The sequence below is a fragment of the Janthinobacterium psychrotolerans genome (genome assembly GCF_001677885.1).
Classification (GTDB): Bacteria; Pseudomonadota; Gammaproteobacteria; order Burkholderiales; family Burkholderiaceae_D; genus Janthinobacterium; species Janthinobacterium psychrotolerans.
This window is the reverse complement of sequence record NZ_LOCQ01000059.1, coordinates 229,127-286,408: the sequence shown is the minus strand read 5'-3', so window position 1 is coordinate 286,408 and position 57,282 is coordinate 229,127. Positions and strand designations below refer to the sequence as shown.

Here is a 57,282-nt window from a genome sequence, read left to right as displayed (position 1 = left end):
CGGCGATGCAGCCGGGCGGTACGTCGTAGGCGACCAGGCGCAGGCCATCGACGCGGCGTGTGACGCCATCGGGCGCCACGCCCAGCACGTCGACCAGCACGCCTTCCGCAAAACCGAGGCGGCGGATGTCGCCGGCGTTCACCAGCAGCACGCGGCGTCCGCCATAAATGCCGCGGAAACGGTCGTCCTCATTGTAGATGGTGGTATTGAACTGGCTGTCGCTGCGGATGGTAAACAGGCGCAGCACGTCGCCGCCGGGCTGGGCCTGGTCCGGGTCTTCCAGCAGGGTTTCGGGCGTGATGAAGTTGGCCAGGCCGTTCGGCGTCTTCCATACGCGCTGCGAGGCCGGCACCGGGCGGCGAAAACCGCCGGGCTGCCACATGCGGGCGTTGAAATCATGGAAGATGTCGGGGTAGGTGGTGGCGATCGCCTCGCGCACGGTGGCGTAGTCGGCCACCCAGGCGTCCCATGGCGCCAGTGCAAAGCGATCCGGCGGCAGCATGGCGCGCGCCAGGGCGGCGACAATCGCCGGCTCCGAGCGCAAGGTGGCGGCGGCCGGTTCGGCCTTGCCGCGCGAGCCGTGCATGCAGCCGGTGCTGTCTTCGACCGACACCGCCTGCTCGCCGCTGGCCTGGCGGTCGATCTCGATGCGGCCCAGGCAGGGCAGCAGATACGACGCCGCCCCCGGCACCAGGTGGCTGCGATTGAGCTTGGTGGCGATCTGCACCGACAAGCGCAGCTTGTTCCAGGCCGGTTCGAGCACGTCGGTGTCGGGCGCGGCGCGCAGGAAATTGCCGCCCAGGCTGATGAAAGCCTGCACCGAGCCATCGAGCATGCCCTCGCAGGCGGTGACGGTATTGCGTCCTTTATCGCGCGGCGGCTCGAAGCCATATTGTTTTTTCAGCTGGTCGAGCGGCGCCAGTTCCGGCTTTTCCGTGATGCCCACCGTGCGCTGGCCCTGCACGTTCGAGTGACCGCGCACCGGGCAGATGCCGGCGCCCGGCTTGCCGATATTGCCGCGCAATAGCAGCAAATTGGACAGCATCTGCACGTTGCGCACGCCGTGGCGGTGCTGCGTCAGGCCCATGCCGAAAATGCCGATCACGCGCTGCGCGCCGGCATAGGTGGCGGCGGCGGTCTCCAGGTCGGCGCGGGCCAGGCCCGATTCGCTTTCGATGGCTGTCCACGCGGCGGCGCGCGCCGCATGGGCGAATTCCACCAGGCCCGAGGTATGCTCGTCGAGGAAAGCCACGTCGAGCACGCGCACGCTGCCGGTGGTCTGCGCCAGATCGTCAGCCTCGATCAGCGCCTTGCACAGTCCCATCAGCGCCGCGCTGTCGCCGCCCGCTTTCACTTGCAGGTACTGGGTGGTGATCTGCGTTTCGGCAGGGCTCAGCATTTCGGCCGGCGACTGCGGGTTGGCAAAATGCAGCAAGCCCGTTTCGCGCAGGGGATTGAAGGTAATCACCGGGATGCCGCGCTTGCGCGCCTGTTGCAGCTGGTGCAGCATGCGCGGGCTGTTGGTGCCGACGTTCTGGCCGAAGAACAAGATGCAGTCGGTCTGCTCGAAGTCGTCCAGCACCACGGTGCCGATCGGCACGCCGATGGTCCTGGGCAGCGCCACCGAGGTGCTTTCGTGGCACATGTTCGAGCTGTCGGGCAGGTTGTTGTTGCCATACATGCGCACGGCCAGCTGGTACATATACGACGTTTCCAGCGAGGCGCGACCGGAACTGTAGAACACCACGCTTTTCGGGTCCATGGCGCGCAGTTCCGCGCCGATGGCCTCGAACGCCGCCTCCCAGCTGGTTTCCTGGTAGCGGTCGGTAGCCGCATCCCAGCGCATGGGCACCGTCAGCCGGCCCACGCTTTCGAGTTCATGGTCGCTCCAGGTGCGCAGCTCGGCCAGCGCATGCTGGCTGAAAAAGTCGGCGCCGATCTTTTTGCTGGTGATTTCCCAGGCTGTCGCCTTGGCGCCGCTTTCGCAAAATTCGAACGGGTGCGGATTGGCCGGCTTGGCCCAGGCGCAGCCGACGCAGGCATAGCCGTCGGTCTTGTTCTGGTGCAGCATCAGGCTGCCGCCCTTGAACAGCACGCCTTCGGTCAGCAGCGCGGCGCCCACCTCCTTGACGGAACCCCAGCCGCCGGCGGGATGAGGGTAGGGATCGGGTTGGCTGGTATTGCTCATGGCGGGCTCCGCGGTAATGGTTATCCTGCACGGTACGGGCGATTGCTCCCGGGCTCTGTGCTGCGCTTCACCTTCGGAGTAAGATGGCGCATAGTCAAAAAGGGGTATCAGGTGCGATTGCTGCTGGTGGAAGACGATCCGATGATAGGCGAGAGCCTGGTCGATGGCCTGCGTGGCGAAAGCTATGCGGTGGACTGGGTGCGCGACGGCCGCGAAGCCGGGCTGGCGCTGGACGGTTTTGACTACGACCTGATGCTGCTCGACCTGGGTTTGCCCGGCCTGCAGGGCATGGACGTGCTGCGCGCGGCGCGCCAGCGTGGCGCCGATCTGCCGGTGCTGATCATCACCGCGCGCGACGGCACGCCGGCCCGCGTGGCCGGCCTCGATGCGGGCGCCGACGACTACCTGGTCAAGCCCTTCGATCTGGACGAACTGCTGGCCCGCCTGCGCGCCTTGCTGCGCCGGCGCGGCGGGCGCACGCGCTCCGTGATCGAGCATGGCGGCCTGATACTGGACCTGGCCAGCCACGAGGCGACCTTTGACGGCGTGCCCGTGAAACTGGCGCGGCGCGAGTTTTCCGTGCTGCGCGCCTTGCTCGACCAGCCGGGCAAGGTGATCACCAAAAGCCAGTTCGAGGAAAAGCTGTACGGCTGGGACAGCGAGGTGGAAAGCAACACGGTCGACGTCTACATTTATCAACTGCGCAAAAAGTTTGGCGCCCAGTTCATCCAGACCGTGCGCGGCGTCGGCTACAAGATCCGTGTCGCGCCATGACCAGCATCCGCCACCGCCTGCTGCTGGGTCTGTTGGGCGCGACCCTGCTGTGCGTGCTGGGCGCCGGCACCGCGCTGTATTTTTCGCTGCTCGAAGAAACCAATGAGATCGGCGACCTGCAGCTGCGCCAGCTGGCCGTGGCGGTGCCCGGTGAATTTGCGCCCGACACGGGCCGCCCCTCGCCGCAGGACCCCGAGGAAGCGTTCGTGCTGCAGTCCTGGGGCGCCGATGGCGCGCCGCTGTACGCGGCCGCCGGCAAGCCGCGCCTGCCGCGCTATGCGCTCGACGGCTTTACCAAGGTGAAGGTCGACGGCTTGCGCTGGCGCCTGTATGGCGAAACGCGGCGCGGCCAGTACGTGCAGGTGGCGCAGACCATGCGCGTGCGGCGCCATCTTGCCGCCAGCATGGCCTGGCGCGCCGGCTCGCCCCTGCTGGTGTTTGCGCTGATGCTGGCGCTGATGATGGTGGTGGTGGTGCGCCGCGCGCTGCAGCCGCTCGACCGCCTGGCCGACAGTGTGGCCGGCCGCTCGCCCGATGCTTTGACGCCGTTGCCGGCCGGGCAGATGCCGCCCGAACTGCGGCCGGTGGTACTGGCCCTGAACGGCCTGATGCAAAAATTCGACGACGCCATCACCGCCCAGCGCACTTTTGTCGCCGACGCGGCGCACGAACTGCGCTCGCCATTGACGGCGCTGAAACTGCAGCTGCAGGTGGCCGAACGCGCCACCAGCGAGCCGGCGCGCGCGGTGGCATTGGCCAGGCTGCACGACAGGCTCGATCGCAGCACGCACCTGGTGCGCCAGTTATTGAGCCTGGCCCGCCACGAGGCGGCGCTGGCGCCCGGCCAGCTGCGCACGGTGGACCTGGGCCAGCTGCTGGCCGGCGCCGTGGCCGACCATGGCGCGCTGGCCGACAGCCGCGAAATCGATCTTGGCGTGGTGGCGCCGGCGCAGGTGCTGGTCGAGGGCGACCCCGACGGCTTGCAGGTGCTGTTGAATAACCTGGTCGACAATGCCCTGCGCTATACCCAGCCCGGCGGCACGGTGGACCTGCAGGCAGGCGTAGCGGGCGGACGCGCCATGCTGCGCGTGCGCGACAACGGCCCTGGCGTGCCGGAAGAACACCGCGTACGGCTGTTCGACCGCTTTTACCGGCCCGATGGCCACGACGCCTGGGGCTGCGGCCTGGGCCTGTCCATCGTGCGCAATATCGCCGACCACCACCACGCCGAGATCGACCTGGCAGAGAGCGGAGAAGGGCGGGGGCTGTGCGTAACGGTGTGGTTTGCTCTGGCGCAATCAGCTACCAGCGGCCGGACGCACTGAACGACAGCGCCAGCGCCTGCGCCTCCATCGGCCGCGCGATATGGTAGCCCTGCAGGTAGTGGCAACCCATCGCCTGCAGGATGGCCGCCTGCTGCGCCGTTTCCACGCCTTCGGCCACCACCTCCATGCCCAGGCTGCGACCCATGGAGACGATGGTGGCGGCCAGGTTGTGGCCGCGTTCGCCATGTTCGATCTGCATCACGAAGGAACGGTCGATCTTCAGCGTGTCGAGGCGAAAGCGGGCCAGGTAGGCCAGCGACGAGTAGCCGGTGCCGAAGTCGTCCAGCGACAGGCTGACACCGAGCGCTGACAGGCGCGACAGCGCCACCTGCACCTTGTCGGTGTCGTCCAGCAGCACGCGCTCGGTCAGCTCCAGTTCCAGTCGACGCGCCGGCAGTTGGTGTTCATCGAGGGCGCTGCGCACCTGGTCGATAAAAGCGCTGTCGAGCAGCTGGCGCGCCGAGACATTGATGCTGATCACCAGTTCTCCCATGGCGCCATCCCACTGCGCCAGCTGGCGGCAGGCTTGCCGCAACACCCAGTGGCCGAGGTCCACGATCAGCTCGCTGTCTTCCGCCACGGCGATAAAACGGTCGGGCGGCACCGTGCCCAGTTGCGCGCTGTGCCAGCGCAGCAGCGCTTCGACCTTGCGCAGCCGCCCGCCGTCGGCGGTGACGATGGGCTGGTAGAGCAGGCGCAATTCATCACGAGCGATCGCCTCGCGCAGCGCACCGTCGATGATCAGGGCTTCCCTGGCATGCGCCGTCATGTCGTCGTCAAAGAAGCGCAGCTGGCTGCGGCCGGTCTTCTTGGCCTCGTACATGGCAATGTCGGCATTGCGTATCAGCACGTCGGCGCTGGCGCCATGCTGCGGGTGGCAGGCCACGCCGATACTGGCCGAGACCGACAGCGCTTGCTGCGGCAAGGAAAATGGCGTCGCCACGGCGTCGAGGATGCGCTGGCCGACCATGCGCGCCATGGCCTCGCCGGCACAAGGCAGCACGATAATGAACTCATCGCCGCCAAAGCGCGCCACCAGGGCGTTGGCCGGCAGCGGGCCCTGCAGGCGCTGCGCGAACTGGCACAGCAGATGGTCGCCGGTTTCATGGCCGAAGGTGTCGTTGATGCGCTTGAAGCGGTCGAGGTCGATGAAGAACAGTGCGCAGTCACCCGGCCGCGCCTGTTGCAGGAGAAGCTCCAGCGCCTGGATCAGTCCATGGCGGTTGAGCAAGCCTGTTACCGGATCATGGTGGGCCGCGCGGTGCAGCAGCGCGTCTTTCTTTTGCCGCTCGCTGATATCGAACAGCTGCACCATGCAATACAGCTGGCCGCTTTCGATATAGGGCGAGGCGATCAGTTCCAGCGGCACCCGCTGGCTGTTCTCCAGCGCGATGGTGGCTGTTTCGATAAACGGATAGGCGCCGTGGGCCGCTTCGAAGCGGCGGAAATAGGCGGCCGCGGCATCGCGCGACTCGAACAGCCTTTGCTCGACCACATGCGTGCCGATCAGGGCGGCGGCGTTCGCACGGCCCAGCAGCGTGGCGCAGCGCTCATTGGCGACCTGGATAAGGCCGCTGCCATCGTGGATCAGGAAGCCACTGCTGAGGCTGTCGATGGTGTGCACATAGCGGTGACGGATCTTTTCCTGCACCGCATGGATCAGGCACAACACGCAGGTGGTCTTGATGGCGATCGAATACACAAACCAGGATTCGTAGTCGGGCGGTATCCAGCCCAGCGAATTGGCCAGGTTGTACAAGCCGCGCACGACCAGGGCCATGCCAAGGAAACGGTAGCGGTTGCGATGCATGGCCAGCCGCAGGCCCGACCATACCATCGCCACACCGAGCATGGTGGCCGTCAGCCATTCCGCGCGCAAAGGCTGGCCTTCCCAAAGCCCGTACAGGCCGATCACGCCCAGGCCGCATGCCAGCATGAGCGGACGCAGATGGCGCCGCTGCAGCTTGCCCAGAAAATACTCGGTGCCGCCGACGAAGCCGGCCACGGCGCCGCACAAGCTCGTTGCCGCGATCAGATAGTGCATCGATGCGTGCTCGCCGAGCACCCAGCTGGCCGAACCGAGGCTGAGCGCCAGCTGGCCGCCGGCCCACAGCAGCGCATGCCATTCGCTGCGCTGCCTGGCCCACAGGAACAGCAGGATGGCGATCAGGATGGCGTCTGCCGCCAGCGAAAACAGGATATAGGTCTGTGGTGCCATGGATGATGGGATGAGCGCCAGGACCGCAGGGATTTGTCCATGGCAAGCTCATCTTAACCCAGGTGCCGGGCTGGCGATAGAGTGGCCCACTGCGTCGACTTTGGCGATCACCACACGGCAGCTGGCAAGGCCGTCAAGATCAGCGGCATCGTGCCCGACGGCGTGTACGCAAACAACCGGCTTCAGGCTGGCGATACGGCGCGATCGCAAGGCAATATGGCGCAGGCACAAAAAAAGCGGAGACTACCTTCAGGCAGCCTCCGCTTTTTCATGACCATCGAGAATCAAGCCAGTTCGGTCACGAACTCTTCTTGCGGACGACGCACTTTTTCCAGGTTCTGCAGCCAGTCGCCTTCGCCGGCGCGGTAGCCCAGCGGCAGGATCACCACCGAGCGCAGTCCGCGTGCGCTCAAGCCCAGGATCTCGTCAACCTTGGCCGGATCAAAGCCTTCCATCGGTACCGAGTCGACTTTCTCCTGCGCTGCGGCGATCAGGGCCGTGCCGACGCCGATATAGGCCTGGCGCGCCGCGTGCTGATAGTTGGTTTCGGCGTCGCGCTGCGGATAGCTGCCCAGGATCTGCTGGCGGTAGGCTTCCCAGCCTTCGTTCTTGAAGCCGCGCACGGTATTGACCAGGTCAAACATATGGTTGATACGTTCCACCGTGTAATTGTCCCACGCGGCAAACACCAGCAGGTGCGAGCAGTCGGTCACTTGGGCCTGGTTCCAGGCGTGCGGCTTGATCTGCGCGCGCAGGTCCGGGTTGGTCACGACGAACACTTCATACGGCTGCAGGCCGCTGGAACTGGCCGTCAGGCGCACCGCTTCCACGATGCGGTCGACTTTTTCTTGCGGTACCGTTTTCGACGGATCCATTTTTTTGGTGGCATAACGCCATTGCAAGTCTTGCAGCAAATCGGACATGGAATTCTTTCTTTTGTGAATGGTTAAGAATAGAAATGATAGCGGATTCGGCGATTTCAAGTGCGGCGCGTGCCGAAATCGCCTGTGCCGCTGTGGTGACTGCTGGTTACAGGCCCACCATGTCCAGCTCCTGCTGCGGATGGCGGCGCGCCATGCTCGACCGGCCATTTGACGGTCAGTACGGCGCCACCGGCCGCGCCGCGTGCGCAACTGGCGCTGCCGCCATGGGCGCGCGCGATGGCCTCGACCACCGCCAGGCCAAGGCCGGTGCCGGCGTGCAGCTCGGACCTGGCGGCGTCGCCGCGGCGGAAGGCTTCGAATACGTGCGGCGCCAGCTCGTCGGGGATGCCAGGTCCTGCGTCTTCGAGCTGCAGAAGGTACAGACCGTCTTCCACGCGCGTGCCGAGTAGCAATTGGCCCGCATGCGCGTAGCGGCGCGCGTTGTCGAGCAGGGCCAGCACGACTTGCCGCATGCGCGCCGCATCGCAGCGCACCGGGTGGCCGGACAAGTCCAGGCGCAAGGCAAAGCCGGCCGCCGCCAGCTCCGGCTCCAGCAGCCGGGCCACTTCCTCGATTTCCAGCACCAGGTCGGTCCAGGTCAGGCGCAGCTGCATGTGGCCGCTGTCGGCCAGGCTCAGGGTGCGCAAGTCTTCGATCAGCCGGCCCAGGCCTTCGACTTGCGACAGCAGGGCTGGAAACTCCACCTCTTCGGGCTTGAAGACGCCGTCGACCACGCCCTGCAGGGTGCCGCGCAGGATGGTGACGGGGGTGCGCAATTCATGCGCGATGGCCGCGTTCCAGGTCTGGCTTTCGCGCTCGCCCCGTTCGAGCCGTTCGGCCATGCTGTTGAAGTCGTCTACCAGGATGGCGGTTTCGCCCAGGCTGCGGTCGCCGGCCACGGCGCGCGCGGCCAGGTCGCCATGGGCCACGCGGCGCACGCTGTCCATCACGGAATTGATCGGCGTGAGAATGCGGGAAGCGAGCTTGACGGCGAAAAAGGCCGCCAGCAGCAGGCCGAAGATGGTGATGGACAGTATCCACAGCCATTCCACCGTGGTCGGAGAAAAATCGTCGGGCTCGGACAGCATGGCCGGATCGATCTTGAAGGCGATGGCGAAAAAGATCCACGAGCCTATCCAGATCAGCAGGATGCTGCATACCATCAGTACCGACATCGACAGCACGATCTGCCGGTTCAGGCCTGTCAGCCGCATCACGCTTCGCCTATCACGCTTCGCCCTCCAGGCGGTAACCCACGCCGCGCAGGCTGACCGGCATGTTGGCCACGCCCGCTTCCTCGAGCTTCTTGCGCAGCTTGCTGACATGGCTGTCCACCGTGCGCTCCAGCGTATTGCCTTCGGGCAGGCATGCTTCCAGCAGTTCGAGCCGGCTGCACACGCGCCGCGGCGTGCGCGCCAGGTGGGCCAGCAGGCGAAATTCGGTCAGGGTCAAATTCAAGGGCGTCGCCGCGCCGCCTTGCACCACGCTGGCGGCATAGCTTTCGTGGTCGATCTCGATCGGGCCGCAGCGCAGCCGCGCCGGCGCCGCTTCGGCCGGGCGGGCGCGCGAACGGCGCAGCACGGCCGCGACCCTTGCCACCACCTCGGCCGGATTGAACGGCTTGACGATATAGTCGTCGGCGCCGACGCGCAGCGCCGCCAGCTTGTCGGCGTCCTGGTCGCGCGCCGTCAACATGATGACGGGCGTGTCGCCGCGCCGGCGCACTTGCATGAGCACCTCCCAGCCGTCGGCAAGCGGCATCTGCACGTCGAGCAGCAGCAGGTCGGGCGCCAGCGCCAGGTGCTGCGCCAGCGCCTGGCGGCCATCAAGCGCGAAGGCCGTGCGGTAGCCATCGCGCTCGAGGTAGCCGGCCAGGATGCGGGCGATCTGCGGCTCGTCTTCGGCGATCAGGACCAGCGGGGAGGAGGTGTCGGGCAAGCGGTTCATGCGCGCAGTCTAGCACCGTTCATGCTCTCCATCGTATCTCCACATTTCCTCGACGATGGTTCCACACAGGGTCTTTATGCTGATGAGATCAGTCGACCGGACCGCCGGTCGGGATACGCCACAGAGAAAGACCATGCACCCGAACCGCCTCCTGAAAACCCCTCTCGTCACCATGGCCGCCTTGCTCGGCCTTGCCGCCTGTTCCCGACCGCAGGAAGCGCCGCCGGCCGCGCCGCCACCGTCGGTCACGGTGCTCAAGCTGCAAGCCGCGCCGGTGGTGCTGAGCGACGAACTGCCCGGTCGCGTGGCCGCCTTTCGCACGGCCGATATCCGCCCACAGGTGGGCGGCATCGTGCTGCGCCGCCTGTTCGAACAGGGTGCGGACGTGAAAGCGGGGCAAAAGCTGTTCCAGCTGAACGCGGCGCCGTTCCAGGCCGAGACCGATGCGGCCGCCGCCGCGCTGCAAAGCGCGCAGGCCACCGCCAACCGCGCCGGCGTGCAGGCCGAGCGCCTGAAACCGTTGATGGAGGCCGACGCCATCAGCCGGCAAGCCTATGACGATGCGGTGGCCCAGCGCGAGCAGGCCGTGGCCAGCGTGGCGCAGGCGCGCGCTGCGCTGGCGCGGCGCCGGCTGGACCTGGCGTTCGCCAGCATCGACGCGCCGATCGCCGGGCGCATCGGCGCCGAACTGGTGACCGAAGGCGCGCTGGTCGGCGCCACCGACACCGCGCCGATGGCGCGCGTCGAACAGATCGACAAGGTCTACGTGGACGTGCGCCAGCCTGCGGCCAGGCTGGCGGCCCTGCACGCCGCCGGCGCCAGTGGCGTTGACAAGCTGCCCGTCACCATTCTCGGCGCCGACGGCAAGGCTTATGCGCAGGCGGGCCGCATTGTGTTTTCCGGCACCAGCATCGACGCCGGCACCGGTGACGCCATCATTCGCGTGCTGGTCGACAATCCGCAGCGCGCGCTGTTGCCCGGCATGTTCGTGCGCGCCCGCATCGCGCGCGCCCAGCAGGCCCACGGCCTGCTGGTGCCGCAGCAGGCCGTGCTGCGCGCCGGCGACGGACAGGCGCAGGCCTGGGTGCTGGACCAGGCCAACAAGGCCAGCCTGCGTCCGGTCACGGTCGGCGACGTCATCGATCACCAGTATGTGGTGAGCGGTGGCCTGAAAGCGGGCGAAACGGTGGTGGTCGAAGGCCAGGAACGGCTGCAGGCAGGCAGTGTGGCCGCGCCGAAGACCTGGCGGCCAGCTGCTGTGCAAGCGAGCGCCGCTGCCGCGCCCACTCATTGAACCGCACTACCTGAAAGTGTAAAACATGCCTCAATTTTTTATCGACCGCCCGGTGTTTGCCTGGGTGGTGGCGATCTTTATCGTCCTGTTCGGACTGATCGCCATCCCGCAATTGCCGATTGCGCGCTTTCCCTCGGTGGCGCCACCGAGCGTCAGCATTACCGCCAGCTACCCCGGCGCCACGCCGCAGACCATGAACGATTCGGTGATCAGCCTGATCGAGCGCGAGCTGTCGGGCGTGAAAAACCTGCTGTATTTCGAGTCGTCGTCCGACACCTCGGGTTCGGCCTCGATCAGCGTCACCTTCAAGCCGGGCACCAATCCCGAACTGGCGCAGGTCGACGTGCAGAACCGGTTAAAGGCGATCGAGCCGCGCCTGCCACAGGCGGTGCGCCAGAATGGCCTGGGCGTGGAGTCGGCCTCGTCGAGCTTCCTGATGATCGTCAGCCTCAATGCGCCCAAGGGTGGCTACGACGAAGTGGCGCTGGGCGACTACCTGGCGCGCAATGTGACGGAAGAGCTGCGCCGCATCCCCGGCGTGGGCAAGGTGCAGCTGTTCGGCACCGAGCGCGCCATGCGCATCTGGGTCGATCCGGCCAAGCTGGTTTCCTACAACCTGGCCATGGGCGACATCACGGCGGCCATCACGCAGCAGAACGCGCAGATCGCGCCGGGCCGCCTTGGCGACGCGCCGGCCGTCAAGGGCCAGCGCGTGACGATTCCACTGACCGTCCAGGGCCAGCTGCAAACGCCGCAGCAGTTCGCCGCCATCGTGCTGCGCGCCAATCGCGACGGCTCGACCGTGACCATCGGCGACGTGGCGCGGGTGGAACTGGGCGCGCAAAGCAGCAATTTCAGCATCCGCGAAAACGGCCATGGCGCCTCGGGCGCCGCCGTCAGCCTGTCGCCGGGCGCCAATGCGGTGCAGACGGCCAGCGCCATTCGCGCGCGCATGGCCGAACTGGCGCCGGCCATGCCGGCCGGGATGCAGTATTCGGTGCCGTTCGACACCGCGCCGTTCGTCAAGATCTCGATCGAAAAAGTCGTCATGACCCTGGCCGAGGCGATGGTGCTGGTGTTCCTGGTGATGTATCTGTTCCTGCAAAAGATACGCTATACCCTGATTCCGGCCATCGTCGCGCCGATTGCCTTGCTCGGTACCTTCACCGTGATGCTGCTGGCCGGTTACTCCGTCAATGTACTGACCATGTTTGGCATGGTGCTGGCGATCGGCATTATCGTCGATGACGCCATCGTGGTGGTCGAGGCGGTCGAGCGCCTGATGGCCACCGAAGGGCTGTCGCCGAAGGAAGCGACGTCGAAAGCCATGCGCGAAATCACCGGCGCGGTGGTCGGCATCACGCTGGTGCTGACCGCCGTGTTCATTCCGATGGCGATGGCCAGCGGCTCGGTGGGCGCCATCTACCGCCAGTTCACCCTGGCGATGGCGGTCTCCATCCTGTTCTCGGCATTTTTGGCGCTGAGCCTGACACCGGCCCTGTGCGCCACCATGTTGAAACCCATAGCCCCGCACGACCATGAAAAGAAGGGCTTTTTCCGCTGGTTCGACCGCCAGTTCGACCGCATGACGGCGCGCTATGAACAGGGCGTGGTGGTGATGGTCAAGCGGGCCGGAAGATCGATGCTGGTCTACGGCGGCATTGTCGCAGTTCTGGCGTTGGCCTTCCTGCGCCTGCCGTCGGCGTTTTTGCCGGAGGAAGACCAGGGCTACTTCATCACCTCGATGCAGCTGCCCTCGGACGCCACCATGGAGCGCACGCTCGACGTGGTGAAACAGTTCGAGCAGCATGTGGCCGGCCGTCCCGGCATTGAAAACAACCAGTCGGTGCTGGGCTTCAGCTTTTCCGGCGCCGGACCGAATGCGGCGCTGGCGTTTACCATGCTCAAGGACTGGAAGGAGCGCGACGGCGCCACGGCGCAGGAAGAAGTGCTGCAGGCGCAAATGGCGATGGCCAGCGCGAAGGAAGGCATGATCATGAGCCTGATGCCGCCCGCCATCGATGAACTGGGCAATTCCTCGGGCTTTTCCATGCGCCTGCAGGACCGCGCCAACCAGGGCGTCGCGGCCCTGCAGGCGGCGCAGAACCAGCTGCTGGGACTGGCCGCGCAAAGCGGCAAAGTGGCCGGCGTGTATCCGGACGGCCTGCCGGCCGGGGCCAGCGTGCGCCTGGAGATCGACCGCGCCAAGGCCGAAGCGCTGGGCGTGTCGTTTGGCGCCGTCAGCGACATGCTGACGGCGGCCATGGGCTCGATCTATGTCAACGATTTTCCGAACGCGGGCCGCATGCAGCAGGTGATCGTGCAGGCCGACGCGCCGGCGCGCATGCAGCTGAACGATGTGCTGGGCCTTCGCATCCGCAACAACGCCGGTGGCATGGTGGCGCTGGGCCAGCTGGTGCTGCCGGTGTGGAGCGAAACGCCGCTGCAGCTGGTGCGCTTCCAGGGCTATCCGGCGGCGCGCATTTCGGGCAGCGCAGCGCCAGGCGTGTCGAGCGGCGACGCCATGCTGGAAATGGAACGGCTGGTGAAACAGCTGCCGCCCGGCTTTGCGCTGGCCTGGACCGGCCAGTCGCTGCAGGAAAAAGAGTCGGCGTCGCAGGCGCCGATGCTGATGGCGCTGTCGATGCTGGTGGTGTTCCTGGTGCTGTCGGCCCTGTATGAAAGCTGGGCCATTCCGTTGTCGGTGATGCTGGTGGTGCCCTTGGGCCTGCTGGGCGCGGTACTGGCCGTGACCATGCGCGGCATGCCGAACGATGTGTTCTTCAAGGTCGGCATGATCACGATTATCGGCCTGTCGGCCAAGAACGCGATTTTGATCGTCGAATTTGCGCGCCAGCTGCAGGCGCAGGGCAAGGGCTTGGTCGAAGCGACCGTGGAAGCGGCGCGCCTGCGCCTGCGGCCGATTTTGATGACTTCGCTGGCGTTCGCGCTGGGCGTGGTGCCCCTGATGCTGGCCAGCGGCGCCAGCGCCGAGACCCAGCATGCGATCGGCACTGGCGTCTTTGGCGGCATGATCACCGCCACCGTGCTGGCCGTGTTCTTCGTGCCGGTATTTTTTGTCGTCGTGCTGAGCGCGGTGGCCAAGCTGGAACAGCGCTGGGGCAGCCCGGCAATGCGGGGAGAAGCATGATGCGGTACCACTGTATTTTACCGATGGCCGTGATGGCGGCCGCCTTGTCGGCCTGCAGCCTGACGCCATCCCTGGTCAAACCGGCGCTGCCGGTGCCCTCTGCGTATGACGCCGGCGCGACTGCCGGCCAGGGCAATGCGGCAGACCTGGGCTGGCGCCAGATGCTGCTGGACCCACGCTTGCAACGCCTGGTGGAAATCGCTTTGCTGAACAACCGCGATCTGCGGGTGGCGGCGCTCAATGTCGATGCCGTGCGGGCGCAGTACCAGATCCAGGACGGCGCACGCTATCCGGCCATCGGCGCGGTTGCCGGCGGCACGCGCCAGCGCACGCAAGGCGCAGCAGGCGGCGCGGCCGCCGTGCAAAACCAGTTCACGGCGGGCGTGGCCATGAGCGCCTTCGAGATCGACCTGTTCGGCCGGTTGCGCTCGCTGTCCGAGGCCGCTTTTGCGCGCTACCTGGCCACCGAGCAGGGACGGCGCGCGGCGCAGCTGGCGCTGACGGCGGCCGTGGCCGACGCCTGCCTGGAAGAGCGGCTGGCCATCGAACAGCTGCAGTTGACGCAAGCGACCCTGCAGGACTGGCGCCAGGCCCTGGCTTTGACGCAGCGCCTGCATGCGGCGCAGCAGAGGAGCAGCCTGGACCTGGCGCAAGCCGAAGGGCAGGCGGCGACGGCCGAAGCGGACCTGCAGGCGCGCGAGCGCGCCCGCCAGCTTGCGCGCAACAACCTGGAATTGCTGCTGGGCGGCCCTGTGCCGGGTGATTTGCCGGCCGGACGCGCGCTCGACGCCCAGCCGGTGCTGACGCAACTGCCGCCGGGGGTGCCGTCGGACCTGCTGGTGCGCCGGCCCGATATTTTGCAGGCGGAACACACGCTGGTGGCGGCCAACGCCGATATCGGCGCCGCGCGCGCCGCCTTTTTTCCGCGCCTGTCGCTGACGGCGCAGCTGGGCTTTGCCAGTCCGGCCATGGGTGAGCTGTTTCGCGGCAATGCGCGCAGCTGGTCGTTCGCGCCGCAGATCACCCAGCCGCTGTTCCAGGGCGGCCAGCTGCGCGCCGAGCTGCAGCTGTCGCGCATCCGCACCGAGGTCGCCGTGCTGCAGTACGAGCAGGCGATCCAGAGCGCGTTTCGCGAGGTGCGCGACGGCCTGGCCGGCAGCCAGACCTACGCGCTGCAGATCGCGGCCCAGCAGCGTGTGGCGGCCAGCGCGGAACAGCGGCGGCAACTATCGCAATTGCGCTACGCTGCGGGCCAGGACAGCCGGCTGGAATTGCTGGATGCGCAAAGGCAGTTGTATGCTGCGCAGCAAACTTTGCTAGACTTGCGGCGTGACCAGTTCAAATCCGCAGTCGCCCTGTACAAGGCGCTGGGGGGCGGACTGGAAGAATAATCGCTTGCCGCTGACCGGGGGTGCCCATGGCTGCCAGGTTGTTTGTGCGTGTGATCTTGTTGAGCCTGTGCCTGTGCTGGACACAGGCCCGGACCCAGCCGGTGGATACCGCGCCGCTGCGCGTGGTGGGTTTTCCGTATCCGCCCTTCATGGCACCCGACGAGCGCGGCAAGCCGGCCGGGCCGATGGTCGCGCTGGTGGCCGAAGCGTTCCGCCGCATGGGGCAGAGCGCCAGCATCGAACTGCTGCCGCTGCCGCGCGCGCTGCTGCAAGTGGAAACGGGCGAGGCGGTCGCCATGTTTACCGTCAAGAAGACGCCCGAGCGCGAAGCGAAATATCTGTTTTCCAGCGAACCGGTGCTGTTCCAGGAGTATGTGATTTTTGTCGCCAGCGACTCCACGCTGGCTTTTCGCGGTGACCTGAATGCCCTGGCCATGGCCTCGATCGGGGTGGTGGGCGGCACTTCCTACGGCGCCATCTTCGACGCCGCCGCGCGCCAGGGCACGTTCAAAAAACTGGAAATGAGTTCCAGCCACGAAGCCAATTTCAGGAAGCTGCTGGCGAACCGCATGGACGCGGTGGTGTGCAGCCGCGCCGTGGGCGTGGAAATCCTGCGGCAACTGCAGGCGACGCGGCGCGTGAAAATCAGCGGCCCGCCGATCGAGACCACGCAAAGCCATGTAATGTTCAACAAGGCCGCCGCCACGCCGCAGCTGGTGGCGCGCTTTGACATGGCGGTGCGCGCCATGCGGCGCGAAGGGCTGGTGGGCGGGCAGCGCGCGTTGCGCCGGCATGATTGAGCGGCTTGCGTAAATTTATTCAGGGCGCACTGCATCCAAAGCCGCATCCGGTGGGTAGTACCGGGGTGCGCTCCCTGTTTTCGCAGGCGGGCGGCACCTCTTACAACTATCTACAGGAGCCACGACCATGCCCCAACTGCCGTTTGCCAAGCTGCTGCTTGTTTCCGCCATTGCCCTTTCCCTCGCCGCTTGCGGCGGCGATAACGATGATGACGCTGTTGTCACGCCACCGGTGCTGACGGCGGGCGATGCGTTTGTGCTCACCGCCAGCAACAAGCTGATCTCGTTCGACCGTGCTTTGCCGGGGACGGTGCGCACCACGGCCGCCGTCACGGGCCTGCAGTCCGGCGAAAACCTGCTGGGCATCGACTTCCGTCCGGCCGACGGTCAGCTGTATGGCGTGAGCAGCGCCGGACGCATCTATGTACTCAATGGCGCGACCGGCGCGGCGAGCCTGAAGGCGACCCTGGCGGCCGATGCCGCCGACGCCACGGCGCCGTTCACGGCGCTGGCCGGCACCAGCTTCGGCGTGGACTTCAATCCGGTCGCCGACCGCCTGCGCATCGTCAGCAACACGGGGCAGAGCCTGCGCATCAATGTCGACACGGGCGCCACCACCACCGATGGCAATATCAATGGCGGCGCAGCCAATACCGCCATCACGGCCGCCGCCTACACCAACAGCTTTGCCGGTACGGCCAGCACCACGCTGTTCGTGATCGACGCCGCCAACAGCACCCTGTACATGCAAAATCCGCCGAATAACGGCACCCTGGCCAGCCCCGTGCCGCTGGGCGTGACCACCACCGCCGTCACCGGGTTCGATATCGATGCACGCACCAATACCGGCTACGCCATCATGACGGTGGGCGGCGTGCGTAACCTGTATACGCTCAATCTGTCGGCCAGCACGGCGCCGGCCACCCTGGTAGTGCCGGCGGCCGGTGGCGAAGAGCTGCGCGGCATTGCCCTCAAGACCCCTGCCGCGCCGCTCGCCTATGGCCTGACGGACGACAGCCGCATCGTTACCTTCAAGACCGCCACGCCCAATACGCTCGACGCCAGTGTGGCGGTGACCGGCCTGGCTGCCGGCGAACGCCTGCTGGGCTTTGACGTGCGGCCCAAGGATGGGCTGCTGTACGGTATCTCGTCGAACGCGCGCATCGTCACCATCGATCCGGCCACCGGCGTGGCGAGCGTGAAGGCGACCCTGTCGGCCGACGCGGCCGATACTTCCGCGCCCTACACGGCGATTGCCGGCACCGCGTTTGGCGTCGACTTCAACCCCGTCGCCGACCGCCTGCGCGTGATCGGCAACACCGGCCAGAGCCTGCGCATCAACGTCGATACGGGCGCCACCACCACCGATGGCGCCATCAACCGCGCCGGTGCGCTGCCGGTCATCACGGCCGCCGCCTATACCAACAGCATTGCCGGCACCACGAGCACCGCCTTGTACGATATCGATACGGCCAGCGCCAGCCTGGCGCTGCAAAATCCGCCGAACGACGGCACCCTGGTCAACGTGGGCTTGCTGGGCGTGCTGCCGGCCGGCGACGTCGGCTTCGATATCGCCGGCGGCGCCAATGGCCTGGCGCTGGCGGCGCTGCGCACCACACCGACCGGCCCGAGCTCGCTGTACCGCATCGACCTGGCGACGGGCGCGGCGGTCTTCGCTGGCGGCGCCGCCACGCCGGCCACCTCGCTGGTCGGCAACGGGCAGGTGGGTTTGAGCGACCTGGCCATCGCCATCAAATAAAAATACCGATGGCGTAGCGACCCGGTCCGGCCAGCTTGCGCGTGCAGGCTGGCCGGGCTTTGCATTTGGCTTCTATTTCGACTATTATTGAATTATTGAACCAATTAGGCATGTCTCATGCAAACCCCGCACGCACTGGCCGCCCTGGCGGCACTGGCCCAGGAATCGCGCCTGGCCATCTTCCGCCTGCTGGTGCAGACCGGCCCCGAAGGCCTGGCCGCCAGCAAGATCGCCGAGCGCCTGGCGATTGCGCCGTCGTCGCTGTCGTTCCACCTGAAAGAGCTGTCGCACGCGCAGTTGGTCACGGCGCGCCAGGAAGGGCGTTTCATCATCTACGCTGCGCGCATGGACAGCATGAACGCCCTGGTCGGCTTCCTGACCGACAACTGCTGCGGCGGCGCGCCATGCTGACCGCTTGCTCCTGAACTGAAAGGATCTCCATGGATATCGTCATTTACCACAACCCCGCCTGCGGCACTTCGCGCAACACCCTGGCGCTGATACGCAATACCGGCGCCGAGCCGCGGGTCATCGAGTACCTGCAGCAGCCGCCATCGCGCGAGGAGCTGGCCGGGCTGATCGCGCGCGCCGGCCTGGCCGTGCGCGACGCACTGCGCCAGAAGGGCGCGCCGTACCTGGAACTGGGCCTCGACAACCCGGCCCTGGACGACGCGGCGCTGCTCGACGCCATGCTGGCCCATCCCATCCTGATCAACCGGCCGTTTGTCGTCACGCCGCTGGGCGTGCGCCTGTGCCGGCCCTCCGAATTGGTGCTCGATATCCTGCCGCTGCCGCAGCTGGCGCCGTTTACCAAGGAAGACGGCCAGCGCGTGGTGGCGCATGAATGACATCGACGGCTTGCCGAACCTGAGCACGGCTCACGTCGATACGCCGACGGTTGAAAAACTCATGGCGGCGCCGATGACGCACGCGCCGCGCATCCTGCTGCTGTACGGTTCCCTGCGCGAGCGCTCGTACAGCCGGTTGCTGGTACTGGAAGCCGAACGGCTGCTGCGCCATTTCGGCGCCGACACGCGCGTGTTCGATCCGCATGGCCTGCCGATGGTCGACAGCGTCGGCGCCGAACATCCCAAGGTGCAGCAGCTGCGCGAGCTGTCGCTATGGTCGGAAGGGCAGGTGTGGTGCAGCCCCGAGCGCCACGGCGCGGTCACGGGCGTGTTCAAGTCGCAGATCGACTGGCTGCCGCTGGAGCTGGGCAGCGTGCGCCCGACCCAGGGCCGTACGCTGGCCGTGATGCAGGTGTCGGGCGGCTCGCAATCGTTCAATGCGGTCAACGGCCTGCGCGTGCTGGGCCGCTGGATGCGCATGGTGACGATCCCGAACCAGTCGTCGGTGGCCAAGGCCTGGCAGGAATTCGATGACGACGGCCGCATGAAGCCCTCGGCCTATTACGACCGGCTGGTCGACGTGATGGAGGAGTTGTATAAATTTACCCTGATCGTGCGCGAGCGCAGCGACTACCTGACCAGCCGCTACAGCGAACGCAAGGCGGCGCCGCACGACCATCCGTTGTAGCGCAGCGTGGCGATGCTGTATCGTATGGCATCCATATAAAGAGAGGTCGCCATGAAATTGCTACTGGCAGGCGCCACCGGCCTGGTGGGCCAGCACGTGCTGCGCCTGGCGCTGGCCGACGCGCGCGTGAGCACCGTGGTGGCGCTGGCGCGCAAGCCGCTGGCGGCGCATCCAAAACTGATCGCGCCATTCATCGATTTTGATGGGCTGGCGCCGGACGCGACCTGGTGGCGCGCTGACGCCGTCGTCTGCGCGCTGGGCACGACCATGAAGGTGGCCGGCTCGCAGCAAGCATTTCGCCGGGTCGATTTTGACTATCCCATGGTGGTGGCGCGCCTGGCCAGGGCGGCCGGCACGCCAGCCCATGTGCTCAATTCGGCGGCCGGCGCCAATCCCGGCTCGCGCTTTTTCTATAACCGCGTCAAGGGCGAACTGGAACGCGAACTCGCTACCCTGGGCTTTGCGTCCCTCACGCATGTGCGCCCGGGCCTGATCGGCGGCGCGCGCGCTGCCGTGCGGCCCGGCGAAGCGGCGATGGCCGCCATGCTCGGCGTGCTGGCGCCGGTGCTGCCGCGGCGCTGGCGCATCAATCCTGCCGAACGCATCGCGCAGGCGCTGCTGGAAGCGGCCATCGATGCCGCGCCGGGCCTGCACGTCGTCACTTCGGAGCAACTGGCATGATGACTGCTCATATTGTTGAAAGTATCTGATGAAGCAACCGGAAAACACTATCCGCCCTTACCGGTCCAGTGACCGCGAGGCCTGCCTGGCCCTGTTCGACGGCAATACGCCGCGCTTTTTCGATCCGTCGGAACGCGCCATGTTCAGTGCCTGCCTGGCCGGGTCGACCGATCCCTACCTGGTCATCGAATGCGGCGGGCGCATCGTCGCCTGTGGCGGCTACGCCGTGGAAGCGGACGGTGTCACCGCCAGCCTGTGCTGGGGCATGGTGGCGCACGACCTGCATGGCCAGGGCCTGGGCCGCATGCTGACGCAGGCGCGGCTCGCTGCCATTCGCGCCATGCCGCAGGTAGCCATCGTCAGGATCGACACCAGCCAGCACACCCAGCGTTTCTACGCCAGTTTCGGTTTTGCCGCCGTCAAGGTGACGCCGGACGGCTATGGTCCCGGCATCGACTGCTGGGAGATGGTGCTGCCACTACACGCACAAGGTGATGCCATGCAGGCGGCACACGCATGCATGGCGGCCGTCCCGCTGGACAAAGCCTGCCGCCTGATCAACCACGGCCCGGCCGTTCTCGTTTCGTCCCGCCACGGCGGCGTCGACGATGTGATGGCCGCGTCCTGGGCCTGCGCCCTTGATTTTTCACCGCCCAAGCTGACGGTGGTGCTCGACAAGGCCACTCGCACGCGGCCGCTGGTCGAGGCCAGCGGCGTGTTTCTGATCCAGGTGCCGACCGCGGCGCAATTGCAGCTGACGCACGTGGTAGGCACCAACAGCCTGGCCGACATGCCCGACAAGCTGGCGCGCGCCGGCGTCGAGCTGTTCGGTGTCGACGGCCATGACTTGCCGTTCGTTGCCGGTTGCGCGGCCTGGCTGGCCTGCCGGCTGGTGCCCGAGCCGCATAACCAGGATCGCTACGACCTGTTTATCGGCGAAGTGGTGGGCGCATGGGCAGACACGCGCGTGTTTCGCGATGGCCATTGGCATTTCCAGGATGCCGATCCCGCCTGGCGCAGCCTGCATTACATTGCCGGCGGACAGTTCTATGCGATCGGCGAGTCGCTGACGGTGTAAGAGCATAAAAGTCAACGATCTATGCGGTATTCCAGAAAGAAAGGATAATAGCGCCTAACTCTTTCAAGCAAAATATTGGAATACCTCATGGAAATTAAAGTCAACTTTCTCGACAAGCTGCGTCTCGAAGCCAAGTTCGATGATTTCACGGTCATCGCCGACCAGCCTATCCGCTACAAGGGCGATGGCTCGGCGCCGGGCCCCTTCGATTACTTTCTCGCTTCGTCGGCCCTGTGCGCGGCTTATTTCGTGAAGTTGTACTGCGATACGCGCAACATCCCGACTGAAAACATCCGCCTGTCGCAAAACAATATCGTCGACCCGGAAAACCGCTACCAGCAGATCTTCAAGATCCAGGTCGAGCTGCCGGCCGATATCTCGGCCAAGGACCGCCAGGGCATCTTGCGTTCGATCGACCGCTGCACCGTCAAGAAAGTGGTGCAGACCGGCCCCGAATTCGTGATCGAGGAGGTGGACAACCTGGACGCCGACGCCCAGGGCTTGCTGATGCTGAACGCGGATGCACAGGCCAGCACCTATATCGCCGGCAAGGACCTGCCGCTCGAACAGACCATCGCCAATATGTCGTCCATCCTGGCCGGCCTGGGCATGAAGATCGAAATCGCCTCGTGGCGCAATATCGTGCCCAACGTCTGGTCGCTGCATATCCGCGACGCCCATTCGCCGATGTGCTTTACCAACGGCAAGGGCGCCACCAAGGAAAGCGCGCTGGCCTCGGCCCTCGGCGAATTCATCGAGCGCATGAACTTCAACCATTTCTACGGCGGCGCCTACTGGGGCGAGGAGATCGCCAACGCGCCGTTCGTCCATTACCCTGACGAGCGCTGGTTCAAGCCCGGCCGCAACGACAAGCTGCCGAAAGAGATCCTCGACAAGCACAGCCTGGCCATCTACAACCCCGACGGCGAACTGCGCGCCTCGCACCTGGTCGACACCAATTCCGGCAATGCCGAACGCGGCATCTGCTCGCTGCCGTATGTGCGCCAGTCCGATGGCAAGGTCGTGTATTTCCCGTCCAACCTGATCGAGAACCTCTACGTCAGCAACGGCATGAGCGCCGGCAATACGCTGGCCGAAGCGCAGGTGCAGTGTTTGTCCGAGATTTTCGAGCGCGCCGTCAAGCGCGAGATCCTCGAAGGCGAAATGGCCTTGCCCGATGTGCCACAGGAAGTGCTGGCGAAATACCCGGGCATCGTGGCCGGCATCCGCGGCCTGGAAGAGCAGGGCTTTCCGGTGCTGGTCAAGGATGCGTCGCTCGGCGGTGTGTATCCGGTAATGTGCGTGACCCTGATGAACCCGCGCACCGGCGGCGTGTTCGCCTCGTTTGGCGCGCACCCGAGCCTGGAAGTGGCGCTGGAGCGCAGCCTGACGGAATTGCTGCAGGGCCGCAGCTTCGAAGGCCTCAACGACCTGCCACGGCCGACCTTTGCCAGCAACGCTGTTACCGAACCGAACAACTTCGTCGAGCACTTCATCGATTCGAGCGGCATCGTCTCGTGGCGCTTCTTCAGCGCCAGGGCCGATTACGACTTTGTGGAATGGGATTTTTCCGGACACGGCGAGAACTCGAACGCCGAGGAAGCGGCCACCCTGTTCGGCATCCTGGCCGAGATGGGCAAGGAGGCCTATATGGCCGTGTACGACAACCTGGGCGCGGCCGCCTGCCGCATCCTGGTGCCCGGCTATTCGGAAGTGTATCCGGTGGAAGACCTGGTGTGGGACAACACCAACAAGGCGCTGCTGTTCCGCGAGGATGTGTTGAATTTGCACCGCCTCGACAACGCCAGCCTGGAAGCGCTGCTCGAGCGCCTGGAAAACAGCGAGCTCGACGAATATGGCGACATCGCCACCCTGATCGGCGTGGAATTCGATGAAAACACCGTATGGGGCCAGCTGACGACCCTGGAGCTGAAGCTGCTGATTCAATTGGCCTTGCAGCAATTTGACGAAGCGCAGGAGCTGGTCGAAGCCTTCCTGCAATACAACGACAATACCGTCGAGCGCCGCCTGTTCTATCAGGCGCTGAACGTGGTGCTGGAAGTGGAGCTCGATGATGAGCTGGAACTGGAAGACTACCTCGTCAATTTCCGCCGCATGTATGGCGACGCCCGCATGGACGCCGTGCTCGGTTCCATGGACGGCAGCGTGCGCTTCCATGGCCTGACGCCCACCAGCATGAAGCTCGAAGGGCTGGAGCGCCACCAGCGCCTGATCGACAGCTTCAAGAAGCTGCATGTGGCGCGGGGCAGGGCGGCAGGCCTCAGCCAGAGCAGCTAGCCAGTGGGGTCGTACCCGCCGGGCCCGACCCTGATGCAGCTAAGTTGGGGTGTCTGGCGCATTGAACGACAGAAGGCGTAACAATGGCGGGCCGGAGACGCGGACCTGAGAAAATGCCGATGGCGGCGTTGCAGCTCCTTGTCGTACTAACGTACTGCCTGCGTCGCTGCGCCTTGCCCTCGACATTTTTCAGGCCCGCTTGGCCCGGCATGTCTGTGCGGGCGACTGGGGTTCTGATCTTCTGCTGGTGTGATTGTGGAGCAGAGGCGCTCATTTAACGCCATTAGGGTCCCACCCCGGGATTTCACCTTCCCGGGGCATGTATGCCGACCTGAACAAGCCTCAGTCCAGCACCACCACCCGGTCATTCGCGCCGGGCACGCAGCCCTCGGCCACCGGTTCCCACCCCTTGTGCACCACCACCTGCTTGCCGTCGTGGCAGATTTCCACCCGCTCGCTGGCGGGCAGGCGCTGGCGTATCAGGGTTTCCAGGGTGGACGGCAGGCTCACCTGCAGCCGCATGGTGTTGACGGCGTCCTGCGGATGGTCGGACAGGTGTACCAGCGGCACGAAGATGGAGCCGAACATCAGCCAGCGCGAGGGGATAGTGACGGGCTCGGGCGCATAGGGGGCGCTGCGCAGCCAGGCTTGCGCGCGTTCGCGCAGGTCGGCGCCGTCGGGCAGCTCGCCCCAGGCGGCGCCCAGCAGTTCGACCACCCATTGATTGCAGTTCTGGTATTGCAGGCCGTAGGCATAGGCGTTGGCGCTGTAGCTGCCGGCCAGCAGATGCTGCACGCGGGCCGGGTCGAGCAGGGCGCGGCGCAGCGGCGGTACCGTTTCGGCTGGCAGGCGCACGATGGAGATATAGCCGAGCTTGGGGTCGTCGGTGCCCATGGCAAAACCGGCCGTGCCCTGGTCGAAAATGCGCGGGCGGCCTTCGTCGCAGGCGTAGTAAAGCTGGCGCGCGGACCAGCCGGCGTCGCTGTCATGGCGCCAGGCCAGCGCTGCGTGGGAATAGCGGATGCCGAAGCGGGACAGATCGAGGCCGGAGCGGCTGATCAGCGCCACGCTGCCTTCGGTGGCGGCCAGTTCCTCGCGCACCACGGCGGCAAAGCGCAGCAGTTTATCTTGTTCGGTGGCGGTCAGTTCCTGCGAGCGGTCACAGAAGCGCGAGGACGACATGGAGCCGCCGGCATGGGCGGCACCGGCGGCGATCAGGAGCAGGGCTGGCGCCAGGAAACGGCGCAGCTTCACATGCTGACCGGACGCGTACCCAGTTCGCCGTACCACTCGTCGGCCAGCACCAGGAAGAAGGCGGCGCGCGTGTCGTTGCGGGAAAATTCGATGCCGTAGGCGCGGTTTTGCGCATGCACCATGTCGCCCTGCGCCAGCTGCTGCTGCTCGAATGTCGCTTGCGGCAAGTCGAGCACCAGCGGCTGCTGGGCCGCTTCGGCCTGCATGGTCAGGCGCGTCATGCCGGCATGGCCAGGCGTGGCGGCGATATCGATGATGCGGTAGGGGCCATTGTCGACCCGCTTGTCGGTTTTCGAGCTGTTGCTCGAACCGCTGAGCGAGTCGGACACGCTGCCGCTCGACGCGGAGCCGGCGCTGGAGGCCGAGGAGGCAAAGCTGTCGGCGTGGGCGTTGCAGGCCACGGTCAGTGCTGCGGCCAGGCCGAGCATGCGAAGAGAGATAGTCAAGACAGTATCCAGTGCTGTGATGCGGGTCAGGCCGGGTGTGTCCCCGGCAACTTTCCCATCATAGCAGATCAGGTCAGGCCAGCAAAACCGCGATCAGCTCTTTTGCTTCGGCGGCCGGATTATTGCGTAATTCCTGCAACATCGGGTCCTGATCGAGGAATTGTTGCAGCCTTTCGTTGACGGCTGACGGCATCTGTGGCAATGGCGAGGCGACCGGCGCGATCGCCTTGGCCAGCAGCAAGGTGTCGCGCAGGCCGGCCGGCGGCAGCAGCACGGTGGCGCCGGGCAGCGTGACGACGGCGTCGGCCACCTGGCCTGGCACGATCAGCTGGCGCATCAAGGCGCGGCCGACGATTTCCAGCACCGGCGCCATCTGCGTTTCGAGCTGCTGGTACAGGCCCGGCGTCTTGTCCGCTTCGGCCAGCAGATACAGGCCGCCCACTTCATGCACGATGCCGGCGAACACGGCGGTGTCGGGGTCAACATGGGTCATGGTGCGGGCGATTTCATGCGCCAGCGCCGCCACGTGCACGCTGTGCGCCCACAGTTGCGCCGCTTTGGCGCGCAGGGCGGCGTCCTTGATGCCGGTGTTCATTTGCCGGATCACGGCGGCGGTGGCCAGCGACAGCAGGTTGCGGTAGCCGAGGCGCTCGACGGCGGCGCGCACGCTGGTGACGGTGGGTGTGTGGCCATGGGCGAACATCACCGAGTTGGCCAGCGACACGGCGCGCGCCGACAGGCCCGGCTCGGACAGCAGCAGGCGGTGGATGTCGGCCGCGTGGCAATCGGGATTGCCCAGCTCCTGCTGCAAACGCAGTGCCGTATTGACGTTGGTCGGAAAGGCGAGGGTCTCGCTGTGGGCGCGGGCGAGGAGCTGGGACAGGCTGTTGACGATGTCGGCTTGCATGGATGGTGTGGTCAAGGTAGTGATGATTGCTTGAAAAGGATGATTCTATTATCGGTCAATTTTACCTGCTGTGTCGTATTGCAAGTGGATGGCCGGAAATAGGGGGCGTGCGTTAGTTTTGGAGAGCAATGCAGCGCCAGGCTTTGCTATGATCCCGCATTCCCAACCTGGCCAGGATCTTGAATGGACAACTCGCCGATGACTGACTTGTTTCGCGCCTTCGGCATGCTCTCCCTTGCCGTGCTCTGCGCCTGTGCCGAGAAACGGCATCCACTTGACCTCCACCTGGAGCAGTTGCGCCCCAATACGGTCTCTGCGCTGCCCGAACTGGGGTGGCCAGCGGGTACCTTGCTGTGCCCGATGACCGTTTACCAGAGTGAGCTGCACGGTGCGCAACCGCCTGCCGATAGCGTCAATGCCTTCCTGGCGAGAAAAAAATTCCTTGGCGAAGAGGGCCGCTGGTCACTGATGGTGGTGAAACCGGCGACACAGGGCGACGCCGGCATCGAGCATCTGATGATACGGCGCGCAAAAAAATTCGACGTCATCAATGAACCGGAAATGCTGGCGCGCGACGCCGGTGCCGTGCCAGCGGGCTTTGCGATGAAAACCTGTGTGCCGGTCGAGCAGGCCCGCATACTGGTACTTCCCGAGCAAGGAAACCATCGAAAGTTGATCGTTTTTGGCACGCAGTAAAGACCGCAGGGTGCTGTAATGCCCTTCAGTTAAGCTGTCTGATGCATTGAATGCGTAAGGCCTGAAAACGTAGAAACGGCGGGCCGGAGACGCGAGTCCGAGAAAATGCCGATGGCGGCGTTGCAGCTCCTGGCCGTACATGCTTGCTGGACTTGCTGGGCATGGCCCTGGGTTTGCTGCCGCATGCACTGTTTTCCGGCATGGGGCGGTGTGGCAGGCTGGTGCCGACTGGCGTGTGTGGCTGGTCTATAATCGCGGCAACCTTGCCACCGTTGGCGCGAGGCAGAACATACAAGCAGGATGGAAGCGCGCATGCACAAATTGATTTCCGAACTGGCCAGGCTGTACCTGGCCGATGGCCAGCAGGATACCGATGGCCAGCCCATCACGCCCGAAGTGCTGGCGCGCCAGGTGGCCGGCGGCCCTGCCGTCACCGCCCGGCTGGTCGATGCGGCAGGGCGCACGCGCACCCTGGTGCTGGAGTTTGGCGGCAAGGGCGGCGGTGAAAAGCACTGGAGCGACTTGTGTGCGATTGCCAATGCCTTGCAGCATGAACTGGACCTGCCGGCGCCCGCCGTCAGCATCTCGGGCCGCAGCTCGTTTTATCTGTGGCTGTCGCTGGAAACGGCGGTACCCTTGGCGCAGGCCAGGCAATTGCTGCAATTGCTGCGTAGCGTGTTCCTGCCCGCCAGTACCGATATCCTGAGCGCCGCCCCGGCCGCCTTCCTGGAGTCGGCCCAATTGCCGCCGTGCCTGCAGCCTTCGGGCAAATGGGCGGCTTTTATCCACCCCGGCATGGGCGCCTCGTTTGCCGACGAGCCTGGCCTGGACATGCCGCCGCCATTGCATGCGCAACTCGGTTTCGTGGAAGGCTTGCGCAGCATGACGGCGGCGCAGTTCGCCAGGGCGCTGGCCGTGCTGCAGCAGCATGCTGGCGTGGCGCCGGTGGCCGTTGCTGCTCCCGCCATCATCAAGGCACCGCCATCAAACGGCGGCCTGTTGCTGCAGGACGCCACCCTGGAAGATATCGTGCAATGGCTGCATGCACGCAATATCGAGCCGACTTTCCGCCACCGCCTGCCATGAACGAGCACGCCATGACGCCTGCAGTTGCGCATGCCATTGTCGAGGCCCGCCTGCTGGGCGAGCATGCCATTCCCGTCAAGATCAGGACCACGGAGCCGGTGACGGAAGACGAGATCGCCGAGCTGCTGGCGGCGGTCGACTTCCTGATAGCGCATTACCAGGATCAGCCCAGCGTGCCCAAGACGCTGGCGGCCGCGTTTGTCGATATCTACAGCGGCTTTGTGCCAGGCGAGGGCACCGTGACTGCAAGCTGCGCGCAGCGCCTGGAAGAGGTGGCGATCGCCTTGCAGGACAAGGCGTATCGGCTGTTTCTGCCGTGAGCCTGGTGTCGGCAGATCCCTGAAGAGCAGACCGTCAAGGCCGCCATACACCAGGCATCTGGCTGGCCTCGACGGCGGTTCGGTTCAAAGCCTTGATGCAGGGTGGTCCGCCAATGGAATAAAATCGCCGGTTGACTCATCGAGCGCATCGAGCGAGCCATTTTCGATGTCGTAGACCCAGCCGTGAAGACGCAAGCGCTTCTGCGCGATACGCAAGGCCACCGACGGATGCGTGCGGATATTGTTGAGCTGGGCGACTACGTTGGCGCGTACCATGCCGTCTATGCGCGCCTGTTCCGTTGGATGGTCCTGCGCCTCATTGATCATCCTTGCGGCATCGGCGTGGCGCAGCCAGTTATTGACCGCAGGCATATGTTCAAGGCAGGCGCAGGTAGCGATGGCCTTCATGGCGCCACAATCGGAATGCCCGCAAATGACGATGTCGGAGACGTTCAAGGCGGACACGGCATATTCGACCGTCGCGCTCACGCCCCCTGGTTCGGGGCCATACGAAGGCACGATGTTGCCAGCGTTGCGGATCACGAAGAGCTCGCCTGGCTCGCGTTGCGTGACCAGTTCCGGCACCATCCTGCTGTCGGAGCAGGAAATGAACAAGGCCTTGGGCGTTTGCCCTGTCGCCAGTGTTTTGAACAATTCACGGCGAGCTGGAAAAACTTCTTTTTGGAAACGTAGAAATCCAGCAATGATGTCGCGCATATATGTCGGTAGGAAAAGTCGAATGGGTTGATATTATCGCCGATCGCGCATGGTTAAACCAGCCAGTGTGCCAGTCAGTGCGCCAGCCAGCGCACCAGCGTGCGCGCCACCCAGTCCGGCTGGTCCAGCGGCAAGTCATGTCCTGCTTCGGGATGCGTTTCACAGGCGATGCGCCATGCTTGCGCCAGCTGATGCGAGCACGCCGGGTCCACCAGGCTGTCTTGCGCGCCTGCCAGTACCAGCAGCGGCAGCGGCGGACAGCTGGCCGGTGCGCGAAAGCGGGCGGCCGAGAGCAGCTGGCGCAGCGCATTGCGCCGGCTGACGGGGTATTGCCGCTGATACGCTACCCACTGCTCCACCAGCGCCGGATTGCCGGCGCCATGTTGACAACTGGTCAGCCTCAAGATCAGCGCTTCCTGGCTGGCCTGGTCACCCAGCAGCAGCTGCCTCAGCAAGGCCGGATAATTCTGCCAGCGCAAGCGCCTGTAAAACGGGCTGTAGGGTCGCATGCTGGTGTTGATCAGTACGCACGATGCGATCTCGCCCGGATAGCGGCTGGCCCATTCGACGGCCACCATGCCGCCCAGCGACAGGGCCAGCAGGCGATAAGGTGGCGCAAGTCCGCGCGCCAATAAATCCTGCCGGCAAAATTCCACCATCTCGGCCACGCTTGTCGCACTGTCCAGCGCATGGTGTTCGCCGTTGCCGGGCAGGTCAGGCGTGATGATGGTGGCGCCGGGCAGGGCGGCGCCCAGGACCGCGGGAAAGCCGCCCCAGTGCCGCTGCTCGCGCATCAGGCCGCGCAGCAGTATCCAGATGTCGGTCACGACTCGTACCACTGCGCCAGCGCGCGCTTGCGGTGCGCCTTGCGCGCCAGGCCCTCCGGCATCCAGCGGCCGTGGCTGTTCGCCGCGCGCATCAGGAAATCGAACCACACCAGGTGGCGGCGCAGCACGCGCTGCAGGCGGTGGGCGGCGGTCGGGTTGAAGATGCCGGCGCGGTTGAACAGCTGGCGCGGGTTTTTCTTGACCCACAGCCACGAACCCATTTCCAGCGTCAGCGGCAGGAATACGCGCTCGCTGTCGCAGGTAGCCCGCAGATACAGGTAATCCCACAGGTCGCCATGGGTGCGGTACTGCCGGCTTTGCGGTTCGAACACATAGTTGTGGTTGGGGTAGGTGCGGCTGTACAGCTCTTCCAGCGCGCCGATATCGGCCAGGTGGGCGATCGGCGTGGCCGTGTGAGCATGGGGAAACCAGATGCGGTCGCGCAAGCCGAAGCCTGAATGGCAATCGAGGGCGATGCTGAACTGGCGCGACAGCAATTCGCGCTCGACCAGCTCGCACACGGCCTGGCTTTCCGGCTGCATCGGCTTGCCCTGCGCACCACGATACCAGGGCAGGTGATGGCTGTAGCGGTGGCCGCCCAGCAGAAAGGGCACCGGTTCGCTGGCCGACAGTGGCGCATTGCGCATCAGGTCGATCCCCTGCGGATTGCTGCGCGTGCCTTGCCACATGCCGCCCGGATTGACCAGCGGCATGAAGACCAGGCGCATCGATTCGAGCTGCTGGTGCAGGGTGCTGTCCCATTGCAGGCGCGCCAGGATGCTTTGCAGGAAAGCGAGGATCACTTGCGTGCCGATGCGCTCCAGGCCATGGATGCCGCCGAAAAATCCCAGCACGGGCACATCGGGGCTGGGGTTGCCCAGCGCAATCGTGTAGACGGGAAAGTCGCGGCCATCGATGGGGATGCTGCACGGTGCGGCCACTTCCAGGTGGCGGCCGCCTTCGTCGATCAGGCGCTTGAGCATGACCAGTTCCGGGAGATTCTTTTCGATCATGGGCGACGCTGCAAAAGAAGGTGCCCCAGTGTAGCTGAAATAAGGCTCTGCCCGTTAAATGTACGTTCGCGTACAGACCTTTTTTTCGCTCCATCCTATAGTAGTCCATGGGCCGGCGCGCGCCCACCGAGCCAACAGCAGCGAGCGACACAATCAGCCAGGAGGACGCAAGGATGGACAAGGTCAACAACAAGATGAAGGATATTAATACGGGCCGGCGCGATGTGCTGATTGCCGGGGCCTTGTCGGCCACTGCGGCGGCCATGCCCGGCATGGCTGCGGCCCAGTCTGCCAATGCCGCAAGCATCACCGGCGCGCCATCGGCGCCGCCCGTGATGGCCGGCGTGCGGTTCGACATCAACGGCAAGGCCCATGCACTGGAGCTCGACACGCGCACCACCCTGCTCGACGCCTTGCGCGAGCACCTGCACCTGACCGGCACCAAGAAGGGCTGCGACCATGGCCAGTGTGGCGCTTGCACCGTGATCGTCGATGGCCAGCGCATCAATTCCTGCCTGACCCTGGCAGTGATGCACGAAGGCTCGACAATCACCACCATCGAAGGACTGGGCACGCCCGAAAAACTGCATCCGATGCAGGCGGCGTTTGTCGCGCATGACGGCTATCAGTGCGGCTACTGCACCCCAGGGCAGATCTGTTCGGCGGTGGCGGCGCTCGGCGAAATCCGCCGGGGCGTGCCCAGTCATGTCAGCGCCGACCTGAACGCCAGACCCCAGGTCACGCCTGAAGAATTGCGCGAACGCATGAGCGGCAATATCTGCCGCTGCGGCGCCTATTCGAATATCGTCGACGCGATCACGGACGTTGCAGGGAGGCCGGCATGAAGGTCTTCAGCTATCAGCGCGCCACCACCCCGGCCGAGGCGGCTGCCGCCTCGCTGCGTACCCCGGGCGCCAAATTCATTGCCGGCGGCACCAACCTGCTCGACTTGATGAAACTCGAGATCGAGGCGCCGCCGCACCTGATCGACGTCAACGGCCTGGGCCTGGACCAGATCAGCGCCACGCAGGACGGCGGCCTGCGCATCGGCGCGCTGGTGCGCAATACGGCGCTGGCCGCCGATGAAAAAGTGCGGCGCCACTACGGGGTGCTGTCGCGCGCCTTGCTGGCCGGCGCTTCGGCCCAGTTGCGCAACAAGGCCACCACCGCCGGCAACCTGCTGCAGCGCACGCGCTGCCCGTATTTCTATGACACCAACCAGGCCTGCAACAAGCGCAATCCCGGCAGTGGCTGCCCGGCGATCGCCGGCTTCAGCCGCCAGCTGGCCATCATTGGCGGCAGCGACGCCTGCATCGCCACCCATCCTTCCGACATGTCGGTGGCGATGCGCCTGCTCGACGCCGCCGTTGAAACCGTGCGCCCCGATGGCGCCACGCGCACCATTGCGATCGCCGACTTTTACCGCTTGCCGGGCAATACGCCGCATATCGAAACGGCCTTGCAGCCGGGCGAACTGATCACCGCCGTGACGCTGCCGAAACCCTTGGGCGGCACGCAGGTGTATACCAAGGTGCGCGACCGCGCCTCGTACGCGTTCGCGCTGGTGTCGGTGGCCGCCGTGGTCATGCCGGACGGCTCGGGCCGCGTGGCGCTGGGCGGGGTGGCGCCGCAACCATGGCGCATGGCGCAAGCCGACCAGGCCATGGGCCAGGGCGCCGCCGCCGTCAGCAAGATCCTGCTGGCCGGCGCCAGGCCGACCGAAGAGAACGCCTTCAAGGCCACCCTGGTGCAGCGCACCCTGGCTGGCGTGCTCAATGGAGTGCTCAGTGGAGCTCCCACGCAAGCGCGTGCTACCGCGCAGAAAGCGACATCATGAAATTCACCACGCCTGCCACCACCAATCCCATCGACAAGCTGCGCTATATCGGGCGCGCCACCGACCGCATCGAAGGACCGTTGAAAACCACCGGTACGGCGCCGTACGCCTATGAACAGAACGACGCGGCGCCCAACGCCGCCTATGGCCATGTGCTGGGCGCGGCGATTGCCAAGGGCCGCATCACCGCCATGGACACCAGCGCCGCCCTGCGTGCGCCCGGCGTGCTGGCCGTGGTCACGGCCGAGAACGCGGGCAAGCTGGGCAAGGGCAAGATGAATACCGCAAGGCTGCTGGGCGGCCCCGAGATCCAGCATTACCACCAGGCCGTGGCGCTGGTGGTGGCCGAAACGTTCGAGCAGGCGCGCGCCGCCGCGCAGCTGATCGTCGTGAAATATATGGAAAAAAAGGGCAAGTACGACCTGGCGGCGGCGAAAAGTTCGGCCACCAGGCCCAAGGATGACAAGCCCGACACCAGGGTGGGCGACTTTGCCGGCGCCTTTGCCGCCGCACCCGTGCGCGTGGACGCCATGTATACCACGCCTGACCAGTCGCACGCCATGATGGAGCCGCATGCCTCGATCGCTGCCTGGAAAGGCGACCAGCTGACGGTCTGGACCTCGAACCAGATGATAGACTGGAGCCGCGGCGACGTGGCCCTGACCCTCGGTATTCCGAAAGACAAAGTGCGGTTGATTTCGCCGTATATCGGCGGCGGCTTTGGCGGCAAGCTGTTCGTGCGGTCCGACGCCGTGCTGGCCGCGCTCGGCGCGCGCGCCGCCCAGCGCCCGGTCAAGGTGGCGCTGACGCGTCCGCAACTGATGAACAACACCACGCACCGGCCCGCCACCATCCAGCGCCTGCGCATCGGCGCCACGCGCGCCGGCAAGATCACGGCCATCGGCCATGAATCGTGGTCGGGCGACCTGGAAGGCGGCAAGCCTGAAACAGCCGTGATGCAGACGCGCCTGCTGTATGCCGGCGCCAACCGCATGACGGCGATGCGCCTGGCCGTGCTGGACCTGCCCGAAGGTAACGCCATGCGTGCGCCGGGCGAGGCGCCGGGCCTGATGGCGCTGGAAATCGCCATGGACGAGCTGGCGGAAAAACTCAAGATGGACCCGATCGCTTTGCGCATCCTGAACGACACCAAGGTCGATCCCGAAAAGCCGAGCCGGCCATTTTCCCAGCGCCGCCTGATCGACTGCCTGCGCACCGGCGCTGTCGAGTTCGGCTGGAAAGACCGCGGCGCCACGCCAGGCAGCAAGCGCGACGGCCGCTGGCTGGTCGGCATGGGCGTGGCCGCCGCCTTGCGCAACAATATGGTGACGAAGTCGGGCGCCCGCGTGCGCCTGAACGCCCAGGGCGTGGTAACGGTGGAAACCGACATGACCGATATCGGCACCGGCAGCTACACGATTATTGCGCAGACGGCCGCTGAAATGCTCGGTGTCGAACTCGACAAGATCGTCGTCAAGCTGGGCGACTCGGACTACCCGGTCTCGGCCGGTTCCGGCGGCCAGTGGGGCGGCAACAGTTCCACCGCCGGCGTCTACGCGGCCTGCGTGAAACTGCGCCAGGCGATCGCCGGCAAGCTGCGGATGGATGCCAACGAGGCGCGTTTTTCGGACGGCCTGGTCAGCAGCGGCGAGCGCGACGTGCCGATCGCGCAGGCGGCCAAGGATGGCGAGATCGTCGCCGAAGACTTCATGGAGTACGGCGACCTGGACAAGAAATTCCAGCAATCGACCTTCGGCGCGCACTTTGTCGAAGTGGGCGTGGACAGCTACACGGGCGAAGTGCGCATCCGGCGCATGCTGGCCGTGTGCGCTGCCGGCCGTATCCTGAATCCGAAGTCGGCGCGCAGCCAGGTGATCGGCGCCATGACCATGGGCGCCGGTGCGGCCCTGATGGAAGAACTGGTGGTCGACCAGCGCGGCGGGTTTTTTGTGAACCACGACCTGGCCGGCTACGAAGTGCCGGTGCATGCCGACATTCCGCACCAGGACGTGATCTTCCTGGAGGAAACCGACCCGATGTCGTCGCCGATGAAGGCCAAGGGCGTGGGCGAACTCGGGATTTGCGGCGTGGCGGCGGCGATCGCCAACGCCATCCATAACGCCACGGGGGCCAGGGTGCGCGAGTATCCGATTACCCTGGACAAACTGCTCGACAAGCTGCCGGCCGTGGCTTGATGGACTAACCCAATGCCGGTGCGCCGCCGGCCGGCAAGCGCAATGCTGCCGGCTTGCGGTGTGCCGGACGCGCCATGCTGGTGGCAGGGTGCGCTTGCTCCTCGGCCAACACCACCGCCGCATCGACCGTAAAGAAGCCCACCACGCGCAGCAGGGTGGTCGCTTCGCTGTGGACCGACTCGGCCGACGCGGCCGCTTCTTCGACCAGGGCCGCATTTTGCTGGGTGACATTGTCGATGGCGGTGATGGCGCTGTTGATTTCACCGATGCCCGACTCCTGCTCGGCGCTGGCCGAAGCGATCTGGGCCATGATGCCGGTCACGCGCTCCACGCTGGCGACGATTTCCGTCATGGTGTCGCCGGCGGCATGGGCCAGCACGCTGCCCGTTTCAATCTTTTCCACCGAGGCATTGATCAACTGCTTGATCTCGCGCGCGGCCGTGGCCGAACGCTGTGCCAGGTTGCGCACTTCGCCGGCCACCACCGCAAAGCCGCGTCCTTGTTCACCGGCCCGGGCCGCTTCGACGGCGGCGTTCAGCGCCAGGATATTGGTTTGAAACGCGATGCCGTCGATCACGCCGATAATATCGACGATCTTTTTCGCCGCCGCGCTGATGGCATCCATGGTGTCGACCACGTCATCGACCACGCTGCCCCCCTTTTTTGCCACCTGCGAAGCCGACAGCACCAATTCATTGGCCTGGCGCGCGTTGCTGGTGTTGCCTTTCACGGCGGCGGTCAGCTCTTCCATTGACGAGGCGGTTTCCTGCAGCGCGCCTGCCTGATGCTCGGTGCGGCGCGACAAGTCCAGGTTACCGGTCGACAGTTCGCGCGAGGCGGTGTCGATGGTGACGGCGCCATCGTGCACCAGCCTGACCGTTTCGCCGAGGCGCACCGTCATATTGTGCAAGGCGTTGAGCAGCTGGCCCACCTCATCGTTTCTTTCTTTCACTTCAACATGGCGCAAATCGCCCCTGGCGACGCGCTCGGCGATATTGACCGCATGCCGCAGGGGCACGACGATGCTGCGCGTAATCGCCCACGCCAGTGCGGCGCCCGTGATCAGCGCCAGCGCGCCAAAGGCCAGCAGGGTGGCCACGCTGCTGTCATATTGGCTGGCCGAAGCGGCAGCCAGCGCGTTGGCTTCTTTGGTCTGGTAGTCCAGCAGCTTGGCCAGCGCCGCGGCATAGGCGCCGAACGTGGTTTTCATGGTGGTGCCGGTCAATTGCTCGACTTCCTGCGTGCGGCCCTGGTCCTTGAAGGTCAGCACCTGCTTGCGCACGGCAAGATAGGCCTTGTGGCTGTTGGCGACGTCATCGGCCAGCGCCGCCTCGGTGGCGCTCTTGGGCAGAGCTTTCATTTGCGCCATCAGGCGCTCGACGGCCTTGTCGCCCGCGGTCAGCTGGGCCTGGAAATATTCGCCCGTTTCCAGGCTGTCGCTCTTGGCGATCGACAGCGCGCTGTTGCCATTGAGCTTGGCCGTGCCGAGCAGTTCGGACGCGAGCTGCTGCTTGGCCAGCTTGTCCTTGACCAGGTAATCGGTATTGTCATTGGCCGCATGCAAACGCCACAGGGCGATGCCGGTAATGCAAGCCATGACGAACAGCACCATGGCGAACGAGATCAGGACCCGTGGTCCGGTTTTCAACTGGAGGAATTTCATGATGTGGGGAGCGCTTTCGGTTGGCGACTGACGGATTGCTGATGAAAGCCAGCATAGCAATCAAGTGTGACGCAATCATTACATTGGGGAAATTATATTTGTTGAAAAATCATTATTGCTTTGATGTTGCAGACAGTCATGCTCAGTCGCGCAATAGGATGTTGAACGCAAGCTGCCGCTATTGAGAGCGAGGAGGAACACCGCGCGAGGTTCCCTTGTATTGTGAAACGATTAAGAGAAATTTCTTTCTTTTCCGCTATACTGGCCGTCCTCCCCAGCAGCCAGTACGCATACCATGGACTTGAGTCAGCACGCCGCCGTCGTCAATTGCGAAGCCTATCGTCACGGCAAGAAACTCGCCCACTTCGACATCGACAAGGTCGGCGATTTTCTCGGCGATCCCGATTGTTTTGTGTGGATCGGCCTGGCCGGCCCCGACAGCGCCGCCATGCAGGCCTTGCAAACGGCCTTCGGCCTGCACGAGCTGGCGGTGGAAGACGCCGAAGGCGCGCACGAGCGGCCCAAGCTGGAAGAATACGGCGACACTTTGTTCATGGTGATGCACACGGCCAGCCTGGACGGCCAGGCCATCGTCTACGGCGAAACCCATGTGTTCCTGGGCTGCCGCTTCATCATTACCGTTCGCCATGGCCCCTCGGCCGGCTACGCCAAGCTGCGCGAGCGCAAGGAAACCGTGCCCGAGAAACTGGCCAGCGGCCCCGGTTACGTGCTGTATTCCATCATCGATTTTATCGTCGACCAGTACCAGCCCTGCATCGACATGCTGCAGGCCAAGTTCCAGCAATATGAAACCCAGTTGTTCAAGCCCAGCCTGAACGAAGACAAGCTGCAGGATTTTTACCAGCTGAAAACCGAACTGCTCAAACTCGACGCGGCCGTCAACCCGCTGCATGAAATCTGCACCCAGCTGATTCGTTTTCATGGCGATATCGTTCCCAAGGAAAACCGCATCTATTACCGCGACATTCTCGATCACGTCAAACGGGTCACGCACACCGCCAACCAGATGCGCGAAATGGTCAACGCCGCCATGCAGGTGGCGCTGGGCCAGATCTCGATCCGCCAGAACGAAGTGGTCAAGCGTCTGGCCGCCTGGGCCGGCATCCTGGCCGTGCCGACCATGGTGTTCAGCCTGTACGGCATGAACTTCGAGTTCATGCCCGAGCTGAAGTGGCGCGGCGGCTATCCGGCGGTGATGGCGGTGATCGTGGCGGGTTGTTATTTCCTGCACCGGCGGCTCAAGCGCGAAGGGTGGTTGTAATTCGATTATCTCATGGCTGCCTGCGGCGCTTGTGCTGGGCGCAGGAGGAGATCATTGCGTGATGGTCGCATCAGTCATATCTGTCAATGCCGGAGCGTTTCAGCTGTGTTCGTTGAAAGTGCCACATCTTCCAATAGAACACGAAAAAAGTTGTCCATATTAGTTCTAAATAAATAAATATTGTTTAGCTCTTTCTAAAAATTCCCGTAGGAAATAAAATGCCGCGTTAGTCTAAAAGCAAAAGGAACTTTCGTGGCAACGAATCAGCAGTCATTGTTACGTCATTGGCACATGCTCCAGGATATTCCACGGGCACCCAGCAAGGAGTCGGTAGAAAACATTTGCTTGCGCTTGAAAAATCTTGGCTACGTAGTTACTGTGCGTACTGTACAACGTGATCTGCAAGCCTTGCGTGAGGTATTTGCACTTGAAGTCGATGACCGTGACAAACCTTTTGGCTGGAGTTGGCGGCGTGATGCGCCATCCTTCAGCATTCCTGGCGTTACCATACCCGAAGCGCTGACCCTCAAACTGGTAGAGCAGCATCTGCACCACCAGTTGCCACCGCACACGGCACACGCTTTGCGCCCGCATTTCGCAGCTGCCGCGCGCACCCTGGCCACGGCAGGAGATGCCCTGTCTTCCAATGCGTGGCTGGATAAGATACGTCACATTCCGTCGATGTTGCCGCTATTGCCGCCGGTGCTAGATGAAGCGTCGCGCGATATCGTGTACGAAGCACTGATGCAGGATTGCCAGCTTATGCTCAGCTACCGGCGACGCGATGCCACCAGGGCGGTTACCTATCCCGTCGTCCATCCACTGGCAATTGCCGAACGGGCTGGCGTGCTTTACCTGATATGCATGTTTGCCGAATACACCGACATCCGCATGCTGGCCCTGCACCGCATCGTACACGCCGAACGGCGCTACGAATCTGCTCGCACATGCCCTGATTTCAATCTCGACGCATATATTGCGGCGGGCCACTTCGGCATCGTGAGCGGAACTCCGCTAATGCTGCATGCAATCTTCTCCAGCACGGCAGGCGCTCACTTGTATGAAACACCGATACATGCCGAGCAAACCTTGGAGCGGGCAGAAAATGGCTCGTTGGTACTGCGCGCAACCGTGCCCAATACGCAGGCGCTGCGCTGGTGGCTGCTGGGCTTCGGCGCCAGCGTCGAGGTGCTTGAACCGGCGACGTTGCGTAGTGAGATGGCCGAGACAGCGCGCCTGATGGTGGACGCCTATCACTGATTTTCCAAATAATATTGCTGCGACAGCTATTGTCGCTAGTTGCCGCATGATGTGGCATGTTGATCTAAAGGACGAAAAGATGAGTCTTGATTTACCGAACCCAAAAGATATTTTCAGTGCCGTAAGCAAGCAGATAAAGGGACTTATTAGCAGCCTGAACCATCCTGCCGGGGATGCGGCGCTGGAAAAGGCTCGCGAGGAAGGTGTCGGGCAACTGAACGTAATGCTCGACCAGTTGCAAACCAATTTGGCCGAGCTTGATGGCAATGCCGAATGGCAGACCTTCACCATTGCGTTGTACGGTGAAACGAATGCGGGCAAGTCAACCGTGATCGAGACACTCAGGATCTTGCTGAATGAGAAAGGTAAATTGCAGCAGCAACAGGACTTCAAGGAGTTGCAGGCAAAGCTCGGTATTACTCCTGCCGATCTGGCGCAGTTGTCGGTGGCAGTGACCCAGGCGACGCAGATCATCACGCAGCTGGAACAAGAGCATTTGACATTGCAGCAGGAGGCCGGCAACAAGCAAGCTGGCTTGTTGGCGCAGCGCGACAAATTGGCACGCACAGTCGCTGAACTCAAGCAGCAGGCCTCGTTGTGGCAGAAATTCGTCCAGTTGTTTTCCAAACTTTCTGAAGAGAAAGAGCATGCCCAGCTCACCGCAGCTGTTGGCGCCCATCAGGCGGAACAAGCACAGGCATTGGCACAATTGCAAAAACGCCAGGCAGATGCCCGACAGCAAGCAGATGCAACTGTCCACGCCGAGAAACGCGCGCATGAATCGATGGGGCAGTTGGCTGCGACGGCAGATGGCGCGATTATTGGCGACGGGCGCGCCGATTTCACCCGTACAACGCAACGTTATGACTTTGTCGCTCACGGGCAGCAATTTGCCTTACTGGACGTGCCCGGTATCGAAGGCCATGAAAGCGCGGTGATAAACAGTATACTCTCTGCCGTGAAAACGGCGCATGCGGTGTTTTACGTGACGAGCAAGGCTGCGCCACCGCAACAAGGCGATGCTGGCAACAAGGGAACGCTGGAAAAAATTCAGGAACACCTGAACGCACAAACCGAAGTCTGGACGCTGTTCAACAAACGGCTGACCAACCCGGTAGCCTTGCAGAAAGCCAGCCTGGTCTCCGATGATGAACAGGGCAGCCTCGATGACCTGGACAAGAAAATGTTCGAGTATCTTGGCAAAAACTACGCCCGTACGGTGACGTTGAGTGCCCAGCCAGCTTTCCTGGCTGCGGCCAGTTGCCTGGTCCCTGAATCTCCCCACGCAAAAAGCCAGGCCAAGTTCCTGTCTGATTACAGCCGTGCACAATTGCTTGAAAAATCCGGGGTTCGCGCATTCCAGCAATTGTTGACGGTCGAGATGGTGCGCGATTATCGGCAGAAAATTATCCGTTCAAACTTCAACAAGGCCAGTCAGGTGGTCAGGCAAGCCGGCGCCAAGGTGGACGAGTTGCTGCGTAGCTCCTTCCGGCCACTTCGCGTGAAGTTGAACAAGGATGCGGATCAGGCAGAGCAGCAGCTGGAACTGGCTTTCAACGGTCTGAGAAGCCAGCTCGATGCGCGTTGCGAGGATGTCATCAGTAATTTCAGTAGCGAGGTACGCCGCACCACCGACAGTGAAATCAAGGACGGCATCGATAACGATGATTTCAGGGACATGCTTGAGATGAGCATCAGAGACGGGCAAGAAAAGTTGGTCCTGCAGTTTTCCAGCCTGTTGCAGGAAGAGGTGGCGCGTTTCCAGGACGAGACCAGGGAGGTGATCGAGCGTTTCCATGAATTTGCGCAGGAGTTGTTCGACGCCTACGGCAATGTACAGATCAAGGGCGCAGACCGCAAATTCAGACTGAAAGTCGATATCGACAATGGCATCAAGGTGGCAGGCCTGATTGGTGCCGTAGTGGGTATCGCGTTGACATTCTGGAATCCTGCCGGCTGGGCCATAGTGGCCGTTGGCGCGGTGACGGCTTTGGTAAGTGTCGCCAAGTCGGTCGCTGGTTTTTTCAGCAAGGACTACAAAATGGCGCAACAGCGCAAGGCCGTGTCCGAAAACTTGTCAAAAGTCGTGCGCAAGCTGCGCCAGTCCTTGGACGAAAGTCTGGGGGAGGCATGGCCACAACTTGAGGAAAAGATGAGCGCGCTGAAGTCGGCGGTCAGGCAACCGGTCAAGCAAGTCGATGGCATCATCCTTGTGTTGAGCGAATCAGAAATCAAATTGAAAACCATGTCACACAACATTGAAAAGGCGTCTACATAATGGAAACTACTTTGGATGCATTCCAAACAAAAAAGGCACAAGCGCTGCTGATTTTGCAGAAACTGCAGGCATTTTTGCAGCAAGGCCGGGAAGCGGGCGTCGAGATCGAAGAAAATACCCGGAACAAGCTTGAAACCGCACTGCAGAGTGTTTCTGGTGACAAGCTGAGGATTGCGCTGGTTGGCGGTTTTTCGGAAGGCAAAACCTCGATTGCCGCTGCCTGGATGGAGCAACTGGACAAGGCAAGCATGAAAATCAGTCACCGCGAGTCGTCGAACGAAGTGGTGATTTATGATGTGGGCGCGGGTTTTGAACTGATAGACACGCCTGGGCTGTTCGGATTCAAGGAGCAAATTAACGCCGACACGCAAGCGATCGAAAAATACAAGGACATCACCAAGAAATACGTCAGCGAGGCGCACCTCGTGTTGTACGTAATGAATCCGGTCAATCCGATCAAGGAAAGCCATCAGGATGATCTGGGGTGGTTGTTCCGTACGCTGAACCTGTTGCCTCGCACAATTTTTGTGCTGAGCCGCTTCGATGAAGTGGCCGATGTGGCCGATGTCGAGGAACACAAGCAAAGCCTGTCAATCAAACGTGCCAGTGTGGTCAGCCGGCTGACTGAGCTGATCGGGCTGACTGCGGAAGAATCGTCCGCGCTGGCCATCGTCGGCGTAGCAGCCAATCCCTTCGATATGGGCGTCAATCACTGGCTGGGCCACCTGGAACAATTCAAGGCGCTCTCGCACATCGCCACCTTGCAGGCAGCAACATCCGAAAAAATCAAGGCCAATGGCGGGGCCGTCGCAATCGCCGACGAAACTAGGAAGAGCATCATCCGCGACGTGCTGACCCGGCAAATGCCGATTGCTGTGGCCACCGATGAAAAGTTGGCGGCGGAACTGGCCCGTTTGGAAGACATGAACCTGAGTCTGAAGAAACAGCTTGCCGTTACAGATGGCAAGATCGTCGATGCCAAGGTTCGCCTGCGGGCTTCAGTTCTTGAGTATTTTTCAGACCTTATCCTGCAGGCCCAAGGTGTGACGATGGAAACAGCAGGCGAATTTTTTGAACGTGAGGTCGGCAGCGAAGGTATTATCGTGTCCGAACGGCTGAAAAACATTTTCCAGCGTACTCTGAAATCGGCCGCGCTTGAAGTGAGCAAGATACAAATCGGGTTTGACTCCGAAGTCAGTCATTTCAACGGCATGATCAAACAGTATGGCAAGCAGGGTATCGATTATGTGCGTAGTAATAATTTGATCAACAATAAGAGTGTTCTTGGTGCGCGTGACGGCTTGGTTAACATCGGTAACATGGTGGGATTGGATCTGGGTAAATACCTGAAGTTCAAGCCATGGGGCGCATCGAATCTTGCCAAAAATATCAATGGCGTATTTGCCATTGCCGGGCTGGCATTGGAAGCATGGGACAGCCTGGAGCAGGCCAAACGCCAGGAACAGTTCACGAAGCTGCGCGCGACCATGGTCGCCAACTTCGGGCAGCAGCGTGCTGAGCTGCTTTCCCTGATTGACGATCCCGCGTTTAATGAAACTTTTTTCAGCGACTACGTGACACTGGTCGGCGATGTCGAGGCGGTGCGCAAGGATGTTGCGCAACGTCAGCAGCAGCGAGAGAAATTCCATGCGTGGCGCATGACCGGCGAAGCGATCGACGTGGAATTTTCGGCCATGTAGCTCGTCATGCTCTCGGCAGACCGGTGGAGGCAGTTTTAAGTAAAAACCTTCATTGCAGCTGGTTGATACGCGAACGGGTGGCGCTGGCCAGGGACTTGCAGGAGTCGCCCGCCACGCCGATGGCGCAGGTGGCCGAGCTGGCCGGTTTTGGTTCGGAAGAATCGCTGCGCCGGCATTTCCGGCGCCTGGTCGACACCAGTCCGGGCGCCTGCCGGCAACGCTTCTGTCACGCCGACCGGCTTGCGCCGAGAGTCAGAACGCCTGGCTGACAGTATGGATCAGCAGGCCTGCCAGCCCGCCCACCACCGTGCCGTTGATGCGGATAAACTGCAAATCGCGGCCGATCGCCAGTTCGATGCGCTCGCTCATTTCGTCCTTGCTCCACAGGGCCAGGCGGCTTTCGATAAACGCGCCCACTTCACCGCGGTAGCGGCGCACCAGCGCGCTGCTGCCGGCGACGATGGTGTCGTTGAGCCACTGCCTGGCTGTCGCATCGCTGCCCAGCACCTTGCCGGTATTGCCGGCGAGCCTGGCGATGGCGCGCGCCAGCGCCGGCTGCTCGCTGTCGAGGTCTGCCTGCAGGCGTGCGACCAGGCTATCCCAGGCCTCGCCCAGCATGGCTTGCACCTTGTCGCTGGCCAATGCCTGCTGCTGGTACTGCCTGACGGTGTCCTGCCAGCGGGGATCGTTTTTCAGGTGTAGCGCGCTGTCGCCGATCCAGCCTGACAGGCGCGAGCGCACCGGGTGCTGCGCGTCGGCGCGCACGGCAACGACGAATTCCTGCAAGGACCGGATCATGCGCGCTTCGTACAGCACCAGCGCCGCCTTGACCAGCTTGTTCTCGATATGGAAGGCGTTCAGCGCAAAGTCGCCGATGGCCGCATGGTGGCTTTCGTCGGCCAGATAGTCGGCGCCCTTGTCGAGCACGAAGTCCAGCAGCTCCTGCGGCTTGCCGTCGGCAATCAGGGCGTCGATGCAGTCGGCCGCCACGCTGGACAGGTTCAGCTGGCCGAGGTAGGCGCTCGCCTTGCTGCGCACCAGTTCGCGCAGGTGCTCATGGTCGAGCATGGACAGCAGCTGTTTGGCGACCCCTGCGCTGGACTGGCCCAGTTGCTGTGCATGCAGGGGATCGCGCAGCCAGGCGCCCAGCAGTTCTGCCGGGTCTGCCTGGGCGATGCGTTCGGCAATGCCTTGCTCGGTAATGAAATGGTTTTCCACAAAGGCGCCCAGGCTCTGGCCAATGCTGTCCTTGCTGTTCGGGATAATCGCCGTATGCCAGACCGGGATGCCCAGCGGATGGCGGAACAGGGCGACGACGGCAAACCAGTCGGCGATCGCGCCCACCATCGACGCTTCGGCAAACGCCTCCAGGTAGCCCCAGGCGGGATGGCTTGCGCGCTGCGAGCGGGCCAGCGCAAACAGCAGGGCGGCGGCCAGCAGCAGGCCGACGGCGACCCATTGCATGGTGCGCAGGCGGTCGCGCTTCAACTGGTCGGCGCTGCGTGGTTCGGCGAGAATGGGAGCGGGGGGCATGGCGAAACTCTTCTTGAGGTAGAGAGCGCCATCATAACTGCGGCGGGCGACAAGGGCTGTCGCGCACGCCGCAGTTGACCACGAAAATCAGGCTTTTGGGTGCAGCAGCGAACGTTTGCGGGCGTAGCCGAAGTAGATCGCCAGGCCGATCAGCAGCCAGATGCCGAAGGCGATCCAGGTCACCAGGCTCAGGTAACTCATCAAGGCCACGCAGAAGATCACGGCCAGCGCCGGGATCACCGGCACGGCCGGGCAACGGAAGGCGCGCGGCAGGTCAGGGCGCTTCTTGCGCAGCACCACCACGGCGATCGCCACCAGGGTGAAGGCGGCCAGGGTGCCGATATTGATCAGTTCAGCCAGGATATTGAGCGGGATCACGGCGGCGATCAGGCCGAACACGATGCCGACCAGCCAGGTGGCGAAAAACGGCGTCTGGAAGCGCGGATGCACGCTCGACAAACGGGCCGGCAGCAGGCCGTCGCGCGACATGGCGAAGATGATGCGGGTCTGGCCAAATGCCATCACCAGAATCACGGTGGTCATGCCCAGAATGGCGCCCAGATCGACAAAGCCCGCGATCCAGTTTTCGCCCGCATATTGCAGCGCCAGCGACACCGGATGGTCGACGCCAAGGAATTTCTGGTACGGCACGATGCCCGTCATGATGGCTGACACCACCACATACAGCACGGCGCACACGGCCAGGGAACCGATAATGCCGATCGGCAGGTCGCGCGACGGTTTCTTGACTTCCTCGGCGGCCGAGGTGACGGCGTCAAAACCGATAAAGGCAAAGAACACCAGCGCCGCCGCGCTCATCACGCCGGTCATGCCGAATGGCATGTAGGGCTGCCAGTTGGCCGGCTGCACATGGCGCGCGCCGAAAATGATAAACAGCAGCACCACGCCGATCTTGATGGCCACCATGATGTTGTTCAGGCGCGCCGATTCACGCACGCCCCAGCCCAGCATGGCCGTCAGCAGCAGCATGATCACCAGCGCCGGCAGATTGATCCAGGTCGATACACCGGGCAAGGCGCCCGGTGCGGCCGTCAGCTCCACCGGCAGCACGATGCCAAAGCCGGCGATCAGCGACTGGAAATAGCCGGACCAGCCAACGCAGACGGCGGCCGCCGCCAGGCCATATTCGAGCAGCAGATCCCAGCCTATCATCCAGGCCGCCAGTTCGCCCATGGTGGCGTAGGTATAGGTGTAGATCGAGCCGGCGACCGGCACGGTGGAGGCAAATTCCGCATAGCACAGGGCGGCGAAGCAGCAGGCCACGGCCGCGATCACGAACGACAGCGACAGGGCAGGACCGGCCGTCAGCGCGCCGGTGCCCGTCAATACAAAGATGCCGGTGCCGACAATGGCGCCGATACCCATCAGCACCAAGTCGAACGGCCCCAGTACCTTGGCCAGTCCGCCGGGCTTTTTGCTGTGGGCGATCATGTCGTCCAGGTTTTTGGTTCTCAATAAGCTCACTGTCACTCCCGTGCGTTTTTATAATGGTTTTGTCATCGTGGCCGCCTCGTGGGTGGCCAGGTGCAGCCAGATTCTAGCGCAGGGGAGGGGTATTCTTGAAGTAAAGTGTGAAATGGTGTGCGGGGGTTGTTTATTGTTGCAGTGAGTGTGAAGATTGAAAAACAGCGGGCCGCAGACGCGCGGGCCAGAGAAAATGCCGATGGCGGCGTTGCGGCTTCCTTGCCTTACATAGCCGCTGTTGGCCATCCACCGCCGCTTGCCCCAAGCTTGTTTTCCGGGGCGCTTGCCGAATTACCGCTTTTCCTTGTTAATCAGTTGCACCAGCTTGAACGCTTCGTGCTCGATTGCAGGTTCGGCCTCGTCGAGTTCCTGGCTGGCCTTGACATAGGCGGCGCGCTTGCGCTCCTCCTTTTCTTCCGGCGGCACGGCTTTCGTTGCGCCCGGCATGATCAGCTGGGCGCCGGAGTTGTACTTCTTGTAGATGACCTGCTTGCCACAAGCGGTGTTGTAGTAGCGGGTCATCTCGGTCGCCGTGTCGGCGGAAATGACGCTGGTTAGCGCTGGCGCCAGACGCTGATAGATTTCCGCCGGCGAAATCTTGTCGAGCTTGGCGAGCACGGCCTGCTTCTGGGCGTCGTATCAGGCCCGCTTCGACTTGCCGATCACGCTCGCCACCTTGGTGGTAATCATGTCGACCGCCGGACCGTTGGCGCCATGCGGCAGGATGATGTCGGCATTGCGCTTGGTCGGCTCGATGAACTGCTTGTGCATCGGGCGCACGGTTTCCAGATATTGTTCGACCACGCTTTCGACCGAGCGGCCGCGTTCGGTGATATCGCGCTGCATGCGGCGGATAAAGCGCACGTCCGAGGCGGTGTCGACAAAGATCTTCAGCGACATCATGTTGCGCAGGTCTTCGTCGTACAGGGCAAACAGGCCTTCGATGACGATCACCGGCGCCGGCTTGACGGCAATGGTCTTGTCGGAGCGATTGTGCAGCGTAAAGTTGTACTCTGGCATTTCGATCGCTTCGCCATTGCACAAGGCCTTGACGTGGCGCACCAGCAAGGGCCATTCGAAGGCCTGCGGGTGGTCGTAATTTTGCTGGGGGCGCACTTCCGGGGGCAGGTGGGTCTGGTCGCAATAGTAATCGTCCTGCATCACGACCGAGACCATGTCGGCCCCGAAAGACGCCAGCACTTGCTGCGATACGGTGGACTTGCCACTGCCGCTTCCGCCAGCGACACCAATAACAAACGGATGGAAAGGGATCTGGTTCATCCCCGCATGATACCGGAAGCGCGCGCGAACCGACAGGGGCCGGTGGCGGCAAGATGACGTCCAGCCCTCATATTGACCAGCTATTTTTCAAACGCCGCCAGTAGGCCGGCTTCGCCGATTTTGCCGAACTGATCGCCATAATAGTGTTTTGCCCACTCGATAAACTGCTGTGCGTCCATCTGCACCATCGGCAGCAGCCAGCCGGCGCCATCCTCCATGTTTTCCGCTATCTGCGCGGTGCCGGTGCTCCAGGAGACGCCGTCGACGCTCCAGCAGCAGAAGGTAACGTCTTCATGATCGACCGCTTCGTGGTGCAGCAAGTCGAGCAGCTCTTGCGGCAGGCCGTCGTAGATGCCGGGCCAGACCGCATATTCATCTTGCGCATGGGGACTGAGTTCCGACTCGTGGTCAAAGCCCTTGAGCACGGCCTTGCCTTCAGCGGTGAAAAAACCGATGACGTGGTCGCCGGCGCCGTTGTCGAATCTGGCCATCGCAATGCCGTTCGACCAGGCCGGGTCATGGCGATAGGCTCTCATCGATTCCTCAGGCGTCATCAAGGCGTCGCAGCGGGCTGCGCTTTGCCAGGCGCGCTGCAGATGATGCGGCGACATGTCTGGAATAGGCATTGACTTGATTCCTTTCGAGCTATTGTGTTGGTACTTGGACCATGCTGTGGCGGCGCTTCCATTCGGTCACCACATCGCCCATGGTTTTCGCGCCGCCATCGCCTATCCAGGCCATCAGCGCTCTGTCAAAGCGAAATTGCGCGCCGCATTGCGCAAGCAAAAAACGCCGCACATTTTGCGTGTTCCTGTAGCCTGCGTCGATTTCAGTCGCGTGCGATATGACGCCGCCGTGCCAGTCAAATGTCATCGTTTGCTCCATCGGTATCACATGCCTGCTGTTGACGAGAAGTCCTGGCGTAACGCATTTTCATGACTCCGCTTTACACTTCCCACTGAAACTTGACGGTCAGCGCCTGGTTCGTGACCGCCGGCATCCTTGTCCGGTCGCGCGAGTAGCCGACCGACATCGAACGGCCATGGCGCCACAAATGACGATACAGCAGCGAGCGGTGCAGCTGCTTCTCCGCCCACGGTTCCAGGGCCGTGACGCCGTCGTCGCGCCGTTCGCCGGCCGTGTTTTGCGCCAGCAGCCGCAATGAATCGGCGGGCGTGAAATGCAGCATGGCCAGCATGCGCCAGCCGGTGTCGACAAACGCCGGCTGGCCCAGCGTGCCTTGCACCCAAGCGCGGTTCCAGCGCTGGTCCAGTTCCACCGCCCAGCCATTGGGCAGCGCGCGGCGCCAGCCCAGGTCCAGGGTGACATTGCCGCCACGGCCGACGCGGTCGGCGTCGACGTCGAGCTGGCGGCCCAGGGTCACTTCGGCATTGAACCTGGGCAGCCAGGGCAGGGGCGACGATTCGACGCCGAAGTGCAGGGCGCGCGTATCGTGCAACTGGCCCAGGCGGTTGGCGCGCTGCTGGTCGAAGCCCAGGTTGGCCCAGAAATTGAGCTGGCGCGGGCCACGGAACCAGACACCGGGCTGCAGCTTGCGCTCCACCACCTGGCCGCCGGTTTGTCCCGAAACGCTGTCGCCGACGGTGCGGATTTCATGCAGGCCCAGATGCGCTTCGGTCTCGTACAAGTCGACCGCCAGGCCGTTCCAGGCCGGCCGCTGCGCCCCCAGGCGGCGGTTCAGGTTGACCTCAAACCTGAGCACGCCGGTTTGCGGCACGAAGCCGTTGTCGTTGACAAAGCCGCCGCTGCTCGCTTCGAAGGCCGCGTCGTTCCACCAGACGTCGCTGATGTGCGTGAATTTGCCCCAGCCATACACACCGCGGCGGGTGGCCGTGCGCTGCGCGGGCAGGCCCTCGTCGCGCAGTGCGACATTGCTGTTCGACTGCATCAGCAGCCATGCCGCCTGCTGGCCGTCGCCACGCCACTGGCCGTCAAGCCCGAACACCGTATTGGCGCCGTCGCGGCCATAGTCGCGACGGGAAGCGAAAGCACCCAGCAGCAGGCCAGCTCCATGCCAGCGTCCGCGCACCAGGCTGGCCAGGGTGCGAGCCGACTGGTCGTATTGCGCCGTTTCATACGGGCCGCCGCGCAGCACCACGCCGCCGGGCTGGTCGCGCAAGCTCATGGCGGTGGCGTCCAGTGCTGCGGCGCGCCAGGTGGCGCGCAAGCCCCACTGCGGGTCGGCCACGGTGCGCGAATAAAACGCCGCCAGCGGCAGGCCCAGCACGTCGGCGCTTTCGAGGAAAAATCCGCGTTTTTCGGGCAGGCTGAGCGCAATGCGGCTGGCGCCCGAGGACGTCGGCTCGTCGATTTCCACCTGCGAGTAATCAGGGTTGAGCGTGCCATTGAAGACCCAGTCGGCGCGCGGACGGGCGTTCACTTCCAGGCCCAGGCTGGCGCGGTTGGCGCGGCGTAGTCCATCGGCGTCGTCGTCGCGGGTGGCGCGCATGGTCAGTTCGGGTTTCAGTTCCAAAAACGCCCGGTCGCGCACGCCAGCGACCGTGGCGCCCATGCCGGTAATGTCCTGCAGCACGGCGATATGGCTCAGGGCGTCGCCGGTCAAGGGAGTGCTGGTCAGCAGCAGTCCGCCCGCATGCGGCACGCTGCGCTCGATCATGGCGCGCCAGGTCTTGCCGCCTTCGTAGGGAAAGCGCAGGTTGGACAGGGGCCAGCGCACTTCCATGCTGTAGCCATCGTCGAGCAGCCTGACGGCCGCGTCGATCGGGAAATCCGGGCCCAGGTCGGACAGGTCCTCGTCGGCGCGGTACATGCCGTCGCTGATGACGCCGGCCGTATTGATGCGCACGAACTGCGCCGCGCGGCCGTGGCCGGTGGGGTCGAGCCAGATACCGATAAAATCCTGGTCCATGCCGACCTTGTCGCGCCGTGCCAGCGCGTCCTGGCGCTGGTGCGGCGCGTTGTCCCAGGCGCGGATGCCGAACACCAGCGCGCCGTCAGCCACCAGCACCTGCACCGTGGTGCGCAGCTGTGGCGGCGCGGGCCGGCCGTTTTCGGGCAGGTACTCGTGGAAAGTGTCGTACACGGGCGCGTCGCGCCAGGCGTCGTCGTCCAGTACGCCGTCGAGCTGTGGCAGGGCGCCGGCGCTCACCATGGCGGGCAGGGCGGCCGCGCCTGGCACGCTGGCTTCGCCAGTGGCGGCGGCGCTGGCCAGCAGCAGCGCCGAGATCAGCTTGCTATTGGTATTGAAGATGGATGGCACCAGATCCCTAGCAGTCGATGCAGCCACGCGCGCGAGTGTGGGGTGGCTGGGGCTGCAAGTGTACGCGAGTCCATATTATTTAGGCAAGTGCATTTGCGGCCACGATCAAAGCCGAAGCCATTCGTGATGGCGTAAGGCCTGGGCAGGGTGCGGACATCAGCCATCGCGCTTCGGCTGCCCGTCGAGCATGCCGCTGCGTTCGCGCCGTTCCTGCTGGCGCTCGATAAAGTCGCCCAGCGGCCGGTCCGCCTCCTTTTTGAAACCATCGAGGCGGTGCAGCCTGGCGCGGGTCTCGGCCGCCACTTCATGCGCGATCATCTGCTCTTCCGAGCTGCCGGCATTGATCAGCGCCAGCGCCTGGTTGGCCGTGCGCCGCTCTTCCTGGTGCTGGTTCTGCTTGCCGCGCTTGATGTTCTTGCGGCTAGAATGCGGACTTTCGCCGTACAGGTTGCGGCGGTCCTTTGCAAGGCTCAGCGCCTTCTTTTCCTGCGGTGATTTGGCCGTGCTCATGCGACTGCTTCCCTCAATCTGTCCGTGTCACCCGTGCTTGTGCGCGTCGATCTGCGCCTGCACGCCGCGAAAATACGCCAGCGGCCGCTCGATGGTCACGCCCATCAGGGCGGCGGCCTGGATGATGTCGGCGGTGTCGCGCCGGTACACGATCAGCGCGTCCATATTATCCGTGCCGGAGCCTTCGATCTGGATCAGGTCATAGCCGCCTTCGTCGACGGCGCGCTGCGCCAGCTCGCCATCGAGCCATTCGTAATAGGGCAGCACGCCGCGCTCGCGGTCCTTGAGCAATTCGTAGGGAAAGTCGGGAAATTCCTCGAACATCTCCTGGATCTGTTCATGCAGCTCGTCGATCTTGTCACTCGAGGCAATATAGCCGCCGAGCTGGTTGATGATCTCCAGCGCATAGGCCTGCGCATCGCTGTCGACCCAGTCTTCCAGGGGCTGCGACGGCGCCCCGGTGATGGCGGTCACGGCTGCCTCGAGTTCTTCGCCTTCCAGGTCGCCGCAGGTCATTCGGGTCAGCAGTTCGGACAAGAGCATGATTGCCTTTCAAGGGGGGGACGCAGGGCCAGGGTGGCCGGCTGGTGATGCCCGAAATAGTAGCATTGCCCGAAAGACCACGCCGCGCATTAGAACGGCCAGGGCTGGCGCGTCACGGCCACCGCCACGATATAGGCAAACACCAGCAGGGCGGCGGCGAACGCGGTGGCGCGCACGGCCAGCGTCTTGCCGCGCTTGAGCGCGATGGTGCCCAGCACGATGTACAGCAGCAGCGCGCACAGCTTGGCCGTCAGCCAGGGCTGGCTGCCCGGCGACTGGCCGCTCCACACGGCCAGGGTGATGGCGCTGGCCAGCAGGGCCGTGTCGACCAGGTGGGGTGCGATTCTCACCCAGCGCTGTTGCAGCGCGGGCGAGGCGCGCAGCATCCAGGCGCCGCGCAAGAGGAACAGCGCACCGCTGGTGGCGGCGCAAGCCATGTGGAAATGCTTGAGGCTCAGGTAATCCATGAAAGACTTTTCCGGCGTTGACGGTGGCGCCAGCATAGCGGGCTTTGGCGCCGGACGCCATAGGTCGTCGGAATTAATCGCCTGCCACAAAGGCAATGTTTTTGCGTCGCGCGATCAGGCGTGCCTTGTCGCGCACGATACGGGCGGAAACGCCTTGCTCAAGCAGTGTTTTCAAGTCGGCCAGCACCAGCGCGTAGCCCTCGCAGGCGTCGAGCGCGGCGGCAATGATGTCTTCCGCGCTGCCCCGAAAGCCGTCGTGTATCAAGGTCACCGCCACGGCGCCGCCATCGAGTTTTTCAAGCGAGATATCGACGTGCGTGCCGTCGGACCAATCCCATGCAAGGCCGCAGTCGGCGTCGATGCGGGTGGCGATGGTGTCGACTTCGGCGCCGGCCACCATGAATCGCCAATGTACGCTGCTGTTCAAGGTCAATGGTCCGCTGCTCGATGCCAGCCAGAAGCTGGCCAGTTGTCCGGGGTCGGTGAAGGCATGGGCAATGTGCGCCGGTGTCGCATGCATCAGCATGGACACGCGGGCCTGGATCTGTGCGGTCTTGCGCATGGCAATCTCCTCGCCGACAGTATCGGCCATCCACCTTCCTTGTTTATAGGCGCAACCGCGCCAGGATGCAAGCGACCGCCACCTTGCCTAGTCACTTCTGCCGACCCCTCTATTCAGATTGCCTTCCCAAAACCACCCTGTGGCCGATAGTGCCGCACGCGCCCGCCACGTAAGCTGGTCGGGACGGCTGGCCAGACGGCCAGTGCATTCATGGAGAAGCATCGTGGCTACCTTAGATGGCAACAACAATAACAGTAGTACCAGGCAAGCCGGCGCGCCCGGCATCCGGCGCAGGCAGTTTTCCGTGCTGGTCAGCAGTACCTTCGCCTTCACCATCTGCTTTGCGGTCTGGATGATGTTTGCCGTGCTGGGCATCCCGATCAAGGCCAGCCTGGGCTTGAGCGAGACGCAATTCGGCCTGCTGGCCGCCATGCCGGTGCTGACCGGCTCCCTGGTGCGCGTGCCGCTGGGCATCTGGACCGACAAATACGGCGGACGGCGCGTGTTCTTCCTGCTGATGCTCGCCAGCGTGGTGCCGATTTACCTGATTTCCTATGCCACCGCCTACTGGCATTTCCTGGTGCTGGGCATGTTCGTCGGCCTGGCCGGTGGTTCCTTCTCGGTCGGCACGCCGTACGTGGCGCGCTGGTACGAAAAAGAGCGGCGCGGGCTGGCGATGGGCATTTTCGGCGCCGGCAACTCCGGCTCGGCCCTGACCAAGTTCGTCGCGCCCGGCATCGTCGCTGCATTCGGCTGGCAGATGCTGCCCAAGGTGTACGCGGTGGCCATGCTGGCCACGGCCATCATCTTCTGGCTGTTTTCATTTACCGACAAATCGCACCTGGCACCCGCCGGTGAAAGTTTTGCCTCGCAAATGAGGGTGCTGAAAGACCCGCGCGTGTGGCGCTACTGCCAGTACTACTCGGTGGTGTTCGGCGGCTATGTGGCGCTGGCGCTGTGGATGACCAAATACTACGTGGCCGAATATGGGTTTGACCTGAAACACGCGGCGCTGCTGGCCGCCTGCTTCTCGCTGCCCGGCGGCGTGCTGCGCGCTTTTGGCGGCTGGATCTCGGACAAATACGGCGCGGCGAAAGTGACCTGGGCCGTGATGTGGGTGTGCTGGGTGTGCTTCTTCCTGCTGTCGTATCCGCAAACGCAGATGGTGATCGAAACCGTCACCGGCCCGCTGGCCTTCCATGTCGGCCTGTCGCCGCTGCTGTTTACCGTACTGCTGTTCGTGGTCGGCATCGCCATGGCGGTGGGCAAGGCATCCGTCTTCAAGTTTATCGGCGACGACTTTTCCGACAATATCGGCGCCGTCTCGGGCGTGGTGGGCCTGGCCGGCGGCCTCGGTGGCTTCGTGCTGCCGGTGATGTTCGGCGCCCTGGTCGATATCACCGGCGTGCGTTCGAGCGCGTTCATGCTGCTGTACGGCACCGTCTGCGTGTCGCTCGTCTGGATGCATTTTTCCTTCAAGCCGCAACGCGCGGCCAATGTCCAACCTATCAATAATCAACTCGCAGGAGCGTAATATGAGCCGCTATATGATCAATACCTGGGAGCCAGAGACGCCCAGCTTCTGGCAACAGACCGGCAAGGCCACGGCCGGGCGCAATCTGTGGATCTCGATCCCCGCGCTGCTGCTGGCGTTCGCCGTCTGGATGGTGTGGAGCGTGGTGGTGGTGAACCTGCCCAATATTGGCTTTACCTACAGTAACAACCAGCTGTTCTGGCTGACCGCCTTGCCTGGCCTGTCCGGCGCCACCTTGCGCATCTTTTACTCGTTCATGGTGCCAATCTTCGGTGGCCGCCGCTGGACCGCCATTTCCACCGGCTCGCTCCTGATCCCGGCGATCGGCATCGGCTTTGCCGTGCAGGATGTGAACACGGGCTATCCGACCATGCTGGTGCTGGCGCTGCTGTGCGGCTTCGGCGGCGGCAATTTCGCTTCCTCGATGGCCAATATCAGCTTCTTTTATCCGAAAGCGAGCAAGGGTTTCGCACTGGGCATGAACGCTGGCCTGGGCAACCTGGGCGTGTCGGTGGTGCAGTTCGTGGTGCCGCTGGTGATCACCATGGCGGTGTTTGGCGCCTGGGGCGGCGAGTCCCTGACCTGGACCAAGGCCGGCGCCACCAAGGCGATGTGGCTGCAGAACGCCGGCTTTATCTGGGTGCCGTTCATTGCGCTGTCGACCTTGCTGGCCTGGTTCGGCATGAACGACCTGGCCTCGGCCAAGGCCTCGTTTTCCGAGCAGGCGGTAATCTTCAAGCGCAAGCACAACTGGCTGATGTGCTGGCTGTACACGGGCACCTTCGGCTCCTTTATCGGTTACTCGGCCGCGTTTCCGCTGTTGATCAAGATCCAGTTCCCGGACGTCAATCCACTCGATTTCGCGTTTCTTGGCCCCCTGGTCGGCGCCCTGGCGCGCGTGGCCGGCGGCGTGATTTCCGACAAGCTGGGCGGCGCGCGCGTCACCCTGTGGTCGTTCTTCCTGATGATCGCCGCCGTGCTGGGCGTGCTGTACTTTATGCCGCATGCTGGCGTGGGCGGCAGTTTTTCCGGCTTCTTCTGGATGTTCATGTTGCTGTTTGCCGGCACCGGCGTCGGCAATGCGTCGACCTTCCGCATGATCCCCGTGATCTTCCTGACCGAACACCAGCGCGCAGCAGCCGGCAAGCCGAAGGCGGTGCAGGAGCAGGCCATCGTCGACGCCAACAAGGAAGGCGCGGCCGTGCTGGGCTTTACCTCCGCCGTGGCCGCGTATGGCGCCTTCTTTATCCCGAAAAGCTATGGCACCTCGATCGCCCTGACGGGCAGCCCGGACGCGGCGCTGTGGGCCTTTATCGGCTTTTATGTCAGCTGCATCGCGATTACCTGGTGTTGCTATGCGCGCAAGAATGCGCCGATGCCCTGCTGAGTCGAGACCATCATGGAAGAACTGGAAAAATTCCTCAACGGCTTCAGCCTGTTCCAGCAGCAGTACTTCGGCGAGCCGCAGACCCTGTACGACAGCCTGCGCGACGGCCAGCGGCCGTCGACCTTGCTGATCGGCTGCTGCGATTCGCGGGTCGCCCCGATGCTGCTGACGGGCAGCGACCCGGGCGACATGTTTGTGATCCGCAATATCGCCAACCTGGTGCCGCCGTGTACGCCGGACGCGCCGCCGGGCGTCAGCTCCGGCATCGAGTTCGCCGTCTGCAAGCTCGAAGTGGCGCGGGTGATCGTGCTGGGCCATGCGCGCTGTGGCGGCATCCGCGCGCTGCTCGAACCGCAGCCAAGGGCGGAAGGGCAGGAAACCGACTTCGTGGGGCAGTGGATGCGCATCGCCGAGCCGGTGGCGCAGCGCGTGCGGCGCGACCTGGGCCACCGTTCGGCGCATGAACAGCGCCATGCCTGCGAGCTGGCCAGCATCCTGCAGTCGCTCGACAACCTGCTGACCTACCCGTGGCTGAAACGCCGCGTGGAGCAGGGGCTGCTGAAGCTGCACGGCTGGTATTTCGATATCGACAGCGGCGCGCTGATGGCGTATTCGGCGCGCCAGCAGCAGTTCTTGCCGCTGGTGTGTCCGATCGAGCGGGCGCGCCATCTGCATGAGCGCCCGTGGCCGGATTCATCGCAAGCCAGGCCGATTCCGTAGGTCGGATTAGCGGCGGTACGCCGCGTAATCCGACAACAATGTTGACGTGGGCCGGTAGTGGTGTCGGATTACGCGCTAGCGCGCTAATCCGACCTACCGAACCGTAACAAATCTCCATTGCGGTCGAACGCCAGCAGGTTCTCGATTCGTCCTTCCTCGATCGCCTTGACCATGGAGCGCAGCGGCGCTTCGCATGCTTGCGACGCGGGCGGCTGGCCATCGCTGCCGGCCAGCCCCGCCACGAAGACCACGTCCCAGTGCGTGGGCATCTGTTTCGATTCCTCCAGCAAGGCTGCAAAACTGTCCAGTTCCTCGGGCAGCTTGTCGGCGCACAGCACCGGCGTGAGCGACTTGCCCTGGCCGCCAGGCTCGGCTTCGGCGCGCGTAAAGGTGAACAGCAATCGCTGAGGCTGGTCCTGCTGGCGTGCGCTGGCGACCAGGCTGGCGTAATCGGTAATGCTCATGATGCTAACTCCTGTGTGAATGATCGAGGCCGACAGATATACCGCAGCGCACGGCTCCAGCCCATAGGCATTAGTGACTACCCGCCTATGCATTCCTGGTGCCGAAAACCGACTTCCTGCCAATACCGCTGCTCGCACCCGCTCGCTAGACTCTTACCATCGACGCCATGGCCTTGGCCTGCAGCGTTTTTTAAGACCCGGCGCCGCCCGTTCGGCGCATGTGTGGAGGTAGCATGAGTCACTTTCTGGACCGTCTGAAGTTTTTTAACAAGAGCGCCGAACCGTTTTCGAACGGCCACGGCACCGTGGTCGATGAAGACCGTACCTGGGAAAACGCGTATCGCCAACGCTGGCAGCACGACAAGATCGTGCGCTCGACGCATGGCGTCAACTGCACCGGTTCCTGCAGTTGGAAGGTGTATGTCAAGAATGGCCTGATCACCTGGGAAACCCAGCAGACCGATTATCCGCGCACCCGCCCGGATCTGCCGAACCACGAGCCGCGCGGCTGCCCGCGTGGCGCCAGCTATTCCTGGTATGTGTATTCGGCCCAGCGCGTGAAGTATCCGATGGTGCGCGGCCGCCTGATGGAAATGTGGCGCGAAGCGCGCAAGACCATGGATCCGGTCACCGCCTGGGACTACATCAGCCAGGACCCGGTGCGCTCGCAGCAATACAAATCCATTCGTGGCCTGGGCGGTTTCGTGCGCG

51 protein-coding genes and 2 pseudogenes (2 of these 53 only partly in view) are annotated in these 57,282 nt (G+C 63.7%); 29 read left to right on the top strand and 24 right to left on the bottom strand.

Going from position 1 to position 57,282, the window contains the following annotated elements:
- Positions 1-2,188, bottom strand: the 5' portion of a protein-coding gene (locus tag ASR47_RS19750) for an FdhF/YdeP family oxidoreductase (protein ID WP_065309482.1). 110 nt of this gene lie to the left of the window's left edge; 2,188 of the gene's 2,298 nt are visible here — the first part of the coding sequence; its start codon is at positions 2,186-2,188; its stop codon lies beyond the left edge, outside the window.
- A gap of 111 nt (positions 2,189-2,299) precedes the next feature.
- Between ASR47_RS19750 and ASR47_RS19745 the strand changes: the two genes are divergently transcribed.
- On the top strand, positions 2,300-2,962 hold the full coding sequence (locus ASR47_RS19745) for a response regulator transcription factor (RefSeq protein ID WP_065309481.1): 663 nt from the start codon (positions 2,300-2,302) through the stop codon (positions 2,960-2,962).
- Positions 2,959-4,287, top strand: coding sequence for an ATP-binding protein (locus ASR47_RS19740; RefSeq protein WP_065309480.1), 1,329 nt, complete (start codon positions 2,959-2,961; stop codon positions 4,285-4,287). Before ASR47_RS19745 ends, ASR47_RS19740 begins: the two co-directional genes overlap by 4 nt.
- Here the strand turns inward: ASR47_RS19740 and ASR47_RS19735 are convergent.
- The 4 genes from ASR47_RS19735 to ASR47_RS19720 form a co-directional block, all read right to left on the bottom strand.
- Entirely contained in the window at positions 4,265-6,505 is a 2,241-nt protein-coding gene (locus ASR47_RS19735) for a putative bifunctional diguanylate cyclase/phosphodiesterase (RefSeq protein ID WP_082989055.1), read from the bottom strand. The genes ASR47_RS19740 and ASR47_RS19735 overlap by 23 nt on opposite strands.
- Before the next feature lie 284 nt (positions 6,506-6,789).
- On the bottom strand, positions 6,790-7,428 hold the full coding sequence (locus ASR47_RS19730) for an NAD(P)H-dependent oxidoreductase (RefSeq protein ID WP_065309479.1): 639 nt from the start codon (positions 7,426-7,428) through the stop codon (positions 6,790-6,792).
- Positions 7,429-7,484: 56 nt separating this feature from the next.
- Entirely contained in the window at positions 7,485-8,642 is a 1,158-nt protein-coding gene (locus ASR47_RS19725) for an ATP-binding protein (protein ID WP_065309478.1), read from the bottom strand.
- 13 nt (positions 8,643-8,655) lie between these two features.
- Positions 8,656-9,375 (bottom strand): response regulator, encoded by a 720-nt coding sequence (locus tag ASR47_RS19720; protein WP_065309477.1) that lies wholly within the window; start codon positions 9,373-9,375, stop codon positions 8,656-8,658.
- A 133-nt stretch (positions 9,376-9,508) separates the two neighbouring features.
- On the opposite strand from ASR47_RS19720, the gene ASR47_RS19715 reads away from it, so the two are divergent.
- The 12 genes and pseudogenes from ASR47_RS19715 to ASR47_RS19665 all read left to right on the top strand — a co-directional run bounded on the left by ASR47_RS19715 (position 9,509) and on the right by ASR47_RS19665 (position 23,363).
- Complete coding sequence (locus ASR47_RS19715; RefSeq protein WP_065309476.1) at positions 9,509-10,669, top strand: efflux RND transporter periplasmic adaptor subunit; 1,161 nt, start codon at positions 9,509-9,511, stop codon at positions 10,667-10,669.
- A 25-nt stretch (positions 10,670-10,694) separates the two neighbouring features.
- Entirely contained in the window at positions 10,695-13,820 is a 3,126-nt protein-coding gene (locus ASR47_RS19710) for an efflux RND transporter permease subunit (protein WP_065309475.1), read from the top strand.
- The gene (locus ASR47_RS19705) at positions 13,817-15,211 is read left to right on the top strand and encodes an efflux transporter outer membrane subunit (RefSeq protein WP_425402747.1); all 1,395 of its coding nucleotides are present in this window, start codon (positions 13,817-13,819) and stop codon (positions 15,209-15,211) included. The genes ASR47_RS19710 and ASR47_RS19705 overlap by 4 nt, the downstream gene beginning before the upstream one ends.
- 101 nt (positions 15,212-15,312) lie before the next feature.
- Positions 15,313-16,011: a substrate-binding periplasmic protein gene (locus ASR47_RS19700; protein WP_171898998.1), complete on the top strand. Its 699-nt coding sequence runs from the start codon at positions 15,313-15,315 to the stop codon at positions 16,009-16,011.
- Between the two features lie 127 nt (positions 16,012-16,138).
- Positions 16,139-17,770: a DUF4394 domain-containing protein gene (locus ASR47_RS19695; protein WP_065309473.1), complete on the top strand. Its 1,632-nt coding sequence runs from the start codon at positions 16,139-16,141 to the stop codon at positions 17,768-17,770.
- A gap of 117 nt (positions 17,771-17,887) precedes the next feature.
- Positions 17,888-18,181: an ArsR/SmtB family transcription factor gene (locus ASR47_RS19690; protein ID WP_065309472.1), complete on the top strand. Its 294-nt coding sequence runs from the start codon at positions 17,888-17,890 to the stop codon at positions 18,179-18,181.
- A gap of 29 nt (positions 18,182-18,210) precedes the next feature.
- Positions 18,211-18,618 (top strand): arsenate reductase (glutaredoxin), encoded by a 408-nt coding sequence (gene arsC / locus ASR47_RS19685; protein WP_065309471.1) that lies wholly within the window; start codon positions 18,211-18,213, stop codon positions 18,616-18,618.
- Positions 18,611-19,306: an arsenical resistance protein ArsH gene (arsH, locus tag ASR47_RS19680; protein ID WP_065309470.1), complete on the top strand. Its 696-nt coding sequence runs from the start codon at positions 18,611-18,613 to the stop codon at positions 19,304-19,306. The genes arsC and arsH overlap by 8 nt, the downstream gene beginning before the upstream one ends.
- Before the next feature lie 51 nt (positions 19,307-19,357).
- Positions 19,358-19,987, top strand: coding sequence for a Rossmann-fold NAD(P)-binding domain-containing protein (locus ASR47_RS19675; RefSeq protein ID WP_065309469.1), 630 nt, complete (start codon positions 19,358-19,360; stop codon positions 19,985-19,987).
- A 28-nt stretch (positions 19,988-20,015) separates the two neighbouring features.
- A pseudogene (locus tag ASR47_RS28230) lies at positions 20,016-20,450 on the top strand (GNAT family N-acetyltransferase); the annotation flags it as partial.
- Between the two features lie 57 nt (positions 20,451-20,507).
- The gene (locus tag ASR47_RS28035; protein ID WP_425402749.1) at positions 20,508-21,065 is read left to right on the top strand and encodes a flavin reductase family protein; all 558 of its coding nucleotides are present in this window, start codon (positions 20,508-20,510) and stop codon (positions 21,063-21,065) included.
- Between the two features lie 87 nt (positions 21,066-21,152).
- Positions 21,153-23,363 (top strand): OsmC domain/YcaO domain-containing protein, encoded by a 2,211-nt coding sequence (locus tag ASR47_RS19665; protein ID WP_065309468.1) that lies wholly within the window; start codon positions 21,153-21,155, stop codon positions 23,361-23,363.
- Positions 23,364-23,705: 342 nt separating this feature from the next.
- Here ASR47_RS19665 and ASR47_RS19660 read toward each other — a convergent pair whose 3' ends face one another.
- From ASR47_RS19660 to ASR47_RS19650, 3 genes are all read right to left on the bottom strand, one after another.
- Positions 23,706-24,617: a DUF2145 domain-containing protein gene (locus tag ASR47_RS19660; RefSeq protein ID WP_065309467.1), complete on the bottom strand. Its 912-nt coding sequence runs from the start codon at positions 24,615-24,617 to the stop codon at positions 23,706-23,708.
- A complete protein-coding gene (locus tag ASR47_RS27535; protein ID WP_065309466.1) occupies positions 24,614-25,045 on the bottom strand; it encodes a hypothetical protein in 432 nt (143 codons plus the stop codon). Before ASR47_RS27535 ends, ASR47_RS19660 begins: the two co-directional genes overlap by 4 nt.
- 91 nt (positions 25,046-25,136) lie before the next feature.
- Positions 25,137-25,985, bottom strand: coding sequence for an HDOD domain-containing protein (locus ASR47_RS19650; protein WP_150127880.1), 849 nt, complete (start codon positions 25,983-25,985; stop codon positions 25,137-25,139).
- A 168-nt stretch (positions 25,986-26,153) separates the two neighbouring features.
- Between ASR47_RS19650 and ASR47_RS19645 the strand changes: the two genes are divergently transcribed.
- From ASR47_RS19645 to ASR47_RS19635, 3 genes are all read left to right on the top strand, one after another.
- Complete coding sequence (locus tag ASR47_RS19645) at positions 26,154-26,666, top strand: hypothetical protein (protein WP_245714416.1); 513 nt, start codon at positions 26,154-26,156, stop codon at positions 26,664-26,666.
- A gap of 312 nt (positions 26,667-26,978) precedes the next feature.
- Positions 26,979-27,752 carry a hypothetical protein gene (locus ASR47_RS19640; RefSeq protein ID WP_065309591.1) on the top strand — a complete coding sequence of 258 codons (774 nt, stop codon included), beginning with the start codon at positions 26,979-26,981 and terminating at the stop codon, positions 27,750-27,752.
- 11 nt (positions 27,753-27,763) lie between these two features.
- Positions 27,764-28,072 carry a hypothetical protein gene (locus ASR47_RS19635; protein ID WP_065309464.1) on the top strand — a complete coding sequence of 103 codons (309 nt, stop codon included), beginning with the start codon at positions 27,764-27,766 and terminating at the stop codon, positions 28,070-28,072.
- A gap of 84 nt (positions 28,073-28,156) precedes the next feature.
- Here the strand turns inward: ASR47_RS19635 and ASR47_RS19630 are convergent, their stop codons facing one another.
- The 3 genes from ASR47_RS19630 to ASR47_RS19620 all read right to left on the bottom strand — a co-directional run bounded on the left by ASR47_RS19630 (position 28,157) and on the right by ASR47_RS19620 (position 30,629).
- Positions 28,157-28,789, bottom strand: a complete 633-nt coding sequence (locus ASR47_RS19630; protein ID WP_065309463.1) for a carbonic anhydrase — start codon at positions 28,787-28,789, stop codon at positions 28,157-28,159.
- Positions 28,790-28,863: 74 nt separating this feature from the next.
- Complete coding sequence (locus tag ASR47_RS19625; protein WP_065309590.1) at positions 28,864-29,583, bottom strand: alpha/beta fold hydrolase; 720 nt, start codon at positions 29,581-29,583, stop codon at positions 28,864-28,866.
- A gap of 29 nt (positions 29,584-29,612) precedes the next feature.
- Positions 29,613-30,629, bottom strand: coding sequence for a M14 family zinc carboxypeptidase (locus ASR47_RS19620; RefSeq protein ID WP_065309462.1), 1,017 nt, complete (start codon positions 30,627-30,629; stop codon positions 29,613-29,615).
- A 173-nt stretch (positions 30,630-30,802) separates the two neighbouring features.
- Here ASR47_RS19620 and paoA point away from each other — a divergent pair, with 173 nt between their 5' ends.
- The 3 genes from paoA to paoC are packed head-to-tail and all read left to right on the top strand — an operon-like array spanning position 30,803 to position 34,661.
- Positions 30,803-31,474 (top strand): aldehyde dehydrogenase iron-sulfur subunit PaoA, encoded by a 672-nt coding sequence (gene paoA, locus ASR47_RS19615; protein WP_082989053.1) that lies wholly within the window; start codon positions 30,803-30,805, stop codon positions 31,472-31,474.
- Positions 31,471-32,466: an FAD binding domain-containing protein gene (locus ASR47_RS19610; RefSeq protein ID WP_065309461.1), complete on the top strand. Its 996-nt coding sequence runs from the start codon at positions 31,471-31,473 to the stop codon at positions 32,464-32,466. The genes paoA and ASR47_RS19610 overlap by 4 nt, the downstream gene beginning before the upstream one ends.
- Complete coding sequence (gene paoC, locus ASR47_RS19605; protein ID WP_065309460.1) at positions 32,463-34,661, top strand: aldehyde oxidoreductase molybdenum-binding subunit PaoC; 2,199 nt, start codon at positions 32,463-32,465, stop codon at positions 34,659-34,661. The genes ASR47_RS19610 and paoC overlap by 4 nt, the downstream gene beginning before the upstream one ends.
- A 4-nt stretch (positions 34,662-34,665) precedes the next feature.
- On the opposite strand, the gene ASR47_RS28225 is transcribed toward paoC, so the two are convergent.
- Positions 34,666-36,324: a methyl-accepting chemotaxis protein gene (locus tag ASR47_RS28225; RefSeq protein WP_065309459.1), complete on the bottom strand. Its 1,659-nt coding sequence runs from the start codon at positions 36,322-36,324 to the stop codon at positions 34,666-34,668.
- Positions 36,325-36,619: 295 nt separating this feature from the next.
- Between ASR47_RS28225 and corA the strand changes: the two genes are divergently transcribed.
- From corA to ASR47_RS28020, 5 genes and pseudogenes are all read left to right on the top strand, one after another.
- On the top strand, positions 36,620-37,606 hold the full coding sequence (gene corA, locus ASR47_RS19595) for a magnesium/cobalt transporter CorA (protein ID WP_065309458.1): 987 nt from the start codon (positions 36,620-36,622) through the stop codon (positions 37,604-37,606).
- A gap of 252 nt (positions 37,607-37,858) precedes the next feature.
- Entirely contained in the window at positions 37,859-38,866 is a 1,008-nt protein-coding gene (locus ASR47_RS19590; RefSeq protein ID WP_082989052.1) for a helix-turn-helix transcriptional regulator, read from the top strand.
- A gap of 79 nt (positions 38,867-38,945) precedes the next feature.
- Positions 38,946-41,144, top strand: a complete 2,199-nt coding sequence (locus ASR47_RS19585; RefSeq protein ID WP_065309588.1) for a hypothetical protein — start codon at positions 38,946-38,948, stop codon at positions 41,142-41,144.
- On the top strand, positions 41,144-42,844 hold the full coding sequence (locus ASR47_RS19580; RefSeq protein WP_065309456.1) for a LeoA/HP0731 family dynamin-like GTPase: 1,701 nt from the start codon (positions 41,144-41,146) through the stop codon (positions 42,842-42,844). The genes ASR47_RS19585 and ASR47_RS19580 overlap by 1 nt, the downstream gene beginning before the upstream one ends.
- 59 nt (positions 42,845-42,903) lie before the next feature.
- Positions 42,904-43,113: pseudogene (locus ASR47_RS28020) on the top strand (helix-turn-helix domain-containing protein); the annotation flags it as partial.
- On the opposite strand, the gene ASR47_RS19575 reads toward ASR47_RS28020, so the two are convergent.
- The 11 genes from ASR47_RS19575 to ASR47_RS19525 form a co-directional block, all read right to left on the bottom strand.
- Complete coding sequence (locus ASR47_RS19575; protein ID WP_082989049.1) at positions 43,097-44,377, bottom strand: DUF445 domain-containing protein; 1,281 nt, start codon at positions 44,375-44,377, stop codon at positions 43,097-43,099. The pseudogene ASR47_RS28020 and the gene ASR47_RS19575 sit on opposite strands and share 17 nt — an antisense overlap.
- 87 nt (positions 44,378-44,464) lie before the next feature.
- Positions 44,465-45,862, bottom strand: coding sequence for a branched-chain amino acid transporter BcaP (bcaP, locus tag ASR47_RS19570; RefSeq protein WP_065309455.1), 1,398 nt, complete (start codon positions 45,860-45,862; stop codon positions 44,465-44,467).
- Positions 45,863-46,153: 291 nt separating this feature from the next.
- The gene (locus tag ASR47_RS19565; protein ID WP_065309454.1) at positions 46,154-46,480 is read right to left on the bottom strand and encodes a hypothetical protein; all 327 of its coding nucleotides are present in this window, start codon (positions 46,478-46,480) and stop codon (positions 46,154-46,156) included.
- 21 nt (positions 46,481-46,501) lie between these two features.
- Complete coding sequence (gene udk / locus ASR47_RS19560) at positions 46,502-47,143, bottom strand: uridine kinase (protein ID WP_065309453.1); 642 nt, start codon at positions 47,141-47,143, stop codon at positions 46,502-46,504.
- An 80-nt stretch (positions 47,144-47,223) separates the two neighbouring features.
- Positions 47,224-47,769, bottom strand: a complete 546-nt coding sequence (locus ASR47_RS19555; RefSeq protein ID WP_150127879.1) for a hypothetical protein — start codon at positions 47,767-47,769, stop codon at positions 47,224-47,226.
- Positions 47,770-47,788: 19 nt separating this feature from the next.
- Positions 47,789-48,016 (bottom strand): DUF6434 domain-containing protein, encoded by a 228-nt coding sequence (locus ASR47_RS19550; protein WP_065309586.1) that lies wholly within the window; start codon positions 48,014-48,016, stop codon positions 47,789-47,791.
- A gap of 73 nt (positions 48,017-48,089) precedes the next feature.
- On the bottom strand, positions 48,090-50,384 hold the full coding sequence (locus ASR47_RS19545) for a DOMON domain-containing protein (protein WP_174551165.1): 2,295 nt from the start codon (positions 50,382-50,384) through the stop codon (positions 48,090-48,092).
- A gap of 156 nt (positions 50,385-50,540) precedes the next feature.
- Complete coding sequence (locus ASR47_RS19540) at positions 50,541-50,894, bottom strand: hypothetical protein (RefSeq protein WP_065309451.1); 354 nt, start codon at positions 50,892-50,894, stop codon at positions 50,541-50,543.
- A 27-nt stretch (positions 50,895-50,921) separates the two neighbouring features.
- The gene (locus ASR47_RS19535) at positions 50,922-51,437 is read right to left on the bottom strand and encodes a hypothetical protein (RefSeq protein ID WP_150127878.1); all 516 of its coding nucleotides are present in this window, start codon (positions 51,435-51,437) and stop codon (positions 50,922-50,924) included.
- Positions 51,438-51,526: 89 nt separating this feature from the next.
- Complete coding sequence (locus ASR47_RS19530) at positions 51,527-51,904, bottom strand: SirB2 family protein (RefSeq protein WP_065309584.1); 378 nt, start codon at positions 51,902-51,904, stop codon at positions 51,527-51,529.
- Positions 51,905-51,977: 73 nt separating this feature from the next.
- The gene (locus tag ASR47_RS19525; protein ID WP_065309449.1) at positions 51,978-52,496 is read right to left on the bottom strand and encodes an SRPBCC family protein; all 519 of its coding nucleotides are present in this window, start codon (positions 52,494-52,496) and stop codon (positions 51,978-51,980) included.
- Between the two features lie 253 nt (positions 52,497-52,749).
- On the opposite strand from ASR47_RS19525, the gene ASR47_RS19520 reads away from it, so the two are divergent.
- Genes ASR47_RS19520 through ASR47_RS19510 form a run of 3 tightly spaced genes read left to right on the top strand, consistent with a single transcriptional unit; the run spans position 52,750 to position 56,107 of the window.
- Positions 52,750-54,000: an MFS transporter gene (locus ASR47_RS19520; RefSeq protein ID WP_065309583.1), complete on the top strand. Its 1,251-nt coding sequence runs from the start codon at positions 52,750-52,752 to the stop codon at positions 53,998-54,000.
- A gap of 1 nt (position 54,001) precedes the next feature.
- Positions 54,002-55,387: a NarK family nitrate/nitrite MFS transporter gene (locus ASR47_RS19515; protein ID WP_065309448.1), complete on the top strand. Its 1,386-nt coding sequence runs from the start codon at positions 54,002-54,004 to the stop codon at positions 55,385-55,387.
- Between the two features lie 12 nt (positions 55,388-55,399).
- On the top strand, positions 55,400-56,107 hold the full coding sequence (locus ASR47_RS19510) for a carbonic anhydrase (protein ID WP_065309447.1): 708 nt from the start codon (positions 55,400-55,402) through the stop codon (positions 56,105-56,107).
- Between the two features lie 83 nt (positions 56,108-56,190).
- On the opposite strand, the gene ASR47_RS19505 is transcribed toward ASR47_RS19510, so the two are convergent.
- Positions 56,191-56,571: a ribonucleotide reductase subunit alpha gene (locus tag ASR47_RS19505; protein ID WP_065309446.1), complete on the bottom strand. Its 381-nt coding sequence runs from the start codon at positions 56,569-56,571 to the stop codon at positions 56,191-56,193.
- A 233-nt stretch (positions 56,572-56,804) separates the two neighbouring features.
- On the opposite strand from ASR47_RS19505, the gene ASR47_RS19500 reads away from it, so the two are divergent.
- A protein-coding gene (locus tag ASR47_RS19500; RefSeq protein ID WP_065309445.1) for a nitrate reductase subunit alpha crosses the window boundary here: on the top strand, positions 56,805-57,282 show its beginning. Its footprint extends 3,230 nt past the window's final position; 478 of the gene's 3,708 nt are visible here — the first part of the coding sequence; the start codon lies at positions 56,805-56,807; its stop codon lies beyond the right edge, outside the window.

Bases quoted from the DNA above. Each gene is read 5' to 3' on its own strand.
- ASR47_RS19740 (WP_065309480.1), top strand. From the start codon at position 2,959: ATGACCAGCATCCGCCACCGCCTGCTGCTGGGTCTGTTGGGCGCGACC.
- ASR47_RS19735 (WP_082989055.1), bottom strand. From the start codon at position 6,505: ATGGCACCACAGACCTATATCCTGTTTTCGCTGGCGGCAGACGCCATC.
- ASR47_RS19730 (WP_065309479.1), bottom strand. From the start codon at position 7,428: ATGTCCGATTTGCTGCAAGACTTGCAATGGCGTTATGCCACCAAAAAA.
- ASR47_RS19725 (WP_065309478.1), bottom strand. From the start codon at position 8,642: ATGCGGCTGACAGGCCTGAACCGGCAGATCGTGCTGTCGATGTCGGTA.
- ASR47_RS19720 (WP_065309477.1), bottom strand. From the start codon at position 9,375: ATGAACCGCTTGCCCGACACCTCCTCCCCGCTGGTCCTGATCGCCGAA.
- ASR47_RS19715 (WP_065309476.1), top strand. From the start codon at position 9,509: ATGCACCCGAACCGCCTCCTGAAAACCCCTCTCGTCACCATGGCCGCC.
- ASR47_RS19710 (WP_065309475.1), top strand. From the start codon at position 10,695: ATGCCTCAATTTTTTATCGACCGCCCGGTGTTTGCCTGGGTGGTGGCG.
- ASR47_RS19705 (WP_425402747.1), top strand. From the start codon at position 13,817: ATGATGCGGTACCACTGTATTTTACCGATGGCCGTGATGGCGGCCGCC.
- ASR47_RS19695 (WP_065309473.1), top strand. From the start codon at position 16,139: ATGCCCCAACTGCCGTTTGCCAAGCTGCTGCTTGTTTCCGCCATTGCC.
- ASR47_RS19690 (WP_065309472.1), top strand. From the start codon at position 17,888: ATGCAAACCCCGCACGCACTGGCCGCCCTGGCGGCACTGGCCCAGGAA.
- arsC (WP_065309471.1), top strand. From the start codon at position 18,211: ATGGATATCGTCATTTACCACAACCCCGCCTGCGGCACTTCGCGCAAC.
- arsH (WP_065309470.1), top strand. From the start codon at position 18,611: ATGAATGACATCGACGGCTTGCCGAACCTGAGCACGGCTCACGTCGAT.
- ASR47_RS19675 (WP_065309469.1), top strand. From the start codon at position 19,358: ATGAAATTGCTACTGGCAGGCGCCACCGGCCTGGTGGGCCAGCACGTG.
- ASR47_RS28035 (WP_425402749.1), top strand. From the start codon at position 20,508: ATGGCGGCCGTCCCGCTGGACAAAGCCTGCCGCCTGATCAACCACGGC.
- ASR47_RS19665 (WP_065309468.1), top strand. From the start codon at position 21,153: ATGGAAATTAAAGTCAACTTTCTCGACAAGCTGCGTCTCGAAGCCAAG.
- ASR47_RS27535 (WP_065309466.1), bottom strand. From the start codon at position 25,045: ATGCTCGGCCTGGCCGCAGCACTGACCGTGGCCTGCAACGCCCACGCC.
- ASR47_RS19645 (WP_245714416.1), top strand. From the start codon at position 26,154: ATGGACAACTCGCCGATGACTGACTTGTTTCGCGCCTTCGGCATGCTC.
- ASR47_RS19640 (WP_065309591.1), top strand. From the start codon at position 26,979: ATGCACAAATTGATTTCCGAACTGGCCAGGCTGTACCTGGCCGATGGC.
- ASR47_RS19635 (WP_065309464.1), top strand. From the start codon at position 27,764: ATGACGCCTGCAGTTGCGCATGCCATTGTCGAGGCCCGCCTGCTGGGC.
- ASR47_RS19630 (WP_065309463.1), bottom strand. From the start codon at position 28,789: ATGCGCGACATCATTGCTGGATTTCTACGTTTCCAAAAAGAAGTTTTT.
- ASR47_RS19625 (WP_065309590.1), bottom strand. From the start codon at position 29,583: ATGCGCGAGCAGCGGCACTGGGGCGGCTTTCCCGCGGTCCTGGGCGCC.
- ASR47_RS19620 (WP_065309462.1), bottom strand. From the start codon at position 30,629: ATGATCGAAAAGAATCTCCCGGAACTGGTCATGCTCAAGCGCCTGATC.
- paoA (WP_082989053.1), top strand. From the start codon at position 30,803: ATGGACAAGGTCAACAACAAGATGAAGGATATTAATACGGGCCGGCGC.
- ASR47_RS19610 (WP_065309461.1), top strand. From the start codon at position 31,471: ATGAAGGTCTTCAGCTATCAGCGCGCCACCACCCCGGCCGAGGCGGCT.
- paoC (WP_065309460.1), top strand. From the start codon at position 32,463: ATGAAATTCACCACGCCTGCCACCACCAATCCCATCGACAAGCTGCGC.
- ASR47_RS28225 (WP_065309459.1), bottom strand. From the start codon at position 36,324: ATGAAATTCCTCCAGTTGAAAACCGGACCACGGGTCCTGATCTCGTTC.
- corA (WP_065309458.1), top strand. From the start codon at position 36,620: ATGGACTTGAGTCAGCACGCCGCCGTCGTCAATTGCGAAGCCTATCGT.
- ASR47_RS19585 (WP_065309588.1), top strand. From the start codon at position 38,946: ATGAGTCTTGATTTACCGAACCCAAAAGATATTTTCAGTGCCGTAAGC.
- ASR47_RS19580 (WP_065309456.1), top strand. From the start codon at position 41,144: ATGGAAACTACTTTGGATGCATTCCAAACAAAAAAGGCACAAGCGCTG.
- ASR47_RS19575 (WP_082989049.1), bottom strand. From the start codon at position 44,377: ATGCCCCCCGCTCCCATTCTCGCCGAACCACGCAGCGCCGACCAGTTG.
- udk (WP_065309453.1), bottom strand. From the start codon at position 47,143: ATGAACCAGATCCCTTTCCATCCGTTTGTTATTGGTGTCGCTGGCGGA.
- ASR47_RS19555 (WP_150127879.1), bottom strand. From the start codon at position 47,769: ATGCCTATTCCAGACATGTCGCCGCATCATCTGCAGCGCGCCTGGCAA.
- ASR47_RS19550 (WP_065309586.1), bottom strand. From the start codon at position 48,016: ATGACATTTGACTGGCACGGCGGCGTCATATCGCACGCGACTGAAATC.
- ASR47_RS19540 (WP_065309451.1), bottom strand. From the start codon at position 50,894: ATGAGCACGGCCAAATCACCGCAGGAAAAGAAGGCGCTGAGCCTTGCA.
- ASR47_RS19535 (WP_150127878.1), bottom strand. From the start codon at position 51,437: ATGCTCTTGTCCGAACTGCTGACCCGAATGACCTGCGGCGACCTGGAA.
- ASR47_RS19530 (WP_065309584.1), bottom strand. From the start codon at position 51,904: ATGGATTACCTGAGCCTCAAGCATTTCCACATGGCTTGCGCCGCCACC.
- ASR47_RS19525 (WP_065309449.1), bottom strand. From the start codon at position 52,496: ATGGCCGATACTGTCGGCGAGGAGATTGCCATGCGCAAGACCGCACAG.
- ASR47_RS19515 (WP_065309448.1), top strand. From the start codon at position 54,002: ATGAGCCGCTATATGATCAATACCTGGGAGCCAGAGACGCCCAGCTTC.
- ASR47_RS19510 (WP_065309447.1), top strand. From the start codon at position 55,400: ATGGAAGAACTGGAAAAATTCCTCAACGGCTTCAGCCTGTTCCAGCAG.
- ASR47_RS19505 (WP_065309446.1), bottom strand. From the start codon at position 56,571: ATGAGCATTACCGATTACGCCAGCCTGGTCGCCAGCGCACGCCAGCAG.